Source organism: Methanomassiliicoccus luminyensis B10, assembly GCF_000308215.1.
In the GTDB taxonomy this organism is placed as follows: domain Archaea; phylum Thermoplasmatota; class Thermoplasmata; order Methanomassiliicoccales; family Methanomassiliicoccaceae; genus Methanomassiliicoccus; species Methanomassiliicoccus luminyensis.
This window is the reverse complement of record NZ_CAJE01000017.1, coordinates 57,672-98,672: the sequence shown is the minus strand read 5'-3', so window position 1 is coordinate 98,672 and position 41,001 is coordinate 57,672. Positions and strand designations below refer to the sequence as shown.

Here is a 41,001-nt window from a genome sequence, read left to right as displayed (position 1 = left end):
ATTGCTGGCTCTGAACGTTCGGGCGCGGGAGGTCATCACCACCCCCCTGTCCTTCGTGGCCACCGCCGCTTCCGTGGTGCACGCCGGAGGCACCCCTACCTTCGCAGACATATCGGACCGGGACTACAATCTCGACCCTCAGGAGGTTGCAGGGAAGGTGCTCCGAGGCACCGCCGCGGTGCTGCCGGTAGACCTGTACGGCCATCCCGCCAGGTTCGACGAGCTCGCCGAGAGCGCAGGGGACAAGGTCAAAATGATCGAGGATGCCGCGGAAGCGCACGGCGCCATGTACCGGGGCCGAAAGGCCGGCTCGCTGGGCCACGTGGGCTGCTTCTCTTTCTACTCCACCAAGAACATGACGGTGGGCGGGGACGGCGGCATGGTCACGACCAACGACAAACGTGTCGCTGACGATATTCGAAAGCTCCGTGATTGCGGACGAGTATCTCGGTACGAGCATGACGTGTTCGGCTTCACTTCCAGATTGAACACGGCCAACGCCGCTTTCGGCAGAGTGCAGCTGAAGCATCTGGACGAGTGGAACGAAAGGCGCAGGGAGATAGCCGCACAATACCACCGCAGGCTCCGGGGCTTGGCCCGGGTGGTCCTGCCCCCAATGGGCGATCAGGAGGTCCGGCCCGCCTTCTACGTGTTCGCCATCAGGTGCGAGGACCGTGACGCGCTGGCCAGGCACCTCGGCGACAACGGGATCGAGAGTGCGGTGCACTTCCCGCCCATACATCTGCAGCCGGTGTTCAGGGAGGCCTACGGCTTCTCGCCGGGCGAGTACCCCAAGGCCGAGGCGGCGGCAGAGCATATGCTCTCCATCCCGATGTTCCCGGGCCTGACGGCCCCGCAGGTGGACTTTGTAAGCGACAAGATCATTGAGTTCTATGGAGGAAGAAGATGAGGCGGCGTTTCGACGTGGCGGTGCTCGGGGTCGGGTATTGGGGCAAGAAGATCGTGGACGAGTACCGCAATATTCCCGGCGTGAACGTCAAGGCCGTGTCCGATCAGCTGGACAAGAACCTGGAGTTCTGCCGCGACCGATATGGGGTCAAGGAGCTGCACCACGACTATCGCGAGGTGCTCAAGGACCCTGAGATCGTGGCTCTGAACGTGTGCCTCCCCAACAGCCTGCACTTCCAGGCCGCCAAGGAGGCCCTGGAGGCGGGGAAGCATGTCCTGGTAGAGAAGCCCCTGGCCCTCGATTCCGGAGAGGGCAGGCAGCTGGTGGAGCTGGCCGAGAAGAATAACCTGACGCTGTCGGTCGGCCACATCTACCGCTTCAACAACGCCCTGAACGAGGTGCGCCGCCTGGCCAAGCAGAACTTCTTCGGTCGGATGTTCATGATGAACCTCACCTGGACCAACCTCGAGCCGGCCTACCCGGACCGGGACGTCATCGTGGACCTGGCTCCCCATACATTCGACATCACCAACTATCTCTTCGACGCCTGGCCCGTCAAGATAAGCGCCGCCGGCCAGGCCTACCGCCGCAAGGAGGGGGTGGAGGCCGCCTACATCGTGGCGGAGATGCCCTCAGGCGCGCTGGCGCACACAACCCTATCCTGGCTGTCGCCCCGGAAGGTACGGCAGGTGGAGATAACAGGCGAGGGCCGCTCCGCGGTCATCGACGCGGTGAGCCAGGAAGTGACGGTGTACGAGTCCGGCTACACCTACAAGCTGGGTATAGAGCGCAACAACACCATCCAGACGGAGCTCCTGCACTTCCTGCAATCCATCGGCGATCCCCTGACGGAAACGAGGAACTCCGGCCCCATCGGGGTGCGCACGGTGGAGATGATCGAGGCGGCCAAGAGGTCCCTGGCCAGTGGAAGGGCCGAAGAGCTGTCCTCCTGAGGTGCGGCGTTGGGCAAGCGGGTCCTGATGCTCCTCACCAACGGGTTCCGGCCGGACCCCCGGGTGGCCAAGGAGGCGGAGCTGCTGGCCTCGAACGGGTACGACGTAACCGTGCTGGCGTGGGACCGGGAGAACGCCTACCCCGACCATGGTGAGCACAAGGGAGCGAAGATCGAGCGGGTCAGGACCGGCCGGGTAGGGTCCATGCTATCGTTGGCGCTCTTCTATCCGCTGTTCTTCCTCCGCGCCCTGCTCCGCGCCCTCCGCGATGGTGCGGACATCGTGCATTGCCACGACTTCGACACCCTGGTCCTCGGAGCGGTCATCGCCTGGTTCAAGCGGGTCCCCCTGGTCTTCGACGCGCACGAGAACTACGCGCAGATGATCTCGGTCGATCTGCCGGAATGGATCGCCAATGCGGTCGAGCGCGTGGAGGGCGTGTTCACCGGGAAGGCGGACGTGGTGATCACCGTCAGCGAGGTCCATGCCTCTCACATGAGGAAGAACGCCCGCAACGGCGTCATCCTGGTGGAGAACTGCATCGACCTTCCGAAGGACATCCCCCCGCCGGAGTTCAAGGGCCGCGAACTCGGCCTCATCTACGTCGGGACGCTGGAGCCCATGAGGTACATCATCGAGTCGATCGACGCGTGCGGGCCCATGAACGACGTTACGTACAAGGTAGCGGGATGGGGGCGCCTGGAGGGGGAGGTCCGGAAGCGCGCGGACGGCCGGAAGGTCCAGTTCCTGGGATTCCTGCAGCACCCCGCGATGCTTAGGGAAATGGCGGCCAGCGACGTGGTGGTGTGCCTTCTAGATCCCTCCAACAAGAACTACGTGGGCAATTCCCCGACCAAGATCTACGAGGCCATGGCCGTGGGCGTGCCCGTGCTCACCACCAAGGGCACCACCAGCAGCGACCTGGTGGAGAAGACGGGCTGTGGGCTGGCCATCGAGTGGAGCGAGGAAGGGTTCCGCCAGGCCATCGAGCGGTTCCGCGACCCGGCGAAGCGGCAGGATTGGGCCAGGGCCGGCCGGGCCTCCGCGGAGAGGGAGTACAACTGGAACGCAATGGGCGCGCGGCTGCTGGATGCGTATCGAGAAGCGCTATCCTGAGCGAGCTTCACGCCCGGGAACGGGACGCCTCTCCCAGCATGTAGAAGGGCGCCAGCAGTACGCTGAGGGTCTGACGGCTGAAATGGAGGAAATGGCGCGGGTCCCTCGACCTCGCGGTCACCCAGAACGCGTTGCGCGGCCCTCGCAGGGCGGCGTGGGCGTACCACCACAGGGCCCTGCGCGCGGGCATCCTCCCGGTGCGGCCGAGGTTCAATATCCCCGCGGCGTTGCGGCCCTCCTTCCTGGGGAGGTCCTCGAGCTCGTGGAAGTGATCGACGTACAGGCGCGCTACTATCCAGCGGTGCCCGCTGTCCAGGACCTTCTGGGTCATCAGCCAGTCCTCCCAGGTGTCTATGTCCTCGAGGTCCAGGTCCTCGATGAGGGACCTCCTCACCAGGGTGGCCGAGGTAAGGCCCCGGTCCCCCGGCCCGAGGTCATAGGCCTCCCCGCCCCTGAACCTCCCCTCATAGGAGTCGACAAGCATGTCCCTGTACGGCTGATGCACCGATATCACCGCCCCCTGGACCGCGCCGGTGCGGTCGTCCAAGAGCCTCTGGGTCCTTTCCCGGAACCCCGGGGGGATGACCACGTCGTCGTCGACGAAGCAGACCCATTCTGAGCCGCTGGCCCCTACTCCTTTGATCCGAGCGGAGCCCAGGGAGACGGTGTCCGGGATGACCGTGGCCCCGTGGCGGCGGGCGATCTCGGGGGTCCCGTCCCGGGAGTCGCGGTCCACCACGATGATGCGGGCCGGCCTTAGTTCGTCCTCCACGGACCTCAGGGACCGCTCCAGGCGGTTCCCTGAGTTCCAGGTGGGGATTATGACGCACAGGTCCCTCAAGGGGTCGCGCGCGCCCTGGTCAGCGGCTCGGCTCATGGCCAACCCCTTGATGGGTATCCGTTAAAGTACGTTTGCCTGGCCTCGAACCGGGCAGGGCGGGCGAGGGCGCTGCGCTGTCGTCCTCTCGCCCGCGCGGCGGCGCCGTCTTGGCGCCGGGGGGAGGTGCCCAGAGGGAGCGATGCCGCGGCCCCGCGGCGGCCGGTTCAGGAGCGGAGCGCTGGACGTTCCCGTCGTCCTGGTGGTTCTCGGGGCCTCGCGGGCCTGCCTGCGGACGGCATGCCGAGGGCGGTTTCCAGGGGCGAACGTTAACGAAGAGCGCGGAAAATATGACGAACGTGCGGATAAATGCCCCTAAAACCGACGAACGTTAGTATGGATATCGGAGAACCTGCGACAAATCTTATATAGCCATCATTTCATTTCATTCTCACGTCCGACATGCGTCGGACTCACGGGATGGGAAGCGATCGTAGGGGCCATGGGATGCTGGGCCCCGGTTTCGCCTCCGGCGTCGGAGGTTGGATGTACCTTAAACAGATAGAGCTTGAGAACTTCAAGTCGTTCGGCAGGAAGCTTACAGTGCCCCTGCTGGAAGGCTATACCGCGGTCACGGGACCGAACGGCTCCGGCAAGTCCAACGTCTCGGACTCCATACTTTTCGTGCTCGGGCCCAAGAGCTCCAGGGCCATACGCGCCGGGAAGCTCTCCGACCTCATATTCAACGGCGGCAGCAACAAGAGCCCCGCCGACCACTGCAAGGTGTCCCTGGTCTTCGACAACAAGGACCGCATGATCCCCATCGATGACGACACCGTCCGCCTGACCAGGGTGGTCAAGATGGCCAGCGAGGGGGACGGCTACAGCTCCTATTTCTACGTCAATGACCGCAAGTCCTCCCTCGGCGAGTTCGACATGCTGCTGTCCAACGCCCGCATCAGCGCGGATGGGTACAACTTCGTCCAGCAGGGCGACGTCACCCGGATAGTGTCGATGTCCAACCTGGAGCGCAGGAGGATCCTGGACGACATATCGGGCATCTCCAAGTTCGACGAGGAGATCGGCAAGGCCCAGGCGGAGAGGTGCGAGACCGACGCCAACATGGAGCGCATATCCATCATCCTGTCGGAGCTGCTCCGCCAGATAGATCAGCTGGAACAGGAGAAGGAGGTCGCCCTCACCTACATCCGCATGAAGGAGATGCTCATCCAGTCCAAGGCGCAGATGGCCTTCCGGCGCAAGGAGAGCACCGAGGTCGAGATCGTCAGCCTCCAGAAGCAGATACAGGGCTTCGAGGCGGACATCGAGAGGCTGAAGTCCCGGAAGCTGGAGATAATCGATAATGTGAGGGACCTCGACGCCCGGATGGTCCAGGCCGACAAGGACCTGGAGGCCCGCGGGGGGAAGGAGTTCAAGGAGCTTCGCGAGAAGATCGATGCCCTCAGGGTCCAGGTGGCCAAGGCCGAGGACAAGGCGGCCCAGGCGGCGCAGTCCGCCGCTGAGCTCGAGGAAGAGCTTGTAGCGCTGAAGGAAGAGAGGGAGGCGACCGCGGCGGAAGTGGCCGGCCTCGCGTCGGAGCTGAGCGCCAAGTCCGAGCTCCTGGGCTCCAGCTCGAGAGCTCTGGAGGGCAAGAGGAAGGACCTCGGCGAGGTCCACCAGAAGATCAGCGCCACCGACGTGGAGCTCGCGGACCTGGAGAAGAGCATCGCCCAGCAGGAGAAGGACGTCCGGGAAAGGGAGGATGCCTCCAACAAGCTGGTCATGGAGAAGGAGCGCCTGGAGGGCCGGATGGAGAGGCTCGGTTCGGAGCTCTCCGCTTTCGATGAGGACCTGAAGTCCATCGAGTTCGGGGTCAGCGACGCGGAATGGAAGATCAAGGAGATCAAGGACCGCGACAAGGGCTCCGGCAAGGAACTCAAGGAACTTCAGGAGCAGTTCCTGCAGAAGAAGAGCGCCGAGGGAAAGCTCACCCGGGAAGCGGACGAGCTGGACCAGGCCATAAAGTCCCTCACCCGCGAGCATTCCAGGCTGAAGGCCGAGGAGGAGGCGGCCGGCGAGGTCGCCCGGGGGTACAATCGGGCGGTCCGGGGGATACTGGAGGCCCGCGACGGCCGCATGATCAAGGGCATTCACGGCACCATCGCCGAGCTGGCCGAGGTGGACCCCCGATATCAGACGGCCCTCAACATCGCTGCCGGGAACAGGATGCAGGCCATCATCGTCGACGACGACGAGGTGGCCTCGCAGTGCATCCAGTACCTCAAGAGGAACGGCATGGGCCGGGCCACCCTCCTCCCGCTGACCAAGATGCTGGACGGCCGACCGAGGGGCAAGGCGATCATGGCGGCCAAGGACGCGGTGGGCTTCGCCATCGACCTGGTGAAGTTCGACGAGAGGTACCGCGCGGCGTTCTGGTACGTGCTCGGCGACACCGTCGTGGTCGACACCCTCGATCAGGCCAGGAAGCTCATGGGCGGCGTTCGGCTGGTCACGGCCGGAGGAGAGCTTCTGGAAGCGTCCGGCGCGATGGTCGGCGGCAACGTGGAATCAAGCGCCCTGAAGTTCGGGGCCGCCTCCAAGGGCCGGCTGGAAGAAGTGTCGGCCAAGCTCGACCAGGCCATACGCGCCTCGGAGCAGGCCTTCGCCGACCTAAGGCAGGTGCGCGCGGACCTCCTCACCATTGAGACAAGGATGCGCGAGCTGTCCGGGACCGGCGGCGCAACGACCATCACCCTCAAGACCCTGGAGGGGCAGCGGGACCAGCTGAAGGGCCGGCTCTCCCAGGTGAAGGAGGAGAAGGCCAAGAAGCAGGCCGAGATGGCCCAGGCGGAGAAGGCGGCGGCCGACCTGGAGGCCAGCATGGCGTCGGCGGCCGGCGAGCTGGAGTCCAGGCGGAAGAGGAGGGACGAGGCCCGCGAGAGGATGGAGCAGCTCGCCCCCAAGGAGATGTCCGCCCGGCTCAAGGCCCTGCAGGGCGAGGTGTCCGAGCTGACCAACGTAGTGGCGGACCTTCGCTCGGCCAAGGAGACCCTGGACGCCAAGGTCAAGCTCACCCAGCGGAGGGTGGACGACCTGGCCGGGGACGAGAAAGCCGTCACGGAGAAGATCGCCAAGGTCAAGAAGGACGCCGAGGAGTCGGCCGCCACGGGGGTCAGGGCGCGCACGGAGCTGGCGGCCCTCCGGAAGATAGAGGACTCCATGGGCCAGGAGATGAACGAGCTCCGGAAGAAGAAGGAGTCCCTGTTCCGCGAGAAGACCGGCCTGGAGTCGGAGAGGGACGGGATCTCCAACAAGGTGGAAACGACCACCGGGGTCATCGTCGGCCTCACCACCCGCATCAGCCAGTGCCAGGAGAAGATCAGGGAGCTGGATGAGGAGCTGAAGCAGTACAGCGTCCCCATCGCCATGCCCACGCCGTCGATGGAGGCGCTCAAGGACACCATCCGGCAGTGCGAGAGCGCCATCAACTCCATGGGGCCGGTTAACCTCAAGGCAGTGGATGACTACGGCGAGAAGCAGAAGCGCCACGACGAGCTGGCGTCAGAGGTCAAGAGGCTCGAAGCGCAGCACCGGGACCTGGTTAAGCTGGAGGGGGACCTGAACGAGAAGAAGAAGGTCTCCCTGCTCAAGGTGTACGATGCGGTGAACACCAACTTCAAGCGCGCCTACGCCGAGCTTTCCCAGGGAGGGGAAGCCTCGCTGATACTCGAGAATCCAGAGCAGCCCTTCGAGGGCGGACTGGTGATCAGGGCCAAGCCGAAGCAGGGGAAGGTGCTCAGACTGGAAGCGCTGAGCGGGGGCGAGAAGTCGCTCACCGCCCTGGCGTTCATATTCGCCATCCAGGAGTACCAGCCGTCCCCGTTCTACCTCCTCGACGAGGTGGACATGTTCCTGGACGGCATCAACGCGGACATGGTGGCCAAGAGGGTCCAGAAATCCTCCAAGACCGCCCAGTTCGTGCAGATATCGCTGAGGAAGATCACTCTCACCAAGGCCGATCACATTATCGGCGTCACCAAGCAGGACGGGGGGATATCGCACGTCATAGTGCGGCCGAACATCTCCGACGTAAAGGACTTCCAGGACGAGTTCAAGATACCCGAAGAGAAGATGGATGGGGAAACACCATGATGGGATGCACAGGGGCGGAAGGGGTGCTGCAGCACCTAATGTTCCACAAGGCCATGATCGACGAGGCCGACGATGCGGAGAAGATAGACCACTATCTGAACGTGCTGCGGGAGAGCACTGCGGCCATAGCGCCCAAGGACCCCCTGGACCGCTCCATCGAGACGGTGTTCGAGCTGGTCCTCAACAACAACCTGGACCCCTGGGACATCGACCTGATGCAGTTCACCCAGCTGTACACCGAGAAGGTCCGGGACCAGGAGGTCAACTTCGTCATCGCCGGCAAGCTCATGCTGATGGCCTGGTCCATCTTGCGCATGCAGAGCGAGAAAGTGCTCCTGGGCACCGAGGACCGCCAGCCCGAGCTGGACTTCACCGACGAGATAGACTGGCTCACCGACGAGGAGCCCCGGGCCAGGCTGTGCATGCCTGATGAGGTGTCCCTCTCGGAAGTGGTGCGCCGCCACGGCACCAGGCCCGTCACGCTGCTGGAGCTGCTCGACGCGTTCGAGGACGCCCGCCGCGAGGAGCAGGAAAGCCTCATCCGGGAGAAGCTCAGGGAAGTGAACAAGGTCAAGATCGCCGCCTTCGACACCAAGGCCCACAACGACGACATGGAGAGGGACGTGGAGGACGTGTGGCAGAGGATCATGAGGTGCGGCTCCGGCGCGGTCACGCTGGATGATATCTGGAACGGGGGCCGCGAGGACCTAGTGACCGTGTTCATGGCCCTGCTGTTCCTGGCCCGCGCCGGCAAGATATCGGTATGGCAGGACGACGTGCCGGACGGGACGATATGCCTCGAGGTCAGGATGGACTGGAGCATCGGCACGCTGGAGGACATGCCCCCGGTGCCGACGCCGCGTGCTGCCCGGATGGACAAGGACGCGGTGATCTGAGTTGCTGGACCTGGACCCGGTGCGCATCGTGGAAGCGGTGCTGTTCTCCTCGTCCCAGCCGGTGAAGGTATCGGACATAGAGCTCCAGGCGCAGATGGACGGGACGGTGGTCCGGAAGGCCATCAAGCAGCTGCAGAAGGAGTACGACGAGAGGGGCTCGGCCATCGAAGTGGCGAAGACGGGCACCGGGTACTCCCTGGTAGTGAGGGAGGCGTACCGGCCGTTCGGGCGGCAGTTCTCCCCCCAGGAGGTGCCGGACGACGTGCTCCGCACTGCCGCCATGGTGGCGTACCATCAGCCAGTGCTGCAGAGCGACCTCGCCAGGACGCTGGGCGGCCGGGTCTACGAGGACGTCAGGGAGCTTTCCAAGCTCGGCCTGGTGACGGCAAGGAAGAAGGGGCAGACGCTGCAGCTCTCCACCACCAAGCGGTTCTCCGAATACTTCGGGATCGAGGGGTCGAGCAAGACCGCCATCAAGAAGTGGATGGAGAAAAAGGCCCAGGGCGAGCAGTGAGCCCCCGGCGCTTACGCGCCCAGGACCTTGAAGAAGATAGGCCAGAAGGGATCCTGTCCCGGCATCTCCAGCTCCTCGACGGTGCCGTCCCGGCGGGTCATCCTCCGCGTCCCCGGGTCGGCGGTGGCCTTGCCGATGACCGCGGACTCGATGCCCTCCCGGCGAAGGGCCTCCATGACGCGCCGCGAGCTCGAGGGGTCGCAGGTGAGGATCAGGGTGCCCTCCGAGATGGCCTTCAGCGGGTCCATGCCGTACATCTCGCACACCGCCTTGACCTCTTGGGGGAAGGGCATCTTTCTTTCATCCACCTCCATCCCCACCCCGGACGCGGCGGCGACCTCGTAGAGCCCCCCGGCCACGCCGCCCTCGGTGGCGTCGTGCATGGCGGTGACCCCGCCGGCCTCCCGGGCGGCCAGGGCGTCCTTGACCACCGTGACCTTGCTGGTGAGGGCGGCGGCCCTCGCCGTGATATCCTCCCCGTACCGGGCCGCCAGCTCGTCCCGTCCCAGCACCCCCAGGGCCCCCGAGGCCTCGATGGCCGGGCCCTTGGTGATGAGCACGTCGTCCCCGGGCCTGGCGCCCTGGGGCGTGATGTAGGCTTCTTTGTCCACTACGGAGAACACGGTGATGCCGCCGATGGTGGGGCTGGTGAACCCTGGATAGTAGCCGGTGTGGCCGCCCACGATGGTGATCCCGAGGTCCCTGGCCGCCCGATGCACCGAGTCGACGATGACCTCCAGGTCGCGGTCCGGGGTGCCCGGAGGAAGTAGCAGAGAATAGGTCATGAACTGCGGCCGGACCCCCATCACCGCCACGTCGCTCGCGCCGATGTGCACGGTGACCCAGCCAAAGAAGTCCAGCGGCATGCCGGGCATGATGAATATGGGGTCCTCGGCCACTACCAGCACCTTTCCGCCGCCGATGTCCACCACTCCGGAGTCCACCCCCGAGCGCGGAGGTACCAGCAGCTTGTCGGTGGGTGCTCCCAGCCGGTCCTTCAGCATCGCCTCCAGGGTCTTGGTGTGCACCTTGCCCACCACCGGCGGCGGGGAGCGGAACGCCTGGTACGCTTGGGCCAGCTCGCACATCTCCTCGGCCACCTCGATGGGATCGGTCCCCAGGATGGCCGTCACCGGCTCCTTCCCCACGGCGCCGTTCTCGTAGATGACCTTCGGCGCCCTGCTGCCGGCCAGCCGCAGCACCTCCCCCGCCTTCCAGGGCATTGACGCCTCCTCCTGCTCCTTGATCTCGTCCGGCTCATGGGAGCGGTCCACGGCGATGAGGCTCCATCCCTTCTTCGCGCAATACCCCTCCAGGAACCTGACCAGGGAAGGATCGTTGGAGAAGTTGATCCCCGCCCTGACGGAAGGGAAAGCCCTGTGCACATGCACCATGAACCGGGCCATGTGGCTGGACGCTCCGAACCTTATCGGCCCGGCCGCCTGGGGCCGTCCGCCTACCACGGTGATGCGCCCCTCCACGGCCAGGACATCGTTCCTGTCCCTGGCCCCGGCGCGGGCGTAGACGAAGTTGGTCCGCACCTCCGGCACCAAGGAGGCGAACGGCCCGCAGCTCTCGATCCTGTCCACCGCGACCTTCATCCGCCCATACATCTCGATGTCCTCGTCCACGTTCTCATTCTCCGTAATATCTGGATGGATTCTCCTAAATGACGTTCCTATTTATGCATTGTGTAAATAATATGTCAAGCGCGGTCCGCCCCCACGATTGCCGGCAACGTCTTTTCGAAAGGAGCGAAAACCTGTCCCGGTCAATATGGACGATGGCACCTGGGCCCGGGGACCGCGGGACAAAGTCAATCCGCTATCGGCGACCGTTCCGTTCTGCGGAAAGCTTAAATTCCATTCCAGCAATGACACGCTTAGTGATTATTTATGGTAATGCCACTCGCTTTGCTCGAGAAGTCAATGGACCACCGGATCTCCCTCTTGCTCAAGGACAACAGGGTCCTCGAGGGAAAGCTCGCCGGCTACGATGACTACATGAACATGGTCATTGAGGACACCGAGGAGCGCACTTCTGAGCAGACCAGGCGGCTGGGCACCGTGGTGCTTCGCGGCAACAACGTAGTGAGCATCTCCCCGATCTGAGGGAGCTGCCTTCTTCTCTTTAAGCCGACATAGAGTGACCGGATGAAGGCTCTAATTCTGGCCGGCGGCCTGGGAACGCGGCTCCGCCCGCTCACCTACGCTATGCCCAAGCCGCTGGTGCCCCTGCTAGGCAAGCCCTTGGTGTGCCATATAATCGACCCGCTCCCCCCGGAAGTGGACACGGTCATCCTGGCGGTGTCGTATATGAAGGACACTTTAGAGCAGTACTTCCGGGAGCATGACGTGGGCAGGGAGGTGATCCTCGTCAACGAGGACCGGCCATTGGGCACCGGAGGCGCGGTGAGGAACGTATCCCGGTACCTCGACGATACCTTCATCGCCTTCAACGGCGACGTGGTGGCCTCCGCGGACCTCAGCGACATGCTGCGGTACCATCGCTCCCATGGGGGCATCGCCACGATGTCCCTCTGGGAAGTGGAGGATCCCACCGCCTTCGGGGTAGTGGCCAGGGACAGCAGGGGACGCGTTACTCGGTTCCAGGAGAAGCCCGATATGGAGGAGGCGATCTCCAACTCCATCAACGCGGGGGTCTACATCTTCGAGAGGGATGTCCTGGACCTCATTCCCGATGGAGTGGTATCGCTGGAGCGCGAGGTGTTCCCCAGCATGCTGGACTGCGGCCTATACGGCTACGAGCTCAAGGGGTACTGGATCGACTGCGGCACCCGGGAGAACTACCTGAGGGCGCAGAGGACCCTGCTGGGTATCAGCGGGAGCAGCGAGTCCCCCGGCCTGACCAATGAGGGCGCCGAGGTGGTGGGGGCCAACATGCTCCAGCGCGCCCGCCTGAAGGGGTGCCGGATCGGCCCCCACGTGTACGCCGAGAACGGCGTCACCGTTTCCGCCGGGGCGGAGGTCTCGGAGAGCATGCTGCTCTGCGGCGCCTCGGTGGGCGAAGGGGCGGTGGTCCGCGGCTCCATAGTCGGCCCTGGGGTGGCAGTGGGGAAGGGACAGCGTGTGATCGACGAGATCCTGGCGTGACCGCACGATAGACCGCACAATATATTCATTAATGAGAATATATTGTCGGTTCGGTAAGGTATATATCACATCATACTCTACCGCACCCGTAAGGTCCTGGTCTGGCCATGAAGCGCAGGGATTGGCTTATCGATTTCGTCAGCGGTAGGGGCTTCCGGACGGGATGGACCGTCTTCATCATCGCCTTCTTTCTGTTCTTCGTCATCCTTCCCACCGTCTACGTCATCTCTTATGTTTTCACCGACTGGGATTCCATTACCGTCGTGATCGGCCAGCCGGAGACGCTCGACATCATCCTCGACGCCGTCATGGCCTCCTTTGCCATCGCCGGCATCGTCACGGTCATAGACTTCCTGGCCGGCCTGCCGATAGCCTGGATGATGGTGCGCAAGGAGTTCCGGGGCAAGAGGTTCCTCGACACCATGATCGACATGCCCCTGGCGGTCCCCACCGCCGCGCTGGGCTTCTCCGCCGCGATCTTCTGGGCGACCACGCCGGACGCTCCCCCGTTCTCCATGTCAAGCTTCGGGCTGGGCATCAGCTCCCCGTTCCTGCTGATCATCCTGCTGCACGTGGTGTTCTCGTACCCCTACATGGTGCGGTCCCTCACGGCGATACTGGATGAAATAGACGAAACGTACGAGACCGCGGGAAGGACCCTGGGGGCGAGCCGCCTCACTGCCGCGAGGACCATCACCCTCCCCCTGTTCCGGGCCGGGCTGGCCACCGGCGTCATCCTGTGCTTCGCCCGCAGCATGAGCGAGACCGGCGGCACCATGATCGCCCTGTCCACCATGGGGGCGTCCGATACGTTCGCCACCGGCCCCACCCTGATCGGCGCATGGAAGACGCTGTCGGGATCGGACCCCTCCTACGGCCCCGCCCTGGCCGTAGTGTCCATCATACTCATCGTCCTGTCGCTCGTCCTCCTGGTCATCCTGAAGCTCATCATCATGAAGTTCCACCTGCCCCTGCGGAAGGTATGGCCCATGCCCGAGAAGCTCCTGAGCAAGGGAGCGTTCCCCAAGATCAAGGACGGCTTGGCGGTATTGTTCCTCGCGCTCATAGTGCTCATCCCCTCCTTCTTCATCTTCACCTTCGTCCTGTTCTCCGAACCTGCCGCTTCCGATTGGTCCGCCTTCTGGGGAGCCCTGTCCTCGTCCTTCGCCCTGGCCGGCATAGTCACCGTCATCGACCTGGTCCTGGGCATACCGTTCGCCCTGTACATTTCCAAGAACCGCGACCGCAAAGCGTCCCATATCCTGGACGTCCTGGTCAACGTGCCCCTTATCGTGCCCACCGCCGCGCTGGGGATATCGCTGAGCATGTTCTGGAGCCAGGTGGGCATGTCGTCGACCTTCGGCCCCCTCATCCTGGTGTTGGTGCACGTCGCCTTCACCTACCCCCTAGTGGTCCGCAACGTGGCCGGCGCGGTGGAGGAGGTCAACCCGTCCTATGAGGAGACGGCCAGGACCCTGGGGGCCCGGCCGATCCAGAGCTTTCGCAGGGTGTTGTACCCCCTGGTCAAGGGGTCCATCCTGGCCGGCGCGATCATGGCCTTCACCAGAAGCCTGGGGGAAACGGGGGCGACGCTGGCGGTCCTGGGCGAGGATGCCCCGGTGGCCCCGGTCTACATCGTGAGCCTGGTGGAGGGCCACATGTACTACCAGGCCGCCATGGCCTGCATAATCCTCATAGTGATCTCTTACCTGGCCATGCTGCTGCTCCGCTACGCCACCCGGAAGGAGGTGGCGTAATGCCGACCATATCCCTGCACAACGTGAGCAAGCACTACGACGACATCCAGGCCGCCAACGGGCTGGAGCTGGAGGTCCGCGACGGGGAGTACATGTGCCTCCTGGGGCCGACCGGCGCGGGGAAGACCACGATTCTCCGCATCATCGCCGGGCTGACCCGGCCGGATTCCGGGAATGTGCTGTTCGACCAGCGCGACATCACCAGGCTGGAGCCGGAGGCCCGCAGCGCCGTCCTGCTCTCCCAGACCTACTCCCTGTTCCCGTCCATGACGGTGGCGGAGAACATCCTGTTCGGGCCGAACATCAGGAAGGTCCCGGACGAGGAGAAGCGGCAGACCCTGGCGTCCCTGCTCGACCTGGTGAGGCTGACCAAGCGGTCCGACTCCTACCCCCGCGAGCTGTCGGGGGGCATGCAGCAGAGGAACGCTCTGGCCAGGGCCCTGGCCACCGATCCCGACGTGCTCCTGCTGGACGAGCCGCTGAGGGCCCTGGACGCAAGGCTGAGGATCGACCTCCGCCACGAGCTGCGTTCCCTGGCCAAGGAGCTGAGGCTCACGGTCCTCCATGTCACCCACGACCAGGAGGAAGCGCTGGTGATGGCCGACCGCATCGCGGTGATACGGAGCGGCCGCATCATTCAGGTCGGGACCCCGAAAGAAGTGTTCGACGACCCCGCCACGCCGTTCGTGGCCAACTTCGTGGGCCAGTCCAATTTCTTCGTCGGGAACGTCGTAACCTCCGGCAGCGGAAGGATCACCACCGTGCAGGACGAGGCGGGGCGGACGGTGTTCGCCAGGCCCTGCGACCTCCCAGTGGACTGCAAGGTGGCGGTGGCCATCAAGGTCGGCAACGTCCGGGTGGTCAGGGAGAGCGACGCCTTCCTGACCGGCACCGTGGAACGAACCCTCTTCGAGGGCCGCATCGTGCACTTGGACGTGGATGTGGAGGGCCTCGGCCGATACTCCGTCAAGCTGCCGGCCAGCCGCAAGGACCAGGTCAAGGTGGGCGACCGGGTCGGTTTGAACTGGAACATATGGAACGCCTCGGTGTTCCCGTACCCCGAGGGCGGGCTGGAACAGGAGCTGAGGGTGGATTAGATGCCGACAGTGGAACTGAGGGGCATAAGCAAGTGCTTCGGCAAGGTCACCGCCTCGTGCGACATCGACCTGGTCATCGAGGACAAGGAGTACGTGACCATCCTGGGGCCCTCGGGATGCGGCAAGACCACCCTGATCAGGATGATCGCCGGGATACTGGAGCCGACCACCGGCACCGTGCTCATCGGGGGCAGGGACATGGCCGGGGTGCCGGTGGAGGAGAGGGGCATAGCCTACGTGTTCCAGAACATCGCCCTGTTCCCCCACCTGACCGCCCTGGACAACGTGGCGTACGGCCCCATCGTGAGGGACATGGGAGATGACAAGGTCAACGAGGTGCCCAAGAGATACCTCGACATGGTCAAGCTCCTCGACCGGATGGACATGCTCCCCTCCGAGCTGTCGGGAGGGGAGCAGCAGAAGGTGTCCCTCGCCCGGGCCCTGGCCTCGGGGACCGACCTGCTCCTGCTGGACGAGCCGCTGTCGGCGCTGGATGCCAGGGTGCGCATGGACCTGCGGTACGAGCTGCGCCGCCTGGCCAAGTCCCTCGGGCTGACGGTCGTGCACGTCACCCACGACCAGGAGGAGGCCATGACCGTCTCGGACCGCATCGTCCTGATGAAGAACGGGCGCATCGTGGAGACGGGGACCCCCGAGGCGATGTACCGCACCCCCAAGGAGCTGTTCACCGCGAACTTCATCGGGGAGACCAACCTGCTGGAGGGGGTGGTGAGGGGCGTGACCGAGGAGGCCTCCCTGGTGGAGCTGCGCGACGGCACGGTGGTGGAGGCGCAGCCCTCCCCGTTCAAGGGCGGCGACGCCGTGGTGCTGTCCATAAGGCCCGAGAGGGTCCATCCCGCCCATGTCCCGGCGGGGCTTCACGCCAAGATAAGCTCCATGACCTACATGGGCACATATGTCCGCATCACCGCGGAAGCGGACAGCGAGGACGTCATGGAGTTCGATGTGGCAGCATCCGAGGACAGAGATTATAAATTGGGGGACGATGTGAGCCTGGTCTGGAGCAAGAGATCGGGGATGATCTACCAGAGACCGCTGGGAGGAGTTGCGGAGGCGATCAAGCTTGAATGAACGCAAATCGTTGATGGACTGGTTCGGGAAGCGCCGCGAGACGGTGGTGATGAAAGGGATATGGGACCACCTGCGCTCGGTGGGGGACAGCGTGTCCGAGCTGAACAAGGCGATCACCGCGCTGACCCAGGGCGACCGGGACCGGGCCATGGAGGCGTTGTCCCGCATGATGCTCACTGAGCAGGAAGCGGACAGCATAGAGGAGGCCATCAGCGAGGAGCTTTCCAAGGGGGACATGGACGCCAGGGAGCGCAGCGACCTCATGCGCATGGTCCGCCGCATCGACTACATTGCCGACTGGGCCAAGGAAGCGGGCATGAACCTCCAGCTTATCCTCGAGGCCAACGTGAAGGTGCCCACCGAGCTGTGGGTGCACTACCACGAGATGACCAAGGAGCTGGAGAAGGCTCCCCGCGAGCTGCTCGTAAGCATAGAGAACCTGGGGGTCAACTGGGACCGGGCCAACGCCCACTCCCGCGAGGTGGAGAGGCTGGAAGAGGTCCTGGACAGCATGTACTTCCGCACCAAGAAGGAGATACTGTTCTCCGAGACCGACCCCCGCGCGGTGTTCCTCCTCCGCGACATGCTCCACGGCATCGAGAACTCCGCGGACTCCTGCAAGGACGTTGCTGACATCATCCACATATTGCTTATCTCCGAAGCTCACAAAGGCAAGATAGCATGACCGACAGGCTCTTCGGCACCAATGGGGTCAGGGGCGTCATCAACAAGGATATGGACGTCCAGCTGGCCATGGACCTCGGCAAGGCGATCGGAACTTTCATGGGCGGCAGGGTGGCCATAGGGAACGATTCCCGGACCTCCGCGGCCATGATCAAGAGCGCCGTGGCGGCCGGGCTCATGTGCGCCGGCGTCGAGGTGCTGGACCTCGGCCTCGTCCCCACCCCGGTGGTGCAGCACTACGTGAAGGCGAACCGGCTGTCGGGCGGGGTCATGATCACCGCTTCCCACAATCCTCCCGAGTTCAACGGCATCAAGTGCGTGGACTCCGACGGCACCGAGATGCCGCGGCATAAGGAGGAGGAGATCGAGCGGCTGTACTTCACCAGGACCTTCCGTTCCCAGGACTGGAAGGCCGTGGGAAGGATGCACCAGGCCACCGGGGCCGTTCCCGCGTACCTGTCCTCGGTGAAGCGCTTCACCGACCTGGATGCCGTGCGCGGGGCTGGCCTCACCGCCGTCCTGGACTGCGCCAACGGCGCGGGGGTGGCCTCGGCGCCCCAGCTCCTCGACGAGCTGAACGTGCGGGCCATCACGCTCAACGGGAACCCCCTGGGAACCTTTCCGGGCCATCCGTCCGAGCCGGTGGAGGCTCATTTGAAGGACCTCATCGCCATGGTGAAGGAGACCGGCGCGGACATGGGCATCGCTCATGACGGGGACGCCGACCGCACCATCTTTATCGACGACCGGGGCCGCTACATGTACGGCGACAAGAGCCTCGCCATCACCGCTGCCGCCATGGTGCGCGAGAACGGCGGGGGCATCGTGGTCACGCCGGTATCGTCGTCGGCGTGCGTGGAGGACATGGTCAGGGCCGAGGGCGGGGAGGTCCTGTACACCCGCGTCGGCGCTCCCGTGGTGGCGAGGAAGATGATCGAGGTCGGAGCGGTGTTCGGGGGCGAGGAGAACGGCGGACTGATCTTCCCCAAGCACCAGTACTGCCGCGACGGGGCCATGACCGTGGCCAAGATGCTGGAGATCGTGTCGAAGCAGGGGCCGCTCTCCGAGCTGGTGGACGCGATACCCCAGTACTGCCAGGACAAGCGCAAGCTGGAATGCCCCGACGACCGGAAGGAGAGGGTGCTGGCCGCGCTGGTGGAGTACTACTGCAAGGACTCCGTGGACACCACCGACGGGGTCAAGATATGCTATTCCGGGGGCTGGACCCTGGTGCGGCCGTCCGGCACCGAGCCGCTGTTCCGGGTGTACTCCGAGGCCAGGACGCTGGACGAGGCGAAGAGGCGCTCCGACGAGTGCGAGAAGGTCCTCTCCGACCTCATCGAGGAGTGAAGCCTTCGGCCCAGTCGAGCTCGGCGACGCTCACAGCGTTATGAGCTCGTAGTCGCGGGACCCCATGCCCAGCTCCTCGGCGTAACTCAGCTGGACGGTGGGGCTGGCCAGCGGCCAGGTCCCCTTGAATTTGTCCCCGCCCGCGGCATGCTCATTCTCCAGCTTGGAGCCGTGCAGGCCGACCTGCTTGTTCACCAGGTCGTAGCAGGCCTGATCGATGGCCACCGGGTCGGTCGACGCCAGGATGCCGATGTCCGGCACGATGGGCGCGTCGCTCCAGGGGATGCAGTCGCAGTCGGGGGTGATGTTCATCAGGAAGCTGATGTAGCCGATGCGGCCGGGGTGCGACGCCGCGAACCCGTAGGCGTACTCGGTCATGCGCTCCATCATCTCCGGCACGTCGGTGGTCCAGTCGATGTCGATGGCCTTCTCCGGGCACACCGTGATGCACTCTCCGCACCCGATGCAGCCTTCCGTCGTTATCTCCGCCTTCTCCTCGATCTGGATGGCGTCCTGGGGGCACACCTTCTCGCACTCCCCGCAGGCGATGCACTTCTCCTGGTTAACCGCCATGCGGCAGGAGTGCTGCTCCAGCTTCCCCGAGGCGGGGGCCCCGCCCATGGCCATGTTCTTTATCGCTCCCCCGAACCCGGTAAGCTCGTGGCCCTTGAAGTGCGACATGACAATGACGCTGTCCGCGGAAACGATGTCCCTGGCCAGCTTGACCGATGAGAAGTGCTTCTTGTCGATCCTGACCTCGGCGATGCCGTCGCTCTTTAGCCCGTCCGCTATGATAATGGGGGCGCCGGTGACGGTGTAGCCGAACCCATGCTCCAGCGCGGTGATGAGATGGTCGACCGAGTTGTGCCTCGATCCCGAGTAAAGCGTGTTGGTGTCGGCGAGGAACGGTTTCGCTCCCTGGGCCTTCACCTTGTCCACCACCCTGCGGACGAACACCGGGTTGATGTAGGTGTCGTTCCCCCTCTCCCCGAAGTGCAGCTTTATCGCGGTCAGATCGTTCTCCTCGATGACCTTGTCCAGACCGGCGTGGTCGAACAGTCTATCGACCTTGTTGACCTTGCTGTCCCTGTCCGACCTCGACCTGAGATTGAAAAAATAGACCTTGCTCGACACGGCCCCGTCTCCTCTGAAGGGGCATCGCAATCCATTCTATTTCAACCGATGGGGCCGCGCACCAGGAAAATAATGACCGGCGCTCAGCGCCGGAACAGGGAGGAGATGCCGTTGACATGCTCTTTGTCCCCCTTGCTGCGGTACTTCCAGGAGACGGCGATGGCCTCCTGCACCATCCGCGCGCCCAGAGCGGAGGTGTTGCCCTTGTCGAAGGGCGGGGATATCTCCACCACGTCGAATCCGACCATGCGCGGGCCCAGCATGCTGATGCACTTCTTGACGTCCAGGGACGTCAGTCCGAACGGCTCGGGGACCCCGGTCCCGGGAGCGAAGGCCGGGTCGATCCCGTCGATGTCCAGGGACAGGTAGATCTTGTCCTTCTTGATGATGTTGAGCGCTCTCTTGAACGCCTTCTCCACTCCTTCCTCGGCGATGGTGTAGGCGTCGATGTACTCAGGCTTATCGTCGAGGGCCGCCTCCTCCTTGGACATGGAGCGTATGCCGAACACCAGGAGGTTGTCCCGGCCCACGTGCTCCGCCGTCCGCCGGGAAACGCAGGCGTGGCTGTACCTCTGCCCCATGTACGAGTCGCGGTAATCCAGGTGGGCGTCGATGGAGATGACCCCCACGTCCTTGAACGCCGTTATGGCTGGTATGGACACGGAGTGCTCTCCGCCCAGGAATATGGGGAACTTGCCATCCCTCACTATCCTCTTGGCGACCTCTCCGGCGGCCTCGACCATCTCCTGAGGGGACTCGTAGTCGCCCAGGTCCCCCATGTCGTGGGTCTTGACATCGTTGAGGTCGATGTTGTGCTCGAAAAGGAACTTCTCGAAATTGTACGATGCCTCACGTATCGCGTTCGGCGCCGATCTCGTACCGGGCCGGTAAGTGGTGGTCCGATCGAAGGGCACGCCTACGATGATGTACTTGGCGTCCTCGTACGACGAATCGGCGCCCAGGAACGTGATGCCGGGCAAGGACATCGTTATACCTTGGTGATCTTCCGCTTGCCCATGGCCACCATGTACAGGACCTCTTCGCCCGCATTGAGCTGGCCCTTGAACTCCTCGTCGATGGGCAACGAGAACTGCTCGAAAGTCTCCAGGTCCATCATTTGGATCTCGTCCCCTGCGATATTCAGGATCTGACCCTTCCGCTTGTCGATCATGGGTATCTGGACCTTATGCTTGACGGGGTGGACGACGCTTCTCTTCTTCCCGTCGAAAAGGCCTACGGCATCTATGCGAGATTTCGCTTCACCGTGCTTCCCTGGCTTGGAAGTGTCAATGGAGAGGATCTTGCAGGGCTCCTCATCGATCAGCATGTAGCGTCCTACTTTGAGTTCCCTGACTTCAGCCTGAGTCCACATAAATATCAATTGACGGAAACCGCCGCCACCATAAATATTTTGCTAGGTTTCGGCGACCCCGCCGAAGCACCAACGCCGCATTTCCCAGATTAATATCGGAGCGGGGCGCTTTTGCGCCCTGCGCCCCCTCACCTGCGCGGATTGTTCCCCTTCCAGGGGCGCCCCTGGCCCCTTCCCCTGTCCTGGCCGCGGAAGCTCTGCGGGGGCCTTGGCCCTCTCCGCGGCCCCTGGGGCCTCTGGCCCTGGAACTTCTGGGGCTCCTTCTTCGGAGGGTCCGGGTACTTCTTCATGATCTCCTCGACCCTCCTGGCGAGGTCCTCGTTCAGCTTGTCGCCGACGAAGCTGCCCTTGTAATAATCGACCCGGGCAGCGATGGCCAGCTTCCCGGCCATGGCTCGGGCGATATTCCCCCTCTGCCACCACGGGGCCCTGTGGACCGTAGGATGCTGGAAGATCACGCCGTGCTTGGGGGGCCTCTTCCCCTGGCGGAGATGGGCGAACAGCGCCTTCTCCGCGCCCAGCAGCTGCACGGTGCCGGACGGCATCCTGGACAGGCGTTTCAGCCCGCCGGCGATGGAGATGAGCCTGGCGCCGAGGCTGGCCCCGACGATGGCGGTGAGGTTGGGAGCGGCGACCTGCATCCTCTCGGAGATATACGCCTCCAGGCGGTCCTTCTCAGCGTACAGCTGCAGCAGGGCGGAGGCGAACTGCCTGACGGTCTCGAGGTCCTGGTCCTCCAGCTCGGAGCCGACCGACTCCAGCTGCAGGTCCAGCGCCGAGAGGACAGCGTCCCTGGAGCCCTTCTCGGCGATGAGCCGCACGTACCTTTCCTCGGCGGCGTAGTCCGCCAGCTCGGGGAAGTGCAGCCCATACCACTCGTGGAGGCGCTCGCTCATCAGGTTGATCATCTCGATGGTGTCGTCCATCGCCCTGACGGCCTGGACGATGAACCGGTCCGGCGGAAGCGGCTCCCTGGTCCGTATCTTCCCCAGCTCGACCATGACCTTCTGCATGAGCTGGGGGGTGTACCCGTAGTCCTCCGGCTTGATGAAAGCGGAGTCGAACACCTCCGGCTTGCCGAGCCTGGACAGGCGCGGATCGGCCACGTGCATGCGCTTCTCCGCGAGCTTCTCCTCCTCCGGGAGCACGTCCCCGCGCTGGATGGCGGCGAGCTTCTCGGCCATCTGCTTGGGGTCCTTGCCGAAAAGGGTGTGGCGGACCACCTTGTCCTTGTCCACAAGGAATACGCCGAACCACTTGGTTACCAGGATCATCGCCAACCTCCAACCCCTCCCTGCCCTTCTACTTTGTCATCCCCGCGATGCGGGCGATCTCCTCTTCCGGCAGGTCGTCGAGGCCGCCCAGCTCCTCGCAGCGCAGCTGCACCGAGGCGATGTACTCCATGGTGTCCATGCGGTTGAAGGCGTCCAGCAGGTCCTTTCCCACTGCCAGGGCGCCGTGGCTCTCCAGCAGGCAGGCCTTGTTCGTCCCCAAGCCCTGGGACACGTTCTTCGCGAGGCCCTCCGACCCCGGGGTGGCATAGGCCACGGTGGGAACGAGCTCGCCCAGCACCATGATGGCCTCTGGGGTCATGGCGGAGCGGAACGGTCGACCCTGCACGGCCAGCACGGTGCAAGACAGGGGGTGGCAGTGGACCACCGCGCCCACGTCGGGGCGGCGGCGGTAGATGCCCAGGTGGAAGGGCGTCTCCATCGACGGCCGCTTCCCCTCCTCGGCCTTGCCGCTCTGGATGTCCACCCTGATCATCTGCTCCGGTCCGAGTATGCCCTTGCACGCCCCCGACGGGGTGATGAGCATGCTCCCATCCTCCAGCCGGACGCTGATGTTCCCCCCGTTGCCGTAGGTGAGCCTCCTCTCCCACAGCATCCGGCCCACCTCGGCCAGCTGCTTCCTTGCCTCTTTCTCGCTCAGAGGTCCCCCTCCTCGGAGAACTGCTCCTTGCGGAGCGCTCCTATCTCCGAGGGCCGCAGGATCCCCATCTCGGTGATGAAGCCGGTGACGTACTTCGCCCTGGTCATGTCGAAGGAGGGGTTCAGCGCAGTGACCTCTTTCGGGGCGATGCGCTTGTTCCCGATCATGGTCACCTCCTCCTCGGCGCGGTCCTCGATGACGATCTCGTCCCCGCTGACGATGCTGAAGTCGAAGGTGGACATCGGCGCGGCCACGTAGAAGGGGACGGCCAGCTCATGGGCCAGCACGGCCTTGTCAAAGGTCCCTATCTTGTTGGCGAAGTCCCCGTTGGCGGCGATGCGGTCCGCTCCGACAATGACCATATTGGTGTCGCGGCACATCATCGCGCCGGAGGCGCCGTCAACGATGACATTGTGCGGTATGCCCTCATTGTACAGCTCCCAGGCGGTGAGCTTCATGCCCTGGAGGCGCGGCCTCGTCTCCGAAACGTACACGAAGATATGCTTCCCCTGGGTCCAGGCGGTGCGGATGGGAGCTAGCGCGGTCCCGATGTCCACGGTGGCCAGCGCGCCGGCGTTGCAGTGGGTCATGATGTTCCACTCCTCGTCAATGAGGTCGGCGCCGTACTTGCCGATGAGCCGGCACTTCTCCACGATCTGGTCGGCGTACCCGTCCGCGGCGTCCACAGGGTCGTCGCCCAGCTCCAGGGAGTTGAGCATGTGGTCCACGGCGTAGAAGAGGTCGTACGCGGTCGGCCTGGTGGCCTTTAAGGTGGCGGCGGCCTCCTGCAGGTCCGCCCCGTTCCTGGCCGCCAGGGCCATGCCGTACGCGGCGGTCGCCCCGATGGAGGGCGCGCCCCTCACGGTCATGTTCTTGATGGCCTCCGCGATCTGGAGGTAGTCGGTGAAGTCCACGATCTTGAACCGTTCGGGGAGGATGCGCTGATCGATCATGCGGACCTTCCCGCCCTGATGCCATACCGCCCTCACTTCCCTGCTTCTCTTGCCCTGAAGAACCCTCATGAGATGACCTCCAAGTCATTCCCATCACCGATACTAAAATCCTCGTATGGCTGGGCATTATTCAGGTAGGCGATCTCGCTTGGACCATCAGGGGCGGTGTGACTCATTAAAGATGGTGGCTTACAAGGCTGAGAGAACTGGTAAGACATTCGTCCAGGTCGATCCCAGGGGCACGAGCCAGGAGCGCTCGTGCTGCGGCGAAATCGTTTCTAAATCGCTTAGCGATCGGTGGCACAACTGTCCCTACTGTGGGTCGCCTCTATCGCGTGACCATGATTCTTCCATCAATATCCTCCAACGAGGTATTGAGAAGGTACGGTAGGAACGACCGGAACTTACGCTTGTGGACAGAATGGCCCTGCCTTATCGAAAGACGAGGCATGCCGTCTGAATGAATCAAGAAGCTCTGTACTGTTAGAACAGTTCACTAGCCATCAGACGAATAATCGTCTTTCCCATCAACTTATTAATATTCAGGCGACGATAAGTGACCACGCTATGAAGAAGAGCACCGCCTTGGACGTTTATTCTACCAGTTCAGGTCTCAAGCAGATCTCCAATCCGGTCCGCCAGAAGATCCTGAGCGAGCTGCAGAGGCGGGACCTCAGCCTGTCGGAGATAGCCCAGCTCACCGGGAAGGCGCAGTCCACGCTGTCGGTGCATCTGGACAAGATGGTCAAGGAGGGCCTGGTGGCGTCGAGGGACGACCCCACCGACAACCGCAGAAAGATCTTCTACCTGGTGTCCAAGCCGGTCGGCAGCTCCGTCGTCCCCCGCGAAGACCTCAGCAAGGCGGTCAGCAACATCGTGGACAAGAGCATCGGGACCCCCTCGTCGTTCCTCAAGGGCGAGTTGCGGGCCATGGTCATCGGGGTCGAGGCCATCGGCCTGAACATGGACCCGGTCCTCAAGGACATCGGCCGGCAGATCGGGGCCACCATATCCAAGCACATGGAGTCCACCGATGTGAAGGGCCTCATCGAGGAGGTCAAGGAGTTCTACGCGCAGCACGAGCTGGGCGAGGTGAACGTGTACTCCCTGATGCCGCTCACCCTCATAATCAAGGACGACTACGACGCTTCGGACATACCGGACGTGGGCAAGACGCTGTGCATTCTGAACGAGGGGATAATGGAAGCGATCTTCGACACCAAGACCGGGGTGCCCCTGAGAGTGACGCATTCGGAATGCTTCGGCACCAAGAGCAACTTCTGCAAGTTCGTCCTCGAGCCGACGCTGTATGATTGATCAACGCTCCCACGTTGTCTGCATGGGACCTTGAGGTCGCGGGCTTTCCCGCCTTCGTAGACGAATCAGTAGGGGCAGAAGCTGCTGCTGGCCGGGGGGTTCTCGGTCAGCGAGCACAGCGGGTCCTGCGAATACACGCCGCGGCCGAAGTAGAACGCGTTGGCCCGGCAGCCCCAGCAGGCCCCCTTGTCGCACGACGTGCAGGCCTCGTCGCCCGACCTCCTGAACTCGGTGAAGAACAATGACGAGGCGTTCGATGATACGATGTCCTCGAAGGTCTGCTCCCTCACCGAGCCGAGAGTGCGGCGCAGGGAGTAGCACGATGACACCTTTCCGTCGAGGGACACGAACACTATGGACCCGCAGTACTGCTTGGGGAAGTCCTGGCAGCCCATGCGCTTTCCTTCCAGGAACAGTTCGTCCCTCGCGGCGTAGGCCGCGTTGACATCGTCGGCGCGGGGCAAAAGGCCGTACAGCTTTCCCGCGTCGTCCACCGGCTTGAGGGTCATCAGGCAGGTGCGCATGCCCAATTCGCTGTACAGCGTGGACATGGTCTGCTTGACATCCTCTACCGTATGCTGCGAGGTCATCATGATCAGGTTACCTATCTCCTCCGGCGGCTTGCCCATATCCTGGAGGAGCTTCACCCCCCGCAGTGTGTCGCGGGTGGTCTTGGGATTGTAAGTGGAACGGATGCTCTGGAGAACGTCAGGATCGAGCGAGTCGAGGTGCACCATGACGAAGCCGCCCTGGGTGAGCTCGATGACCCTCTTGGCGTTGACCACGTCATTGAGCAGCGGGCCGCAGGTCCAGATGTTGTTGGTCAGTCCAGCGTAGCGGGCCGACTGCATAAGCTCGACCCAGTCCGGCCTCTCCAATGGGTCTCCCCCCATCCAGTCTACGTGCTTGATGCCCATGTTGGCGGCGCGGCGGAGCAGTCCCTTGATCTCGCGGGTGGTGAGGGGCTCACCCGGGGAAACGCTCCTCGCATAGCAGTAGGAGCAGTCGGCCGAGCAGTCGGTGGAACACTCTATTTGCAGTCGGAACGGGGTCATCCGGTCGAAGTGGTCCTGTTGGAGCTTGCCCTGCTCCGATCTGCACAACAATATCGTCTCCAGCGCCGAGTCAGTAATGGGCAGTACTTCACTCTCCAGTGCGTATCGGTTGGTCCAGGTACGGAGCTGCTTAATAATCTTTGGTATTAAGGTTAGAAGCCCGCCGATGATATGGGATACTGGTCAGTGGTGCCGTTCTGGCCTCAGTGCCGGTGACGGTGGTGCGAGTCGGGGTAGTGCGAATGGTTATGCTCGAAGGCCTCGTGCACGTGCTCGTGCAAATGCGTTCCCGCTTCCGGCGTCTCGTGGTGATGGTGATGCTCGTCCTCGGAGTGCCGGTGAGCGTGGACCACCCGTTCGTGCCGGTGGCGGTGGGAATGTTTCTCTGTCACCAGGAGATAAGTGCCCAGCGCCATGAGCGCCGCCGCCGGCAGCATTCCGATCGAGACCGCCTCGCCCAGCAGGGGGATGGACACCGCCGCGCCGACGAACGGGCCGAAGCTGTAGAACGCCCCCGTCCGGGAGGAGCCCAGCTTGTCCAGGGCGAAGATGAACAGGACCAGGCTGACCCCGTAGCTCAGCGCGCCGAGCAGGAGCGCCGCCAGCACCTCCGCTCCCAGGCCACTCAGCTGCCCGAGCAGTGCGGCCGAGGCCAGGGACACGCTGCCCGCCACCAGCCCCTTGAGCATGGCGATCTGGGAAGGGTCCTTCCCCGAGATGCGGCTGGTGAGGTTGTTGTCCAGCCCCCAGCAGGCCATCGACAGCACGATCAGCGCCGCCCCCAGGGGGGAGGCGCCGCCCATGGGGCCCAGGGTGAGCAGCGCCCCTCCGGCGGTCATGGCCGCTAGGGCCGCCCAGGTCCTCTTCCCCACCTGCTCCCTGAACACTACCAGGGCGATGACCGCGGTGGCGATGCCCTCCAGGTTCAGGAACAGGGAGGAGGCGAAGCCCGACACCATGGTCAGGCCGGTGAGCATCAGTATGGGGGCGGCGATGCCTCCCGACGCCACGGCCCCGGCGAGGTAGGGAATGTCGCTCCTGACGATAGGGCCGCCCAGCCTCTCTTTCCCCTTTGCCCGGGAAACGGCGCGGAAAGTGGCCAGGCCGATGAACGCGCCCGCATAAAGAAGGCCGGCCAGGGCCACCGGCTCTATGTCCGCCACCAGTAGCTTGGCCACGGGGACGCTGATGCCGAACAGTGCGGCCGATGTTAGTATGTATAAGAAAGGCCGCGCCGAAGCGCTACCCTGCCGGCCCGGAAACATCTCAGGAGGTCCCCTCGGTCCTCGCCGCGGGCTTCCACGGTCGATCGGCCTGCACCGCTCCGTACTCCTCGAAGATGACACGGTCCCCCTCGTACACGGTCATGCCGTACCTCGCCGCCTTCGCTGGGTCGGTGGTGCGCACACCGTTTTCATCGATGAGAGCTATGGTGAAGCGGGATAATGGATGTTCGCTGAGGACCTCCTGTATGTCCTCCCTCAATCCCTCGAACTCCTCTCGGGTCAGGCCGCCCGGTCTGGGCGTTGTCTTCTTTCTGTCCACGATGCACCCCGTTCCCGAAATGTCGAGCGGGGCGATAAAGATGCCCCAATCCATCGATGGAGACCGGAACGGCGACACGACGGTCCGGCTGGATGTGCTGTCAAGAACTTTCCGGCGACAGGGCTGTTCACTTCAATGGAGTTCCGCCTGGCCGATACTGATAAGATGTACTACGATGCCCCGGGAGAAGAGGAGTTCAATCTCTACGAGCATGAAGTATGGATCTCTTGAGCACCGATCTCCTGAGATCTGGCCAGAACAATAATAGCAGAAAAATGTAAAGGGAAGGGGTTTGTGGCATCTCGACTCCGCTGAACCAGATTTACAGCTCGTAGTTCTTGGGGTTGAAGGCAGGCACGTTCTTGTACTCCTTCAGCGCCCAGTCGACGAACTTACCTTCCTCGTCCGGCAGGGACTTGAGGTCGGTCAGGATCTTGTTCAGGGTGTCCTTCTCCTGCCTGCTGAGCTTCAGCTTGCCAGCGTCGTTGGACGCCTTGATGAGCTCGGCGGCCTTGAGACCGGCAGCCTTGGACCTGAGGTAGTAGGAGTTGCCCTCAGATACAATGGCCTGGCCGATCTTGTAGGCGTTGTCGTAGGCAAGAATGAAGGCCTCAGGCGACCTGAAGCGGTCGGAGGCGACATAGATGTCCCTCAGGATCTTGTCCTGCTTCAGCTGCTTGGCTGCGTTCATCAGGGCGGCCTCGTAGCCGATGACGCCGAGCCAGCACTGGACCGAGGAACCACCGAACTCGGGGTGGTACTCCACGGACTCGTTGGACCAAAGGTCAGCGGTCTGAGCGATGAGGTTACCCATCAGATCAGCGTGGGCATCCTGAGCGCCCTTGCCCTCCTGGGCGGACGGGCGGCCGGATATGGCCTTCAGGATCGGTCCCTCGTAGCCGCAGTCCTTGTCCGGACCGGTGGCACCGCACTCGATGGCCACCAGGGTCCTGGAGGCCGCGATGGCACGGGTCACGGCAGCCTGGGTCCTGGGCAGGTCCTTGTCGAGGTAGCCGCCGGCCATGAACATGGAGGTGTTCGCAGAGGCGCAGTAGGTGTCGCCGCCGGCGATGACCTTGTTCTTCTTGGCAACGTCGACGATCTGGGGCCAGATCCACTCCATGTCCAGGGGGCCGAGGTAGCCGCCGCCGAACAGCCAGCCCTTGATGTCCTGCCTGACCACCGCATAATCGGTGATCTCCTTGCCGCCCATGGTCTCCACGGACAGCACATCGGCGCCGTTCGCGGCCGCGACCTCGAAGGAGTCGAGGGTCTTCTCAGGGTACATGTGGTGCTTGTCCATTCCGTACCTGAGGCCTTCCTCGGCCAGCCTGGGGTCAGCGCAGGTGTGCCTGATGGCGGTCGCGATGCCGTACTCGTCGTGGAACTTCTGCAGCACGGCCTTCTGGCCGACTACAACGGGCTTGGCGAACTTCTTGGGGTCGTTACCCATCTGGTGGATCCACTCGTTCTCGAGCTGGACGCCGGGGAACCCGAGGGTCACCGCCCTGTTCATGATGTCAGTGGCGATGTAGTCCACGTACTCCCTGGTCAGGCTCTCGGGGTTCTTCTCAGCACCGGGCCTGGGGGCAAAGTTGACCTCAGGGTAGACAGTGCCGGCACCGACCTTCATGCCCAAGCCGTAGGACACTGGGTACTTGGCCTCACCGAAGATGAGGTCATCAGCGGAAGCGGTTTCCATCTTGGTAAACTTCTTGGTAGCCATTTTTGTCACCTCGTTTAAACCTTCCCCGCCTGGATGGCGTCCCAGTTGTCCCTGATCTTCCTCCAGTCCCAGCCAGCAGTGGCCTTGTTCACGAGGCCAGGTCCGTTGGCGGCCTTCTCAGCGTATACGCCCAGCGGGTAGGACTCCACGTACGACCTGTTGACAGCACCTCCAGCGCAGATGAAGGGGATGTTAATGCCCCTCTCCTGCAGCCTCTCCGCGATCTTGGGGAACGCGGACATGGTGGTGGTCATCAGGGCGGTGCCGGTAACGACCTGAGGCTTGTTCTCCTCAACAGACTTCACCACGGTGTCGACCAGGACATCCCTGCCCAGGTCAACTACCCCGTAGCCGTTGGACTTCAGCAGGACGGCAGCGATGTTCTTGCCGATATCGTGGGGGTCGCCCTCGGCAGCATGCATAACAACGGTGCCCTTCAGCTTCCTGGCGGTGGTCAAGGACTTCTCGGCCAGCTTGATCCCCTTGTCCATGGCGTCGGATGCTACCATGACATGGGGCAGGTAGTAGATACCGCGTCCGTACAGCTCGGCCACGACATCCATTCCCTTCAGCAGCCCGCCCTCGATAACCTGCTCGGGCTTGACGGTCTTCAGAGCCTCAGTGACATCGTCCTGGATGTTCTTCGCCTTCAGGAAAACAACGTCCTCAGCGACCTTCCTAAGAACCGGGTCCTTGGGGAGGATCCTTTCAGCGATCGTCTCAGGCTTGTCCTTCGCATCGGCAAGGATATCGTACCTCGTCAATATCTTGTCGGCGCTTACATTATCAAAGTCTGGCATTTGCTCAACTCCTAAATCCTCTTGGAGGGGCTCGAACTTTGAGACTCAAACCTCCCTCCGAAAAGAACAGCCCGATTTTGAGTATATTAATCTATTGCGAAAATGTAGCCTTGGGAAACTTATATGTGTAAAATATTATAATATAAAAAGTATTATATCACATTGTCTCGACGGGGCCGATTGTTCGGACGATATCTCCCCACGAGAGCTGAAATTGCAATAGCCAGATGTGAAATATCCAAGATTATTGCAATAGAGAAGTCTAGTCAAGCAATATAAACCTAACGGGCATTTGCAATATTCTATTATCGGTATGTAGACCGATACACAGCAATATACATAACATATAATTTAATTAATAATGAGATGTAGAATATTTATTTCCGAATTTAATAATCGGTATCCGACCTTATCTGGATGTATTCACGATTGTTCAGAAAATGCGACATATCAGCTTCGAAGCACCTGTCGAATGTCCTCTTTGCCCCGCTCTTTATCGGACGGTATGATCCGTTCTGCCGCTCCTGACCCGCACGGCGGCGCGGCGTTTTGTATGCCATAGACAATAACGAAAAATGTATAGGGTCGGAGCGGCGGGGAGCGGGCGAGCATAGATAAGGTAACAATCGTTTATGCCATTAGTCCCGTCGGGGAGATCACAGAAGCGTTCGGAGCGTGCAAGATCTCCCCCGAGGTGAGGGGATGAACAGAAGCTACGAGGAAATAAACTCCAAGATAGAGCGGGGCGACGCCGTAGTGCTTACGGCCGAAGAGGTCAAGAAAGTCGTCCAGGAACTGGGGGCTGAGAAGGCGGCCAAGGAGGTCGACGTCGTGACCACTGGCACCTTCGGCGCCATGTGCTCCTCCGGCGCGTTCATCAACTTCGGGCACTCCGAGCCGCCGATCAAGATGTCCAAGGTGTGGCTGAACGACGTCCCGGCCTATACCGGACTGGCCGCCGTCGACGCGTACATAGGGGCGACGGAGCCAGCGGAGGGTACGGGCTCCGAACACGGAGGGGCCCAGGTCATCGAGGACCTGGTAGCAGGCAGGCCGATCAAGCTGCGAGCTACTGCGTACGGCACTGATTGCTACCTCCGCAAGGACATCGAGACCTACATCTCGCTGAAGACGGTGAACCAGGCCTACCTGTTCAACCCGCGCAACATGAACCAGAACGGCGAGGTGGCCACCAACTCTTCCCCTGATCTCCTATACACCCACATGGGGAAGCTGCTCCCCCGATGTGGCAATGCCACGTACAGCAGCGCCGGCCAGCTGTCCCCGCTATTGAACGATCCTGCGCTGCGTACCATCGGCATGGGCACCAGGATCTTCCTGGGCGGGGGCATCGGGTACGTGGCATGGGAAGGGACGCAGTACAAGACCAACGTTCCGATGAGGAACGGGGTGCCGGCCTCCTCGGCCAGGGCGCTGGCGGTGATCGGCGACCTCAACGGCATGAGCACTAGTTACGTCAGGGCGCTGTACTTTCACAAGTACGGGTGGTCCCTGGGGCTGGGGATAGGGGTCCCCATCCCCATACTGGACGAGGACCTCATGAGGTCCGCGGCGATCACCGACGACAAGATCTTCGCCCCCGTCATCGATTACGCCGAGCGCTCTCGTGCTCGAACGCCGCTGAAGGAGGTGTCCTACGCCGAGCTCAAGAGCGGGGCCATCGAGATCGACGGCAAGGAGGTGCGGACCTCCTCGCTGTCCTCGTACCGCAAGGCCAGGGACATCACCGTGGAGCTGAAGAAAATGATCCTGGAAAAGAAGTTCACCCTCACCCCGCCGGTGGAGGTGCTGCCGAAGGAGCGGGTCCAGAAGCCTCTGGACCTCCGCTCCCCGACGGAGGTGTGAACATGGCCGAGAGAAAGTTCATCCTGCTGTTCACGCCGGACCGGGTCAGCACGCCGGTGACCTTCCGCCTTGCGCGAGAGTACAATATCGATTTCAACATCCTGAGGGCAGAGGTCAACGAGCAGGGAGGCAAGCTCATACTTTCCATGTCCGGGGACCGGGACGAGATCAGGAAGGCCCTCGCCTATCTCGAAAAGGAAGGCGTGCACGCGGGCGAGCTCGACCGGTACGTGGTCCTCGACAGTTCAATGTGCACCGACTGTTCGCTGTGCGTATCCATCTGTCCGGCGATGGCCTATCGCCTGGACCGCCAGACCTGGAAGGTGCACCTCGACCACCGGAAGTGCATCGCCTGCGGCATGTGCCTGGACGTCTGCCCCGCCCGTGCCATCAGCAAGAACGCGGCCGTGCTCGATTCGCCCTGAGCGGCCGGTCTTACTCTCTTCCGGCCGGCTCCTGCTGGGTGACGCAGTGGAACCCGCCGTAGCCGTAGATCAGGTCCCGGGCGGGGATGGGCACGACCTCCCGGCCGGGGAAGCAGCCTTCCAGGATCTCCAGGGCCCCCTGGTCGGCGGGATCATTGAACACCGGAACGAGAACGACCTTGTTCCCGATGTAGAAGTTGGCGTAGCTGGCCGGCAGCATCCTTTCCTCCTCCGGCAGGGGGATGGGCTCGGGCATGGGGAGCTTCAGCACCTCCAGCTCGCCACCGCGGGAGTCCCTGTACCGGTCCAGGATGTCCAGGTTGGTCCGTAGCACCTCGGGGTTATGCCCCCCTCCCGTCTCCGAATGAGCGCACACTATCGTACGCGAGCTCACGAAGCGGGCGAAATCATCGACGTGCCCGTCGGTGTCGTCCCCCTCGATGCCGGACTTGAGCCATACTACGTCCGGCGTACCGATGTACTCTTCGAGGTACTTCTCGATCTCCTCCCTGCTCAGCTGGGGATTGCGGTTCTTGTTCAGCAGGCACTGCTCGGTCGTCAGGACGGTGCCCCTGCCGTTGACGTCAATGGAGCCGCCCTCCAGCACGATGCCGGGGCGGAACACTCTCACTCCGGTGCTCTGCACCACGTCCTCGCCGGCCACGTCGTCGTACATCAGGTCGTCGTACTTCCCGCCCCAGGCGTTGAACCTCCACTTCACCGCCGCCTTCTCCCCGCTGTCCCTGTTCAGCAGGAAGGTCGGCCCGTAGTCCCGGATCCACACGTCCGAGCTCTTGATGCGCGGCAGCTCCACGTTATCGAGCGCCGCCCCGGACCCCCTCAGCAGCTTCAGCACCCGGTCCGCGGTGGCATCGTCGTTCACCAGGACCTTGACCTTCTCGCCGGGGCTCAGGGCGGCGATCATCTGGACGTAGATATTTTCCACCGCGCCCAGGACCTCGTCCGGGAAGGTCAGGGGGTTCTTCGGCCAGGACAGCCAGGTGGCGTCATGCTTGGCCCATTCCTCGGGCATGTGATAGTTCAATGATCTGGGGGTCTGCTTCTCCATACGATGCACCTCGTCGGATCGGGCCTACGCCCCGTCGACGATCTTCGAATAGCATTCCGGCCGGCGGTTGTGGAAGAACCTCCAGCCCTCCCGCACCTTCTCGCCGTGCTCCAGGTCCACCGTCGCCAGCACGATCTCCTCCCGGTCCGACCCTCGGGCGAGGGTTTTTCCGAAGGCGTCGATGACGAAGCTGCCACCCCAGAACTCCATGTCGCCCTCGCTGCCCACCCGGTTGCAGGCGGCCACGATCATGCCGTTGGCTATCGCGTGGCCGCGCATGACATTCTCCCAGGCCGCGTGCCAGTCGCCCTCGGCCTGCTCGATCCCTCTTACCGTGCCGATGGCGGTGGGATAGAAAACCATGTCAGCGCCCAGGAGGGCGTTGGAGCGGGCGGCCTCGGGGAACCACTGGTCATAGCAGATCATGACCCCGATGCGGCCTTTGTCGGTGCCGAAGACCCGGAACCCGGTGTCGCCGCGGTCGAAGTAGCTCTGCTCGAAGAAGTCCTCGTCGTGGGGGATGTGGGTCTTGCGGTACTTGCCAAGCATCGCGCCCTGCTCATCGAACACCGCGGCGGTGTTGAAGAGCTTGTCCCCGGCGCTCTCGTAGATGGAGCCGCCGATGACGATCACGCCGTGCTCCTGGGCCGCGGCGGACAGCGCTTCGGTCGCCTTTCCCGGTATGGTGTCGTGCGGCGCCGTCTCCCTCTTCCTCTCCCCTGAGGTGTCGTACTGGGGGAAGTAGGTGGTGAGGAACAGCTCCGGCAGGCAGATGATCTCGGCCCCCCTCTCGGCGGCTTCGCCGATCATCTTCACTGCCTTGGAGAGGTTGGCCTCGGGCTGGGGGGACATGCTCATTTGGACAAGACCGATCACGACCTCATGCCTGCTCATCTCGACATCACCTGGACCTGCTCAGCGATGCAATGAAGAACAGCTTATAAATCCTATTGTCGGAAAGCCCGGTTTCTCCATCGTTGGATCTCGGCGGTCAATGCGCTGGATGGGCCGAACAGCATTGCACTGAACACATGAGGCTCTCGGGCGCCTCGCGCGAGGGAAGGCGCTCTCCCCGATGGCAGAACGGCTGGAGTTCAGGACCGGCTCCCGAAAACGCTCACGGAGGCACGATGCACAAGCCCGCGGTACTGCGAGCATCCGATGAGATCTTTGCTGGTCCGCCTCGGGCTCGGCGCCCCTCATTCCGTGATGCCGATGCCGCGCAGCCGCTCCAGGGCGAAGGCGGCGCTCTCCCTCACCAATACGCTGCGGTCCTCCCGCAGCGCGGCGAGCGGCTCCACCGATGAGGAGAAGCCCAGCCCTATCTTCTCGGCCATCCGCCCCAGGGCCCAGGCGGCCATCCCCCGTACCTTGGCGTCCCGGTCACCCAGCAGCAGGTTCAGGCGCTCCAGGGTCCCCACGGCCCCGATCCTCATGCCCGCTAGCTCCCCGAACGCCCACGCGGCGTTCTCCCTGACCTCCGCGTCGTCATCGTGCAGGGCATTGTTCAGAGCCTCCAGCGGCCAGCAGGCCTCCTCCTTGTTCTGGGCCAGCTTCCCCATGATCCAGGACGCCTTCCTGCGCTCCTCCGGCTCGGGCGCGTGCAGCAGGGGGATAAGGCAGGCGACCGCTCTCCCGTCCATCTTCTTCTCCCGGGCCAGGGACTCCAGGCGCTCCAGCGCGGCCGATCGGACCGAGGGGGTCAGGGCGAGGGCCTCCTTGCAGACAACTAAAAGCTCGTCGTCCATGCTCACCTCTTCCGCGGGACCGCCGGCCTTTCGGCGTAGAAATCGCAGCTGGGGTAATCCCTCTCCGGGCAGCAGACGTCGTAGTCCTTCAGCTTCAGCACGTCCGCGCGTATCCGGCGGGCCTTGCAGCTGGAGCACCGTCCGTCGTCGGCGTGCCAAAGGCAGCGGGCCCTGGGACTTTGGTCCTCCGGCATCGAGGGCGTGTAGGAGCCCTGCGGAGCATATACCTTGCGAGGCCCCGAAGGCCCGCTATTGGCAAGGTACAAGTCCCCGCGGGTCCAATCGTTCACGGACGGCGGAGAACATGAGGCGGCGGTCCCTTTATTTCACGGAGCCGAGAAGAGTGGAGGTGATGGAGGAGGACACCCCCTCCCCCAGCCCGGGAGAAGTGCTGGTGGAGACCCTCGTCTCCGGCGTCAGTGCCGGCACCGAGATGCTGTTCTACCGGCACCACCTGGACGAGGGGACCAGGCTCGACACCGCCATAGGGTCGCTGGACGCTCCCCTGCGGTATCCCTTCAAGTACGGCTACTCCGCGGTGGGCAGGGTCGTGGGGGCCGGGGAGGACGCTCCGCACGGCCTGATCGGCCGCACCGTGTTCGCCTTCCACCCTCACGAGAGCCACTTCACCGCGCGCCCGGAGGAGCTGGTGCCGGTGGCCGAGGGGATCGGGCCGGAGGACGCCATATTCCTGCCCAGCGTGGAGACCGCCCTGTCCATCGTCATGGACGGGGCGCCCATGATGGGCGAGGACGTCGTGGTCATAGGGCAGGGGGTCATCGGCCTCCTGACCACCGCGCTGCTGTCGAGGCATCCGCTGTCGTCCATCATCACGATGGACCGCTACCCCAAGCGCCGGGAGATGTCCGGGCTGATGGGCGCCGGTATGTCCCTGGAGCATGGCATCCCTCCCGCCGAGCTGGTGCGCCGCGCCGGCCTGGGGAGGCGGAAGGCCGACCTGGTGTTCGAGCTGTCCGGGGACCCCGCGGCCATGGAGTACGCCACCCACGTCGCGGGCTTCGAGGGGCGCATCGTGGTGGGTTCCTGGTACGGGAACAAGGAGGCGGTGGTGAACTTCGGGGAGGATTTCCACCGCAACCGGCTGAGGATCGCGAGCAGCCAGGTCAGCACCGTTCCCTCGTCCCTGTCGGGACGATGGGACAAGCGCAGGAGGCTGGACCTGGCGTGGAAGGCGCTCGCCGAGGTCCGGCCCCGCCGCCTCATCACCCATAGGGTGGACATCGATGACGCGGCGAGGGCGTACGACCTCATCGATCGCAACGGGGAGGACGTGATACAGGTCATGCTGGACTACCGAGGAGGGAATTGAGATGTACTCGACTTCGCTGAGGAAGGAACTGATCGCGCAGCACCACATGCCCAACGCCTCCGGGAGGGAGAAGGAGGTCCACAGCCACCGGTACACGGTCGAGGTGACGGTGCGCGGAAGCTCGTTGGACCACAGCGGCTACCTGGCGGACCTCGACAGGATCGGTGAGGTGCTCGACGGGATACTGAAGCTGTACTCGGACCGCACCCTGAACGACCTGCCCGATTTCCAGGAAGCGGCGCCGAGCATCGAGAACCTGGCCTTCGCCATCTGGGGGCGTTTCGTCGCCGCCGATGACTGGACCAGCGTGTCCACGGCCAAGGTCGCGGTGTGGGAGAGCGAGGCGGCCTCGGCCTCGTACGAGGAGAGGGTCAGGGATTGAGGGCCGCCCTGGTAATCTACGGCTCTATCGATTCCCGGAGCGGGGGCTACCTCTACGACCGCATGCTGGTGAACGAGCTCGAATCCCGGGGGCATGATGCAAATATTATCTCCCTACCTCTGAGGCGCTATCCCTTGGGCGCCTTGGACAACCTGTCCTCCCGGACGTTGGAGGAGATGACCGGCGCTTCCCCGGACGTGCTGCTCGAGGACGAACTCTGCCATCCCTCCCTGTTCATGTTGAACCGCCGGTTCCGGGAGCGTTCGCCCGCTCCCATCATCTCGATCGTCCACCACCTCGCCTGCTCGGCCGAGAGGTCGGCGCGGCGGAGGGCATTGAGCCGCGCCCTGGAGAAAAGGTACCTCGGGTCGGTGGACGCCTTCGTGCTCAACAGCAACGATTCGAAGGAGGCCGTCAGCGGGCTGCTGGGCAAGAACATCACGGGCGTGGTGGCCTGCCCCGGCAGGGATCGCGCCGAGATCGAAGGAAGGGCAAAGGACTTCCGGTCCGGAAAGCTCCGCTTATTGTATGTAGGCAACATCCTTCCGCACAAGGGCCTGGACGTGCTGGTCCGGGCCGTGGCGATGCTCAAGGACGAGGATGTGAGCCTTGATGTCGTCGGCGCGCCGGCGGACCGGAGCTTCTTCCGGAAAGTGGAGAGGACCGTCAGGAAGGAAGGTCTCGGCGATCGCATTGCTTTTCACGGCTACGTCCCGAGGCCAGCGCTCGATGAGATGCTGGAGGACGGCCATGTTCTGGTGGCCCCCTCCTTCCACGAGGGGTATGGCATCACCTGCGTGGAAGCGTGCTGCCACGGGGTCCCCGTGATCGCCTCCGACGTCGGAGGCCTGAAAGAAACGGTGCCCCCTGAGGTCGGATATCGGGTGCCCCCCGGGGACCCCGCCGCCCTGGCCGGGCGCATCTCCTTCCTGGATCATAACCGTGCAACTCTGGAGGCGCTCTCCTCGACGGCCCGGGAGCACGCCGCATCCCTGCCGTCCTGGGAGGACAGCATGGGCAGGGCCGTGGACTTCATCGAAGAACAGGCGTCCCGTGGGCGCGCACCGCTGTGATAATTATGCCGCGCCGTCCGTCCGGCCCGAGCGTCCCGGTTCACATCCCTCTCTGATCGCGCTCCGAGCCCTTTATGCAATAGCTCGTATGCGTCAACCCCATCTCGCTGGATACCGGGCAGTCGGAGCATATGCAGCCCTTGTTGGTCGTGTCGCAGCTCTGCGGCCTCCCCTTGCTGCAGAACAGCGCCTGCTGCCTGTCGCGGTTGTCGTCGGTGTAAGAGGGGCATTTCCCACATATGCACATGGTCAGCTTCTGGTCCATGTCCTGCGCTTTTTCCTCCGGCCTCATCAACATGATCTTCTGCTGCATAGATTGGAACTTGTCCATAAATCCCCACTCCGTCCTGTTTAAATTCGAGCCGGCATTTTATATAGTTACTCTCGTCAGCAACGGTGTCTTTCGCGGGGAGTTCAAACCTTCTTAATGGTCTCGAACGTATTGAAGTCGGGGCGGGTCACCAAGGAATAGATTATGGTCAGGCCCTCGTAGAATGCGACGGGGAGCTGCAGGAACAGGAGGAGCGCGGAGACCCTCAGCGAGCCATGGTATGAGGCGCCGTACTGATAATAGATATAGAAACAGGCCGTGTTGATGATCCAGAAGGGCGCGAGATGGGGCGTCAGGGCCGGCGCGAAAATAATGGTGTACGGGAGGATAAGAAAACCGATTATTCCGGTCACCCCCGCTATGTAAAGATACACGTACATCAGATAGACCTTGAGACTCAGGCCCCTGACCTTCCCCTCGTTCCGGAATATCGACCAGAACCATCTTCTCCTCTGCTTGAAAAAGTCCCGGACACTGGTCGGCGGGGCGATCCAGATGTTCCCCTGTGGCATGAGGCCGAACCTGTAGCGTCTGGAGATCTCCAGCCCCATCATGAGGTCCTCTGCCCCGTAGGTCCCGAAATCCCAGCCTATCTCCTTCTCCACGTCCGCCCTCACTACCAAGCCCTCCCCGTGAACGAACTTCGGCCTGTCCCATATGTTGAAATGCTTACACCACGCCTCGCAGTTGGATATCCTCACGATGTCGGCCAGGGACGAGAATAAACTCCGCCCGAACTCCCTGAGCCGGATGCTCCCCTGCCCGCCCTCTTCGGTCATGCTGTCGATCACATACTCCAAGTATTCCTTGGAGACCATGCTGTCGTCGTCGAGGTGGCAGATATAGGTCTCCTTGCCGAGGCCATTCCCGCCCATCCACTCGATCCCGTACTGGAGAGCGCGCATTTTGTTCCTGGAGCCGTGAGCGCACTGGTAGTCCTTCGGCACCACGATCTCCTGGCAGCTGTACCTGAAAGTGTCACTCTCCTCCTTGATCACGTACATTCTCAGGTCCAGACCGTAGCCCATCGTCGTCGCTATGATCTTCTCCACTACGTCGGTGGCATTGCCATTGGTGGTAATGGCCACCACGAGCTTGTTCTTGACATCCAGCTTCGGGTACTGCTTCTCTTCCAGCCCCCTCAGCAAAATGACGCTTCGAGCAACGAGGAACATCTGGTACAGGCCGAGCGGGGTATATGAAAGGATGATGATGGCATAGAGCAACAGGACATGATCGATCATGGCGGCACCTGGCTTTCCCGAACCCCTCAGGCCACGAGCGCTTTCACCCCTCACCACACAACGATCCAAGGGCCTGACCAAGGTCCCTCTCCGTATCACCGCCCGTTCGTCGCACCAATGAAATAGAACGGAATCCGGCCGGTATTTATCCTCTTTGATGCCCGCGCATTGGTTGCCGGAATGCCCAGCGCCATGATCGGTCCCCGATGGGGGGGGGGGACGGTCCGTTGCCAGGCCCGAGGCCGCCAACTTCCGGCATCCGATTGGAAAAAGACTTCAAGAGGTAGCCGTATACACGCGGTTGAAAGGGGCTCAGGGAATGGAAAAAGGAAGCGTGCAGACCCTCGCCATCGCCATCGCGGCCGTCGTGCTGATGGCGGCCGGCATCGCCGTCACGGTCCAGCCGGAGGACGACGATGTCGTCCGGATCGGGGTCCTCCCGGTGATCGACACCCTGCCCCTTTACGTCGCCCAGGAGCAGGGGCTCTTCGAGAAGGAAGGCGTGAAGGTCGAACTAGTCCAGTTCAGCAGCGCGGCCGAGTGCATCACGGCGTTCACCGCGGGCAAGATCGACGGCTATTTCGGGGACCTCATGAAAACGCTGATCCTAAAAAGTTCGGGCGAGGACGTGAAGGTCGTCACCATAGCTCACCATACCTCCGACCACCGGATGTTCGCCTTATTGGCTCCGCCGGGGGAAGGCGAGGTGGGGCTGTCTGATATCGGGGGGATGGAGGTCGCGACCTCTACCGGCACCATAGTGGAGTACCTGCTGGATGAGATGCTCGCCGAGGCCCCCTCCGATGTAACGAAGGAAGAGGTGCCGGCGATCCCTCTGCGCAGGGAAAGCCTGAACCAGGGCATGCTGGCCTTCCTTCCCGAGCCGTTCGTCACCGTGGCCTTGAACGCGGGGGCCCGGGAGGTCGCCAACGACACCTCCTATAACATCACCACCAGCATCATCGCGCTGAGGGGCGGGTTCGTGTCGGAACACCTCGACCTGGCGAAAGGGTTCCTCGCCGCCTACAACGAGAGCGCGGCCCTGGTCAACCAGGACCCCACGCGATACGCCGACATACTGAAGAGCAAGCTCTCCTTCCCTGGATCACTGATAGGCACCTTCGACTTCCCGCCCCTATCGGGGCCGGCCCTCCCCAGCGAGGAGGAAGTGGACAAGGTGCAGGAGTGGATGATCGGCTATCCTTCGGGACCCAAGCTGGCCTCCAGGATACCGTACGAGAGCATCAT

40 protein-coding genes (1 of these 40 cut by a window edge) are annotated in these 41,001 nt (G+C 63.1%); 21 read left to right on the top strand and 19 right to left on the bottom strand.

Annotation, left to right across the window (positions count from 1 at the left end):
- The 3 genes from WYS_RS15090 to WYS_RS10420 all read left to right on the top strand — a co-directional run.
- A partial coding sequence (locus tag WYS_RS15090) for a DegT/DnrJ/EryC1/StrS family aminotransferase (RefSeq protein WP_019178114.1) occupies nucleotides 1-910 on the top strand: 910 nt, incomplete at its 5' end.
- On the top strand, nucleotides 907-1,863 hold the full coding sequence (locus tag WYS_RS10425) for a Gfo/Idh/MocA family protein (RefSeq protein WP_019178113.1): 957 nt from the start codon (nucleotides 907-909) through the stop codon (nucleotides 1,861-1,863). The genes WYS_RS15090 and WYS_RS10425, both read left to right, overlap by 4 nt.
- Before the next feature lie 9 nt (nucleotides 1,864-1,872).
- On the top strand, nucleotides 1,873-2,979 hold the full coding sequence (locus tag WYS_RS10420) for a glycosyltransferase family 4 protein (protein WP_019178112.1): 1,107 nt from the start codon (nucleotides 1,873-1,875) through the stop codon (nucleotides 2,977-2,979).
- A 7-nt stretch (nucleotides 2,980-2,986) separates the two neighbouring features.
- Here the strand turns inward: WYS_RS10420 and WYS_RS10415 are convergent, their stop codons facing one another.
- Nucleotides 2,987-3,856 (bottom strand): glycosyltransferase family 2 protein, encoded by an 870-nt coding sequence (locus WYS_RS10415; protein WP_019178111.1) that lies wholly within the window; start codon nucleotides 3,854-3,856, stop codon nucleotides 2,987-2,989.
- A 486-nt stretch (nucleotides 3,857-4,342) separates the two neighbouring features.
- On the opposite strand from WYS_RS10415, the gene smc reads away from it, so the two are divergent.
- Genes smc through scpB form a run of 3 tightly spaced genes read left to right on the top strand, consistent with a single transcriptional unit; the run spans nucleotide 4,343 to nucleotide 9,358 of the window.
- A complete protein-coding gene (gene smc / locus WYS_RS10410) occupies nucleotides 4,343-7,948 on the top strand; it encodes a chromosome segregation protein SMC (RefSeq protein ID WP_026069021.1) in 3,606 nt (1,201 codons plus the stop codon).
- A complete protein-coding gene (locus WYS_RS10405; protein ID WP_019178109.1) occupies nucleotides 7,945-8,844 on the top strand; it encodes a hypothetical protein in 900 nt (299 codons plus the stop codon). The genes smc and WYS_RS10405 overlap by 4 nt, the downstream gene beginning before the upstream one ends.
- A 1-nt stretch (nucleotide 8,845) precedes the next feature.
- Nucleotides 8,846-9,358 carry an SMC-Scp complex subunit ScpB gene (scpB, locus tag WYS_RS10400; RefSeq protein WP_019178108.1) on the top strand — a complete coding sequence of 171 codons (513 nt, stop codon included), beginning with the start codon at nucleotides 8,846-8,848 and terminating at the stop codon, nucleotides 9,356-9,358.
- An 11-nt stretch (nucleotides 9,359-9,369) separates the two neighbouring features.
- Here scpB and WYS_RS10395 read toward each other — a convergent pair whose 3' ends face one another.
- Nucleotides 9,370-10,989, bottom strand: coding sequence for a thiamine-phosphate synthase family protein (locus WYS_RS10395; RefSeq protein ID WP_019178107.1), 1,620 nt, complete (start codon nucleotides 10,987-10,989; stop codon nucleotides 9,370-9,372).
- 264 nt (nucleotides 10,990-11,253) lie between these two features.
- Between WYS_RS10395 and WYS_RS10390 the strand changes: the two genes are divergently transcribed.
- From WYS_RS10390 to glmM, 7 genes are all read left to right on the top strand, one after another.
- A complete protein-coding gene (locus tag WYS_RS10390; RefSeq protein ID WP_026069018.1) occupies nucleotides 11,254-11,469 on the top strand; it encodes an LSM domain-containing protein in 216 nt (71 codons plus the stop codon).
- Between the two features lie 42 nt (nucleotides 11,470-11,511).
- The gene (locus WYS_RS15085; protein ID WP_019178105.1) at nucleotides 11,512-12,471 is read left to right on the top strand and encodes a sugar phosphate nucleotidyltransferase; all 960 of its coding nucleotides are present in this window, start codon (nucleotides 11,512-11,514) and stop codon (nucleotides 12,469-12,471) included.
- A 107-nt stretch (nucleotides 12,472-12,578) separates the two neighbouring features.
- Nucleotides 12,579-14,228, top strand: coding sequence for an ABC transporter permease (locus tag WYS_RS10380; RefSeq protein ID WP_019178104.1), 1,650 nt, complete (start codon nucleotides 12,579-12,581; stop codon nucleotides 14,226-14,228).
- Nucleotides 14,228-15,325 (top strand): ABC transporter ATP-binding protein, encoded by a 1,098-nt coding sequence (locus WYS_RS10375; protein WP_019178103.1) that lies wholly within the window; start codon nucleotides 14,228-14,230, stop codon nucleotides 15,323-15,325. The genes WYS_RS10380 and WYS_RS10375 overlap by 1 nt, the downstream gene beginning before the upstream one ends.
- Nucleotides 15,326-16,417, top strand: coding sequence for an ABC transporter ATP-binding protein (locus WYS_RS10370; RefSeq protein ID WP_019178102.1), 1,092 nt, complete (start codon nucleotides 15,326-15,328; stop codon nucleotides 16,415-16,417).
- Nucleotides 16,410-17,102: a DUF47 domain-containing protein gene (locus tag WYS_RS10365; RefSeq protein ID WP_147654306.1), complete on the top strand. Its 693-nt coding sequence runs from the start codon at nucleotides 16,410-16,412 to the stop codon at nucleotides 17,100-17,102. Before WYS_RS10370 ends, WYS_RS10365 begins: the two co-directional genes overlap by 8 nt.
- Entirely contained in the window at nucleotides 17,099-18,451 is a 1,353-nt protein-coding gene (gene glmM, locus WYS_RS10360; protein WP_019178100.1) for a phosphoglucosamine mutase, read from the top strand. Before WYS_RS10365 ends, glmM begins: the two co-directional genes overlap by 4 nt.
- 30 nt (nucleotides 18,452-18,481) lie before the next feature.
- On the opposite strand, the gene WYS_RS10355 is transcribed toward glmM, so the two are convergent.
- The 6 genes from WYS_RS10355 to mtnA all read right to left on the bottom strand — a co-directional run bounded on the left by WYS_RS10355 (nucleotide 18,482) and on the right by mtnA (nucleotide 23,911).
- Nucleotides 18,482-19,585, bottom strand: a complete 1,104-nt coding sequence (locus tag WYS_RS10355) for a DUF362 domain-containing protein (RefSeq protein WP_019178099.1) — start codon at nucleotides 19,583-19,585, stop codon at nucleotides 18,482-18,484.
- A gap of 83 nt (nucleotides 19,586-19,668) precedes the next feature.
- Complete coding sequence (gene speB / locus WYS_RS15080; protein WP_019178098.1) at nucleotides 19,669-20,571, bottom strand: agmatinase; 903 nt, start codon at nucleotides 20,569-20,571, stop codon at nucleotides 19,669-19,671.
- Nucleotides 20,572-20,573: 2 nt separating this feature from the next.
- Nucleotides 20,574-20,957, bottom strand: a complete 384-nt coding sequence (locus WYS_RS10345; RefSeq protein WP_019178097.1) for a translation initiation factor IF-5A — start codon at nucleotides 20,955-20,957, stop codon at nucleotides 20,574-20,576.
- 128 nt (nucleotides 20,958-21,085) lie between these two features.
- On the bottom strand, nucleotides 21,086-22,231 hold the full coding sequence (locus WYS_RS10340; RefSeq protein ID WP_019178096.1) for an NOP5/NOP56 family protein: 1,146 nt from the start codon (nucleotides 22,229-22,231) through the stop codon (nucleotides 21,086-21,088).
- Between the two features lie 28 nt (nucleotides 22,232-22,259).
- Nucleotides 22,260-22,853, bottom strand: a complete 594-nt coding sequence (locus WYS_RS10335; RefSeq protein WP_272898435.1) for a class II aldolase/adducin family protein — start codon at nucleotides 22,851-22,853, stop codon at nucleotides 22,260-22,262.
- 32 nt (nucleotides 22,854-22,885) lie between these two features.
- Complete coding sequence (gene mtnA, locus WYS_RS10330) at nucleotides 22,886-23,911, bottom strand: S-methyl-5-thioribose-1-phosphate isomerase (protein WP_019178094.1); 1,026 nt, start codon at nucleotides 23,909-23,911, stop codon at nucleotides 22,886-22,888.
- 46 nt (nucleotides 23,912-23,957) lie between these two features.
- Between mtnA and WYS_RS16660 the strand changes: the two genes are divergently transcribed.
- Nucleotides 23,958-24,233, top strand: coding sequence for a zinc ribbon domain-containing protein (locus WYS_RS16660; protein ID WP_081579953.1), 276 nt, complete (start codon nucleotides 23,958-23,960; stop codon nucleotides 24,231-24,233).
- 176 nt (nucleotides 24,234-24,409) lie between these two features.
- Complete coding sequence (locus WYS_RS10320) at nucleotides 24,410-25,159, top strand: ArsR family transcriptional regulator (RefSeq protein ID WP_019178093.1); 750 nt, start codon at nucleotides 24,410-24,412, stop codon at nucleotides 25,157-25,159.
- Between the two features lie 65 nt (nucleotides 25,160-25,224).
- Here the strand turns inward: WYS_RS10320 and WYS_RS10315 are convergent, their stop codons facing one another.
- The 5 genes from WYS_RS10315 to WYS_RS10290 all read right to left on the bottom strand — a co-directional run bounded on the left by WYS_RS10315 (nucleotide 25,225) and on the right by WYS_RS10290 (nucleotide 30,285).
- Entirely contained in the window at nucleotides 25,225-26,262 is a 1,038-nt protein-coding gene (locus WYS_RS10315; RefSeq protein ID WP_019178092.1) for a radical SAM protein, read from the bottom strand.
- A gap of 155 nt (nucleotides 26,263-26,417) precedes the next feature.
- Nucleotides 26,418-27,479: a DMT family transporter gene (locus tag WYS_RS10310; RefSeq protein WP_081579952.1), complete on the bottom strand. Its 1,062-nt coding sequence runs from the start codon at nucleotides 27,477-27,479 to the stop codon at nucleotides 26,418-26,420.
- A gap of 1 nt (nucleotide 27,480) precedes the next feature.
- A complete protein-coding gene (locus WYS_RS10305; RefSeq protein WP_147654305.1) occupies nucleotides 27,481-27,759 on the bottom strand; it encodes a hypothetical protein in 279 nt (92 codons plus the stop codon).
- Nucleotides 27,760-28,081: 322 nt separating this feature from the next.
- Complete coding sequence (gene mtaB / locus WYS_RS10295; protein ID WP_019178088.1) at nucleotides 28,082-29,485, bottom strand: methanol--corrinoid protein co-methyltransferase MtaB; 1,404 nt, start codon at nucleotides 29,483-29,485, stop codon at nucleotides 28,082-28,084.
- A gap of 14 nt (nucleotides 29,486-29,499) precedes the next feature.
- Nucleotides 29,500-30,285, bottom strand: coding sequence for a methanol--corrinoid methyltransferase (locus tag WYS_RS10290; RefSeq protein WP_026069014.1), 786 nt, complete (start codon nucleotides 30,283-30,285; stop codon nucleotides 29,500-29,502).
- 702 nt (nucleotides 30,286-30,987) lie between these two features.
- On the opposite strand from WYS_RS10290, the gene WYS_RS10285 reads away from it, so the two are divergent.
- Nucleotides 30,988-32,151, top strand: a complete 1,164-nt coding sequence (locus WYS_RS10285) for a homocysteine biosynthesis protein (protein WP_019178086.1) — start codon at nucleotides 30,988-30,990, stop codon at nucleotides 32,149-32,151.
- A gap of 2 nt (nucleotides 32,152-32,153) precedes the next feature.
- Nucleotides 32,154-32,576 (top strand): NIL domain-containing protein, encoded by a 423-nt coding sequence (locus WYS_RS10280; RefSeq protein ID WP_049796333.1) that lies wholly within the window; start codon nucleotides 32,154-32,156, stop codon nucleotides 32,574-32,576.
- Between the two features lie 10 nt (nucleotides 32,577-32,586).
- Here WYS_RS10280 and WYS_RS16385 read toward each other — a convergent pair whose 3' ends face one another.
- The 4 genes from WYS_RS16385 to WYS_RS10260 all read right to left on the bottom strand — a co-directional run bounded on the left by WYS_RS16385 (nucleotide 32,587) and on the right by WYS_RS10260 (nucleotide 35,587).
- Complete coding sequence (locus WYS_RS16385; protein ID WP_201798829.1) at nucleotides 32,587-33,645, bottom strand: agmatine deiminase family protein; 1,059 nt, start codon at nucleotides 33,643-33,645, stop codon at nucleotides 32,587-32,589.
- A gap of 24 nt (nucleotides 33,646-33,669) precedes the next feature.
- Complete coding sequence (locus WYS_RS16380) at nucleotides 33,670-34,539, bottom strand: carbon-nitrogen hydrolase (protein ID WP_019178083.1); 870 nt, start codon at nucleotides 34,537-34,539, stop codon at nucleotides 33,670-33,672.
- Between the two features lie 305 nt (nucleotides 34,540-34,844).
- Entirely contained in the window at nucleotides 34,845-35,393 is a 549-nt protein-coding gene (locus WYS_RS15070) for a HEAT repeat domain-containing protein (protein WP_147654304.1), read from the bottom strand.
- Between the two features lie 2 nt (nucleotides 35,394-35,395).
- The gene (locus WYS_RS10260; protein ID WP_019178081.1) at nucleotides 35,396-35,587 is read right to left on the bottom strand and encodes a hypothetical protein; all 192 of its coding nucleotides are present in this window, start codon (nucleotides 35,585-35,587) and stop codon (nucleotides 35,396-35,398) included.
- 158 nt (nucleotides 35,588-35,745) lie between these two features.
- Here WYS_RS10260 and WYS_RS10255 point away from each other — a divergent pair, with 158 nt between their 5' ends.
- From WYS_RS10255 to WYS_RS15065, 3 genes are read left to right on the top strand one after another with little or no spacing between them, the layout of a single operon-like run.
- Nucleotides 35,746-36,723 carry a zinc-dependent alcohol dehydrogenase gene (locus WYS_RS10255; protein ID WP_147654302.1) on the top strand — a complete coding sequence of 326 codons (978 nt, stop codon included), beginning with the start codon at nucleotides 35,746-35,748 and terminating at the stop codon, nucleotides 36,721-36,723.
- Between the two features lies 1 nt (nucleotide 36,724).
- On the top strand, nucleotides 36,725-37,105 hold the full coding sequence (locus WYS_RS10250; RefSeq protein ID WP_019178079.1) for a 6-pyruvoyl trahydropterin synthase family protein: 381 nt from the start codon (nucleotides 36,725-36,727) through the stop codon (nucleotides 37,103-37,105).
- The gene (locus tag WYS_RS15065; protein ID WP_049796332.1) at nucleotides 37,102-38,178 is read left to right on the top strand and encodes a glycosyltransferase family 4 protein; all 1,077 of its coding nucleotides are present in this window, start codon (nucleotides 37,102-37,104) and stop codon (nucleotides 38,176-38,178) included. Before WYS_RS10250 ends, WYS_RS15065 begins: the two co-directional genes overlap by 4 nt.
- 40 nt (nucleotides 38,179-38,218) lie before the next feature.
- On the opposite strand, the gene WYS_RS10240 is transcribed toward WYS_RS15065, so the two are convergent.
- Nucleotides 38,219-38,509 (bottom strand): DUF2769 domain-containing protein, encoded by a 291-nt coding sequence (locus WYS_RS10240; RefSeq protein WP_201798828.1) that lies wholly within the window; start codon nucleotides 38,507-38,509, stop codon nucleotides 38,219-38,221.
- 83 nt (nucleotides 38,510-38,592) lie between these two features.
- Nucleotides 38,593-39,753, bottom strand: a complete 1,161-nt coding sequence (locus tag WYS_RS10235; RefSeq protein ID WP_026069011.1) for a glycosyltransferase family 2 protein — start codon at nucleotides 39,751-39,753, stop codon at nucleotides 38,593-38,595.
- Between the two features lie 319 nt (nucleotides 39,754-40,072).
- Here WYS_RS10235 and WYS_RS10230 point away from each other — a divergent pair, with 319 nt between their 5' ends.
- A protein-coding gene (locus tag WYS_RS10230; protein ID WP_019178075.1) for an ABC transporter substrate-binding protein crosses the window boundary here: on the top strand, nucleotides 40,073-41,001 show its 5' portion. Its footprint extends 22 nt past the window's final position; 929 of the gene's 951 nt are visible here — the first part of the coding sequence; the start codon lies at nucleotides 40,073-40,075; the stop codon falls past the right edge of the window.

What these genes read in the sequence shown, in the direction of transcription:
- WYS_RS10250 (WP_019178079.1), top strand. Translation starts at nt 36,725, where the DNA reads ATGTACTCGACTTCGCTGAGGAAGGAACTGATCGCGCAGCACCACATG.
- WYS_RS10285 (WP_019178086.1), top strand. Translation starts at nt 30,988, where the DNA reads ATGAACAGAAGCTACGAGGAAATAAACTCCAAGATAGAGCGGGGCGAC.
- WYS_RS10235 (WP_026069011.1), bottom strand. Translation starts at nt 39,753, where the DNA reads ATGATCGATCATGTCCTGTTGCTCTATGCCATCATCATCCTTTCATAT.
- WYS_RS10260 (WP_019178081.1), bottom strand. Translation starts at nt 35,587, where the DNA reads ATGCCGGAGGACCAAAGTCCCAGGGCCCGCTGCCTTTGGCACGCCGAC.
- WYS_RS10425 (WP_019178113.1), top strand. Translation starts at nt 907, where the DNA reads ATGAGGCGGCGTTTCGACGTGGCGGTGCTCGGGGTCGGGTATTGGGGC.
- WYS_RS10280 (WP_049796333.1), top strand. Translation starts at nt 32,154, where the DNA reads ATGGCCGAGAGAAAGTTCATCCTGCTGTTCACGCCGGACCGGGTCAGC.
- WYS_RS10380 (WP_019178104.1), top strand. Translation starts at nt 12,579, where the DNA reads ATGAAGCGCAGGGATTGGCTTATCGATTTCGTCAGCGGTAGGGGCTTC.
- WYS_RS10310 (WP_081579952.1), bottom strand. Translation starts at nt 27,479, where the DNA reads ATGTTTCCGGGCCGGCAGGGTAGCGCTTCGGCGCGGCCTTTCTTATAC.
- WYS_RS10290 (WP_026069014.1), bottom strand. Translation starts at nt 30,285, where the DNA reads ATGCCAGACTTTGATAATGTAAGCGCCGACAAGATATTGACGAGGTAC.
- WYS_RS15085 (WP_019178105.1), top strand. Translation starts at nt 11,512, where the DNA reads ATGAAGGCTCTAATTCTGGCCGGCGGCCTGGGAACGCGGCTCCGCCCG.
- WYS_RS10345 (WP_019178097.1), bottom strand. Translation starts at nt 20,957, where the DNA reads ATGTGGACTCAGGCTGAAGTCAGGGAACTCAAAGTAGGACGCTACATG.
- WYS_RS10405 (WP_019178109.1), top strand. Translation starts at nt 7,945, where the DNA reads ATGATGGGATGCACAGGGGCGGAAGGGGTGCTGCAGCACCTAATGTTC.
- WYS_RS16660 (WP_081579953.1), top strand. Translation starts at nt 23,958, where the DNA reads ATGGCTGGGCATTATTCAGGTAGGCGATCTCGCTTGGACCATCAGGGG.
- WYS_RS15070 (WP_147654304.1), bottom strand. Translation starts at nt 35,393, where the DNA reads ATGGACGACGAGCTTTTAGTTGTCTGCAAGGAGGCCCTCGCCCTGACC.
- WYS_RS10370 (WP_019178102.1), top strand. Translation starts at nt 15,326, where the DNA reads ATGCCGACAGTGGAACTGAGGGGCATAAGCAAGTGCTTCGGCAAGGTC.
- WYS_RS10340 (WP_019178096.1), bottom strand. Translation starts at nt 22,231, where the DNA reads ATGATCCTGGTAACCAAGTGGTTCGGCGTATTCCTTGTGGACAAGGAC.
- WYS_RS10390 (WP_026069018.1), top strand. Translation starts at nt 11,254, where the DNA reads ATGGTAATGCCACTCGCTTTGCTCGAGAAGTCAATGGACCACCGGATC.
- glmM (WP_019178100.1), top strand. Translation starts at nt 17,099, where the DNA reads ATGACCGACAGGCTCTTCGGCACCAATGGGGTCAGGGGCGTCATCAAC.
- WYS_RS10415 (WP_019178111.1), bottom strand. Translation starts at nt 3,856, where the DNA reads ATGAGCCGAGCCGCTGACCAGGGCGCGCGCGACCCCTTGAGGGACCTG.
- WYS_RS10320 (WP_019178093.1), top strand. Translation starts at nt 24,410, where the DNA reads ATGAAGAAGAGCACCGCCTTGGACGTTTATTCTACCAGTTCAGGTCTC.
- WYS_RS16385 (WP_201798829.1), bottom strand. Translation starts at nt 33,645, where the DNA reads ATGGAGAAGCAGACCCCCAGATCATTGAACTATCACATGCCCGAGGAA.
- WYS_RS10375 (WP_019178103.1), top strand. Translation starts at nt 14,228, where the DNA reads ATGCCGACCATATCCCTGCACAACGTGAGCAAGCACTACGACGACATC.
- mtaB (WP_019178088.1), bottom strand. Translation starts at nt 29,485, where the DNA reads ATGGCTACCAAGAAGTTTACCAAGATGGAAACCGCTTCCGCTGATGAC.
- speB (WP_019178098.1), bottom strand. Translation starts at nt 20,571, where the DNA reads ATGTCCTTGCCCGGCATCACGTTCCTGGGCGCCGATTCGTCGTACGAG.
- mtnA (WP_019178094.1), bottom strand. Translation starts at nt 23,911, where the DNA reads ATGAGGGTTCTTCAGGGCAAGAGAAGCAGGGAAGTGAGGGCGGTATGG.
- WYS_RS16380 (WP_019178083.1), bottom strand. Translation starts at nt 34,539, where the DNA reads ATGAGCAGGCATGAGGTCGTGATCGGTCTTGTCCAAATGAGCATGTCC.
- WYS_RS10255 (WP_147654302.1), top strand. Translation starts at nt 35,746, where the DNA reads ATGGAGGAGGACACCCCCTCCCCCAGCCCGGGAGAAGTGCTGGTGGAG.
- WYS_RS10240 (WP_201798828.1), bottom strand. Translation starts at nt 38,509, where the DNA reads ATGGACAAGTTCCAATCTATGCAGCAGAAGATCATGTTGATGAGGCCG.
- smc (WP_026069021.1), top strand. Translation starts at nt 4,343, where the DNA reads ATGTACCTTAAACAGATAGAGCTTGAGAACTTCAAGTCGTTCGGCAGG.